Annotated in this window: 61 protein-coding genes, 1 tRNA gene, 1 pseudogene and 1 riboswitch (2 of these 64 running past the window's edge); of the genes and pseudogenes, 30 read left to right on the top strand and 33 right to left on the bottom strand. The window is 71.7% G+C overall.

Annotated elements, in window-relative coordinates:
- Nucleotides 1-643, bottom strand: the 5' portion of a protein-coding gene (locus E4V99_RS01135) for an NADH:flavin oxidoreductase/NADH oxidase (protein WP_135116100.1). It extends 425 nt beyond the left edge of the window; the window shows 643 of its 1068 coding nt (coding positions 1-643); the start codon lies at nt 641-643; its stop codon lies beyond the left edge, outside the window.
- A gap of 30 nt (nt 644-673) precedes the next feature.
- Between E4V99_RS01135 and E4V99_RS01130 the strand changes: the two genes are divergently transcribed.
- Genes E4V99_RS01130 through E4V99_RS01115 form a run of 4 tightly spaced genes read left to right on the top strand, consistent with a single transcriptional unit; the run spans nt 674 to nt 4361 of the window.
- Nucleotides 674-1513, top strand: a complete 840-nt coding sequence (locus tag E4V99_RS01130; protein ID WP_135116098.1) for an ADP/ATP-dependent (S)-NAD(P)H-hydrate dehydratase — start codon at nt 674-676, stop codon at nt 1511-1513.
- A gap of 58 nt (nt 1514-1571) precedes the next feature.
- Nucleotides 1572-2795 carry a glycosyltransferase 87 family protein gene (locus E4V99_RS01125; protein WP_135116096.1) on the top strand — a complete coding sequence of 408 codons (1224 nt, stop codon included), beginning with the start codon at nt 1572-1574 and terminating at the stop codon, nt 2793-2795.
- A gap of 2 nt (nt 2796-2797) precedes the next feature.
- The gene (locus E4V99_RS01120; protein ID WP_135116094.1) at nt 2798-3115 is read left to right on the top strand and encodes a thiamine-binding protein; all 318 of its coding nucleotides are present in this window, start codon (nt 2798-2800) and stop codon (nt 3113-3115) included.
- Between the two features lie 31 nt (nt 3116-3146).
- Nucleotides 3147-4361, top strand: coding sequence for an MFS transporter (locus E4V99_RS01115; protein WP_135116092.1), 1215 nt, complete (start codon nt 3147-3149; stop codon nt 4359-4361).
- Here the strand turns inward: E4V99_RS01115 and E4V99_RS01110 are convergent, their stop codons facing one another.
- The 3 genes from E4V99_RS01110 to E4V99_RS01100 form a co-directional block, all read right to left on the bottom strand.
- Nucleotides 4362-5567, bottom strand: coding sequence for a homoserine O-acetyltransferase (locus tag E4V99_RS01110; protein ID WP_135116090.1), 1206 nt, complete (start codon nt 5565-5567; stop codon nt 4362-4364).
- Between the two features lie 47 nt (nt 5568-5614).
- Nucleotides 5615-6343, bottom strand: a complete 729-nt coding sequence (locus E4V99_RS01105) for a DUF1345 domain-containing protein (protein WP_135064489.1) — start codon at nt 6341-6343, stop codon at nt 5615-5617.
- Nucleotides 6344-6422: 79 nt separating this feature from the next.
- On the bottom strand, nt 6423-7745 hold the full coding sequence (locus E4V99_RS01100) for a bifunctional o-acetylhomoserine/o-acetylserine sulfhydrylase (RefSeq protein ID WP_135064492.1): 1323 nt from the start codon (nt 7743-7745) through the stop codon (nt 6423-6425).
- 125 nt (nt 7746-7870) lie between these two features.
- On the opposite strand from E4V99_RS01100, the gene E4V99_RS01095 reads away from it, so the two are divergent.
- Nucleotides 7871-8644, top strand: a complete 774-nt coding sequence (locus E4V99_RS01095; protein WP_187270390.1) for an SDR family oxidoreductase — start codon at nt 7871-7873, stop codon at nt 8642-8644.
- Between the two features lie 7 nt (nt 8645-8651).
- Here the strand turns inward: E4V99_RS01095 and E4V99_RS01090 are convergent, their stop codons facing one another.
- Nucleotides 8652-10127, bottom strand: a complete 1476-nt coding sequence (locus E4V99_RS01090) for an MFS transporter (RefSeq protein ID WP_167747742.1) — start codon at nt 10125-10127, stop codon at nt 8652-8654.
- A 77-nt stretch (nt 10128-10204) separates the two neighbouring features.
- Between E4V99_RS01090 and E4V99_RS01085 the strand changes: the two genes are divergently transcribed.
- Genes E4V99_RS01085 through E4V99_RS01075 form a run of 3 tightly spaced genes read left to right on the top strand, consistent with a single transcriptional unit; the run spans nt 10205 to nt 12032 of the window.
- Nucleotides 10205-10702, top strand: coding sequence for a phosphoribosyltransferase (locus E4V99_RS01085; protein ID WP_135064495.1), 498 nt, complete (start codon nt 10205-10207; stop codon nt 10700-10702).
- A gap of 1 nt (nt 10703) precedes the next feature.
- Nucleotides 10704-11399: a uracil-DNA glycosylase gene (locus tag E4V99_RS01080; protein ID WP_135116088.1), complete on the top strand. Its 696-nt coding sequence runs from the start codon at nt 10704-10706 to the stop codon at nt 11397-11399.
- Nucleotides 11400-11423: 24 nt separating this feature from the next.
- Nucleotides 11424-12032: a GNAT family N-acetyltransferase gene (locus tag E4V99_RS01075; protein WP_135064501.1), complete on the top strand. Its 609-nt coding sequence runs from the start codon at nt 11424-11426 to the stop codon at nt 12030-12032.
- 1 nt (nt 12033) lies between these two features.
- Here E4V99_RS01075 and E4V99_RS01070 read toward each other — a convergent pair whose 3' ends face one another.
- From E4V99_RS01070 to E4V99_RS01035, 8 genes are all read right to left on the bottom strand, one after another.
- Nucleotides 12034-12348: a protealysin inhibitor emfourin gene (locus tag E4V99_RS01070; RefSeq protein ID WP_135116086.1), complete on the bottom strand. Its 315-nt coding sequence runs from the start codon at nt 12346-12348 to the stop codon at nt 12034-12036.
- The gene (locus tag E4V99_RS01065; protein WP_209305571.1) at nt 12329-13396 is read right to left on the bottom strand and encodes a M4 family metallopeptidase; all 1068 of its coding nucleotides are present in this window, start codon (nt 13394-13396) and stop codon (nt 12329-12331) included. Before E4V99_RS01065 ends, E4V99_RS01070 begins: the two co-directional genes overlap by 20 nt.
- 38 nt (nt 13397-13434) lie before the next feature.
- On the bottom strand, nt 13435-14226 hold the full coding sequence (locus E4V99_RS01060; protein WP_135116084.1) for an ATP-binding cassette domain-containing protein: 792 nt from the start codon (nt 14224-14226) through the stop codon (nt 13435-13437).
- Nucleotides 14223-15026 (bottom strand): ABC transporter ATP-binding protein, encoded by an 804-nt coding sequence (locus E4V99_RS01055; RefSeq protein WP_135116082.1) that lies wholly within the window; start codon nt 15024-15026, stop codon nt 14223-14225. Before E4V99_RS01055 ends, E4V99_RS01060 begins: the two co-directional genes overlap by 4 nt.
- Nucleotides 15023-15913: an ABC transporter permease gene (locus E4V99_RS01050; RefSeq protein ID WP_135064513.1), complete on the bottom strand. Its 891-nt coding sequence runs from the start codon at nt 15911-15913 to the stop codon at nt 15023-15025. The genes E4V99_RS01055 and E4V99_RS01050 overlap by 4 nt, the downstream gene beginning before the upstream one ends.
- On the bottom strand, nt 15910-16863 hold the full coding sequence (locus E4V99_RS01045) for an ABC transporter permease (protein ID WP_135064516.1): 954 nt from the start codon (nt 16861-16863) through the stop codon (nt 15910-15912). The genes E4V99_RS01050 and E4V99_RS01045 overlap by 4 nt, the downstream gene beginning before the upstream one ends.
- Nucleotides 16860-18374, bottom strand: a complete 1515-nt coding sequence (locus E4V99_RS01040; protein WP_135064519.1) for an ABC transporter substrate-binding protein — start codon at nt 18372-18374, stop codon at nt 16860-16862. Before E4V99_RS01040 ends, E4V99_RS01045 begins: the two co-directional genes overlap by 4 nt.
- Before the next feature lie 134 nt (nt 18375-18508).
- Nucleotides 18509-19468 (bottom strand): alpha/beta hydrolase, encoded by a 960-nt coding sequence (locus E4V99_RS01035; protein ID WP_135116080.1) that lies wholly within the window; start codon nt 19466-19468, stop codon nt 18509-18511.
- 77 nt (nt 19469-19545) lie between these two features.
- Between E4V99_RS01035 and E4V99_RS01030 the strand changes: the two genes are divergently transcribed.
- The 3 genes from E4V99_RS01030 to E4V99_RS01020 all read left to right on the top strand — a co-directional run bounded on the left by E4V99_RS01030 (nt 19546) and on the right by E4V99_RS01020 (nt 21304).
- Nucleotides 19546-20022, top strand: a complete 477-nt coding sequence (locus E4V99_RS01030) for a carboxymuconolactone decarboxylase family protein (protein ID WP_135064525.1) — start codon at nt 19546-19548, stop codon at nt 20020-20022.
- Nucleotides 20019-20738, top strand: a complete 720-nt coding sequence (locus E4V99_RS01025) for a tyrosine-protein phosphatase (RefSeq protein ID WP_135116078.1) — start codon at nt 20019-20021, stop codon at nt 20736-20738. The genes E4V99_RS01030 and E4V99_RS01025 overlap by 4 nt, the downstream gene beginning before the upstream one ends.
- A 101-nt stretch (nt 20739-20839) precedes the next feature.
- Entirely contained in the window at nt 20840-21304 is a 465-nt protein-coding gene (locus tag E4V99_RS01020; protein ID WP_135116077.1) for an SIP domain-containing protein, read from the top strand.
- A gap of 14 nt (nt 21305-21318) precedes the next feature.
- Here the strand turns inward: E4V99_RS01020 and E4V99_RS01015 are convergent, their stop codons facing one another.
- The 4 genes from E4V99_RS01015 to E4V99_RS01000 form a co-directional block, all read right to left on the bottom strand.
- Entirely contained in the window at nt 21319-21774 is a 456-nt protein-coding gene (locus tag E4V99_RS01015) for a Fe-S oxidoreductase (protein WP_187270388.1), read from the bottom strand.
- Entirely contained in the window at nt 21771-22580 is an 810-nt protein-coding gene (locus E4V99_RS01010; protein ID WP_135116075.1) for an arginase family protein, read from the bottom strand. The genes E4V99_RS01015 and E4V99_RS01010 overlap by 4 nt, the downstream gene beginning before the upstream one ends.
- 109 nt (nt 22581-22689) lie before the next feature.
- Nucleotides 22690-23451: a PspA/IM30 family protein gene (locus E4V99_RS01005; RefSeq protein ID WP_135116073.1), complete on the bottom strand. Its 762-nt coding sequence runs from the start codon at nt 23449-23451 to the stop codon at nt 22690-22692.
- A 100-nt stretch (nt 23452-23551) separates the two neighbouring features.
- Nucleotides 23552-25600, bottom strand: a complete 2049-nt coding sequence (locus E4V99_RS01000) for a TPM domain-containing protein (RefSeq protein ID WP_135116071.1) — start codon at nt 25598-25600, stop codon at nt 23552-23554.
- Nucleotides 25601-25744: 144 nt separating this feature from the next.
- On the opposite strand from E4V99_RS01000, the gene E4V99_RS00995 reads away from it, so the two are divergent.
- The 6 genes from E4V99_RS00995 (at nt 25745) to E4V99_RS00970 (ending at nt 30306) form a co-directional block, all read left to right on the top strand.
- Nucleotides 25745-26578 carry a DUF3097 domain-containing protein gene (locus E4V99_RS00995; RefSeq protein ID WP_135116069.1) on the top strand — a complete coding sequence of 278 codons (834 nt, stop codon included), beginning with the start codon at nt 25745-25747 and terminating at the stop codon, nt 26576-26578.
- A 181-nt stretch (nt 26579-26759) separates the two neighbouring features.
- Nucleotides 26760-27494 (top strand): tRNA (guanosine(46)-N7)-methyltransferase TrmB, encoded by a 735-nt coding sequence (trmB, locus tag E4V99_RS00990; RefSeq protein WP_135116068.1) that lies wholly within the window; start codon nt 26760-26762, stop codon nt 27492-27494.
- Nucleotides 27491-28765 (top strand): MFS transporter, encoded by a 1275-nt coding sequence (locus E4V99_RS00985; RefSeq protein WP_240742827.1) that lies wholly within the window; start codon nt 27491-27493, stop codon nt 28763-28765. The genes trmB and E4V99_RS00985 overlap by 4 nt, the downstream gene beginning before the upstream one ends.
- A complete protein-coding gene (locus tag E4V99_RS00980; RefSeq protein ID WP_135064549.1) occupies nt 28762-29634 on the top strand; it encodes a CPBP family intramembrane glutamic endopeptidase in 873 nt (290 codons plus the stop codon). Before E4V99_RS00985 ends, E4V99_RS00980 begins: the two co-directional genes overlap by 4 nt.
- Before the next feature lie 111 nt (nt 29635-29745).
- A riboswitch (guanidine-III (ykkC-III) riboswitch) is annotated at nt 29746-29810 on the top strand.
- Between the two features lie 10 nt (nt 29811-29820).
- The gene (locus tag E4V99_RS00975; protein WP_135064551.1) at nt 29821-30138 is read left to right on the top strand and encodes a multidrug efflux SMR transporter; all 318 of its coding nucleotides are present in this window, start codon (nt 29821-29823) and stop codon (nt 30136-30138) included.
- A 95-nt stretch (nt 30139-30233) separates the two neighbouring features.
- A tRNA-Arg gene (locus E4V99_RS00970) sits at nt 30234-30306 on the top strand.
- A gap of 153 nt (nt 30307-30459) precedes the next feature.
- Here the strand turns inward: E4V99_RS00970 and E4V99_RS00965 are convergent.
- Entirely contained in the window at nt 30460-31398 is a 939-nt protein-coding gene (locus E4V99_RS00965) for a hypothetical protein (protein ID WP_209305570.1), read from the bottom strand.
- A 221-nt stretch (nt 31399-31619) separates the two neighbouring features.
- On the opposite strand from E4V99_RS00965, the gene E4V99_RS00960 reads away from it, so the two are divergent.
- Nucleotides 31620-32222, top strand: coding sequence for a TetR/AcrR family transcriptional regulator (locus E4V99_RS00960; protein ID WP_205805884.1), 603 nt, complete (start codon nt 31620-31622; stop codon nt 32220-32222).
- 86 nt (nt 32223-32308) lie between these two features.
- Here the strand turns inward: E4V99_RS00960 and E4V99_RS00955 are convergent, their stop codons facing one another.
- The 8 genes from E4V99_RS00955 to E4V99_RS00920 form a co-directional block, all read right to left on the bottom strand.
- Nucleotides 32309-34813 carry an excinuclease ABC subunit UvrA gene (locus E4V99_RS00955; protein ID WP_135116066.1) on the bottom strand — a complete coding sequence of 835 codons (2505 nt, stop codon included), beginning with the start codon at nt 34811-34813 and terminating at the stop codon, nt 32309-32311.
- A 28-nt stretch (nt 34814-34841) separates the two neighbouring features.
- A complete protein-coding gene (locus E4V99_RS00950; protein ID WP_135064559.1) occupies nt 34842-35045 on the bottom strand; it encodes a hypothetical protein in 204 nt (67 codons plus the stop codon).
- A 117-nt stretch (nt 35046-35162) separates the two neighbouring features.
- A complete protein-coding gene (locus E4V99_RS00945) occupies nt 35163-35561 on the bottom strand; it encodes a hypothetical protein (RefSeq protein WP_135064561.1) in 399 nt (132 codons plus the stop codon).
- A complete protein-coding gene (locus E4V99_RS00940; protein ID WP_135064563.1) occupies nt 35545-36369 on the bottom strand; it encodes a prolipoprotein diacylglyceryl transferase family protein in 825 nt (274 codons plus the stop codon). Before E4V99_RS00940 ends, E4V99_RS00945 begins: the two co-directional genes overlap by 17 nt.
- Nucleotides 36370-36372: 3 nt before the next feature.
- Nucleotides 36373-36687, bottom strand: a complete 315-nt coding sequence (locus tag E4V99_RS00935; protein WP_135064565.1) for a hypothetical protein — start codon at nt 36685-36687, stop codon at nt 36373-36375.
- Entirely contained in the window at nt 36684-38273 is a 1590-nt protein-coding gene (locus E4V99_RS00930) for a radical SAM protein (protein WP_245233094.1), read from the bottom strand. Before E4V99_RS00930 ends, E4V99_RS00935 begins: the two co-directional genes overlap by 4 nt.
- 84 nt (nt 38274-38357) lie before the next feature.
- The gene (locus E4V99_RS00925) at nt 38358-38711 is read right to left on the bottom strand and encodes a cupin domain-containing protein (RefSeq protein WP_135064568.1); all 354 of its coding nucleotides are present in this window, start codon (nt 38709-38711) and stop codon (nt 38358-38360) included.
- Nucleotides 38712-38797: 86 nt separating this feature from the next.
- A complete protein-coding gene (locus E4V99_RS00920) occupies nt 38798-39001 on the bottom strand; it encodes a hypothetical protein (protein ID WP_135064571.1) in 204 nt (67 codons plus the stop codon).
- Nucleotides 39002-39169: 168 nt separating this feature from the next.
- Here E4V99_RS00920 and E4V99_RS00915 point away from each other — a divergent pair, with 168 nt between their 5' ends.
- A complete protein-coding gene (locus E4V99_RS00915; protein ID WP_135116065.1) occupies nt 39170-40477 on the top strand; it encodes a cytochrome P450 in 1308 nt (435 codons plus the stop codon).
- Between the two features lie 125 nt (nt 40478-40602).
- A pseudogene (locus tag E4V99_RS00910) lies at nt 40603-41627 on the top strand (zinc-dependent alcohol dehydrogenase family protein).
- Between the two features lie 18 nt (nt 41628-41645).
- On the opposite strand, the gene E4V99_RS00905 reads toward E4V99_RS00910, so the two are convergent.
- Entirely contained in the window at nt 41646-42386 is a 741-nt protein-coding gene (locus tag E4V99_RS00905) for an alpha/beta hydrolase (protein ID WP_135116064.1), read from the bottom strand.
- Between the two features lie 137 nt (nt 42387-42523).
- A complete protein-coding gene (locus E4V99_RS00900) occupies nt 42524-42706 on the bottom strand; it encodes a hypothetical protein (RefSeq protein ID WP_135064583.1) in 183 nt (60 codons plus the stop codon).
- Nucleotides 42707-42823: 117 nt separating this feature from the next.
- On the opposite strand from E4V99_RS00900, the gene glsA reads away from it, so the two are divergent.
- From glsA to E4V99_RS00855, 9 genes are all read left to right on the top strand, one after another.
- Entirely contained in the window at nt 42824-43750 is a 927-nt protein-coding gene (gene glsA / locus E4V99_RS00895) for a glutaminase A (protein ID WP_135116063.1), read from the top strand.
- A gap of 124 nt (nt 43751-43874) precedes the next feature.
- Nucleotides 43875-44921 (top strand): YihY/virulence factor BrkB family protein, encoded by a 1047-nt coding sequence (locus tag E4V99_RS00890; protein WP_135064589.1) that lies wholly within the window; start codon nt 43875-43877, stop codon nt 44919-44921.
- Nucleotides 44922-44997: 76 nt separating this feature from the next.
- Nucleotides 44998-45717 (top strand): GAF and ANTAR domain-containing protein, encoded by a 720-nt coding sequence (locus E4V99_RS00885; RefSeq protein ID WP_245233093.1) that lies wholly within the window; start codon nt 44998-45000, stop codon nt 45715-45717.
- Complete coding sequence (locus tag E4V99_RS00880) at nt 45714-46442, top strand: GAF and ANTAR domain-containing protein (RefSeq protein ID WP_135116062.1); 729 nt, start codon at nt 45714-45716, stop codon at nt 46440-46442. The genes E4V99_RS00885 and E4V99_RS00880 overlap by 4 nt, the downstream gene beginning before the upstream one ends.
- A 93-nt stretch (nt 46443-46535) precedes the next feature.
- Entirely contained in the window at nt 46536-46874 is a 339-nt protein-coding gene (locus E4V99_RS00875; protein ID WP_135064595.1) for a hypothetical protein, read from the top strand.
- An 80-nt stretch (nt 46875-46954) separates the two neighbouring features.
- Nucleotides 46955-47293 (top strand): hypothetical protein, encoded by a 339-nt coding sequence (locus E4V99_RS00870; protein WP_135116061.1) that lies wholly within the window; start codon nt 46955-46957, stop codon nt 47291-47293.
- A 39-nt stretch (nt 47294-47332) separates the two neighbouring features.
- Complete coding sequence (locus E4V99_RS00865; protein ID WP_135064603.1) at nt 47333-47668, top strand: ATP-dependent DNA ligase; 336 nt, start codon at nt 47333-47335, stop codon at nt 47666-47668.
- The gene (locus E4V99_RS00860; RefSeq protein WP_135064607.1) at nt 47655-47861 is read left to right on the top strand and encodes a hypothetical protein; all 207 of its coding nucleotides are present in this window, start codon (nt 47655-47657) and stop codon (nt 47859-47861) included. Before E4V99_RS00865 ends, E4V99_RS00860 begins: the two co-directional genes overlap by 14 nt.
- Before the next feature lie 94 nt (nt 47862-47955).
- Entirely contained in the window at nt 47956-49104 is a 1149-nt protein-coding gene (locus E4V99_RS00855) for a Fic family protein (RefSeq protein WP_135117186.1), read from the top strand.
- Nucleotides 49105-49108: 4 nt separating this feature from the next.
- Here E4V99_RS00855 and E4V99_RS00850 read toward each other — a convergent pair whose 3' ends face one another.
- From E4V99_RS00850 to E4V99_RS00835, 4 genes are all read right to left on the bottom strand, one after another.
- The gene (locus tag E4V99_RS00850) at nt 49109-49516 is read right to left on the bottom strand and encodes an HIRAN domain-containing protein (protein ID WP_135116060.1); all 408 of its coding nucleotides are present in this window, start codon (nt 49514-49516) and stop codon (nt 49109-49111) included.
- 49 nt (nt 49517-49565) lie between these two features.
- Nucleotides 49566-50393 (bottom strand): universal stress protein, encoded by an 828-nt coding sequence (locus E4V99_RS00845; RefSeq protein ID WP_135116059.1) that lies wholly within the window; start codon nt 50391-50393, stop codon nt 49566-49568.
- A gap of 106 nt (nt 50394-50499) precedes the next feature.
- Nucleotides 50500-51984, bottom strand: a complete 1485-nt coding sequence (locus tag E4V99_RS00840; RefSeq protein ID WP_135116058.1) for a thioester domain-containing protein — start codon at nt 51982-51984, stop codon at nt 50500-50502.
- 11 nt (nt 51985-51995) lie between these two features.
- Nucleotides 51996-53426: a thioester domain-containing protein gene (locus tag E4V99_RS00835; protein WP_135116057.1), complete on the bottom strand. Its 1431-nt coding sequence runs from the start codon at nt 53424-53426 to the stop codon at nt 51996-51998.
- Nucleotides 53427-53761: 335 nt separating this feature from the next.
- On the opposite strand from E4V99_RS00835, the gene E4V99_RS00830 reads away from it, so the two are divergent.
- The gene (locus E4V99_RS00830; RefSeq protein WP_135116056.1) at nt 53762-54511 is read left to right on the top strand and encodes a response regulator transcription factor; all 750 of its coding nucleotides are present in this window, start codon (nt 53762-53764) and stop codon (nt 54509-54511) included.
- A gap of 47 nt (nt 54512-54558) precedes the next feature.
- On the opposite strand, the gene E4V99_RS00825 is transcribed toward E4V99_RS00830, so the two are convergent.
- A protein-coding gene (locus E4V99_RS00825) for an SDR family oxidoreductase (protein ID WP_135116055.1) crosses the window boundary here: on the bottom strand, nt 54559-54677 show its final stretch. 721 nt of this gene lie beyond the right edge of the window; 119 of the gene's 840 nt are visible here — the last part of the coding sequence; the start codon falls outside the window, past its right edge — the gene reads right to left on this strand; its stop codon occupies nt 54559-54561.

The following is a 54677-nucleotide window of genomic DNA, read 5'->3' as shown; positions in this document are numbered from 1 at the left end:
CCACGACGCGTGTCAGCAGCCGGATGCGGTTCTCCTGCGATCCGCCGTAGGCGTCGGTGCGCGTGTTCGACAGCGGCGAGAGGAATTCGTGCAGCAGGTACCCATGCGCGGCGTGCACCTCGAGCACCTCGAACCCGGCCGCGAGAGCGCGGCGCGCGGCGGCGGCGAAGTCGGTGACGACCTTCTCGATGCCGGCCTCGTCCAGTGCGGCCGGAGCGGCGTAGCCCTCGAAGGCGATCGCGGACGGCGCGACGGTGGCCCAGCCGCCCTGCTCGGGCGGCACCGTGCCGCGCTCGCGCGTGAGCGGCGACCATGTCGACGCCTTGCGTCCGGCGTGAGCGAGCTGGATGGCCGCCACGGCGCCGCGCGAGCGGATGTCGTCGACGATCGGACGCCACGCCGCAGCCTGGGCGTCGTTCCAGATCCCGGTGTCCTCCGGCGAGATACGGCCCTCCGGTGACACGGCGGTCGCCTCGGTCATGACCAGGCCTGCTCCGCCGGAGGCGAACTGCGCCAGGTGCACGTGGTGCCAGGCGACCGGGACGCCGTCGGCACCGGCGGAGTACTGGCACATGGGGGAGACCCACAGTCGGTTGCGGGCGGTGGTGTCGCGCACGGTGAGGGGGGAGAATAGGTGGGGCATCGCGGTGTTCCTCGCGTTAGGGTGGCGCGCATGGGCGCAGCGGAGTGGACGGCCGACGACGTGCGCCGCATCCTGCGGCTGCCGACGAGATCCGATGACAAGTATTCCCGGGGTGTGGTGGGGTTGCGCACCGGATCGCAGGCGTACCCGGGTGCGGCCGTGCTGGGGGTGGAGGCGGCGTGGCGCACCGGGGTGGGGATGGTGCGATACCTCGGGCCCGAGGTGCCCACCTCGCTCGTGCTCGCCCGGCGCCCCGAGACGGTCGCCGCAGCGGGGCGCGTGCAGGCCTGGGTGATCGGCTCGGGGACGGATGCCGCCCACCGCACTCCCGAGGAGGACACGGCCCTGCGGCGCGTCCTGGCGGCGGCGGAGCCGGTCGTCGTGGATGCCGGGGCGCTGGATCTGGCGCCGGTCGGATCGGCCCCGCGCATCATCACCCCGCACGGCCGCGAGCACGACCGGCTGCGCGTGCAGACGGGTCTGCCGCCGGCCGGGGTCGACGCGGACGACGACGCGCGCGAGGCTGCGGCCGTGGAGACCGCCGCACACCTCGGGGTGACGGTGCTGCTGAAGGGGGCGACGACGATCGTCGCGACCCCGCGAGGCTGGGTCCGGCGGATCGGCGTGGCGACCCCGTGGCTGGCGACCGCCGGCACGGGTGATGTGCTCGCCGGCATCGTGGGCGCCGTCGTCGCAGGGGCCGCGGATGCGGACGACCTGGGCCCGCTCGGGGCCACCGGTGCGTGGCTGCACGCCGAGGCAGGCGCCGCGGCCGCCGGCGCCCTGGGCGCGCGGGGCGGGCCGATCACGGCGATGGAGGTCGCCGCGGCCGTGCCGCGCGTGGTGGCCGGCGTCCTCGCCGGCGGATGAACCCGCCCGCCTCAGGTCGCGGCGGAGCCGCGTCGAGGCGGCGGCCTAGGATGTGAGCGTGTCCCGACGCGTGCCGCTGTGGATCTCCTTCGTCCTGGTGCACGCGGGAGTGATCGTGACCGGTCACCTGCTGCCCAGCCAGCCGATGGGCGACGTGTACAACGTGTACGAGCCGTGGTCCCGCCAGGCGCTCATCGGTGCGGGCATCGTGGGCATCGACGAGCCGTGGGTGTACCCGCAGATCGCGCTGGTGCCCATGGTGCTGGCGTGGGGGTTCTCGCTGCTGGGCGGCTACACGATCGGCTGGGGGCTGCTGGCCACCGCAGCCAACGCGCTGGGCTTCGGGATGCTGGTGGGCGGTGGCCGCTCGCGCGGCCGGCGCACGGCGGCGTGGCTGTGGCTGGCGGCGATCCTGCTGCTCGGGCCGGTGGGGCTCTTCCGCCTGGACGCGGTCACGGTGCCGCTCACCCTGGCCGGTTGCCTGTGGCTGGTCGGACGCCCGTGGCTGGGCGGTGCGCTCCTGGCGGTGGGCATGTGGATCAAGGTGTGGCCGGCCGCGCTCCTGGCGGCGGCGGTGCTCGCGGTGCGTCGCCGCGCGGCGGTGGTCGCGGCGGCCGTGGCCGTGTCGCTGGCCACGATCGCGGTGGTGGTGCTGGCCGGCGGCGGTGCGACGGTGTTCGGGTTCGTGGGCGACCAGGCCGTGCGTGGACTGCAGCTGGAGGCGCCGGTGAGCACGCCGTACGTGTGGCAGGCGGCTCTCGGGGTGCCCGGCGCTGCGATCTTCTTCGCCGCCGACATCATCACCTTCGAAGTCGTCGGCGCAGGCTCGGCCGCCGTGGCGGCGGCGATGACGCCGGTCCTGGTCGTCGTGGTGGCCGCCGTCGCGGCGGCGGGGGCCGTGCAGGCCTGGCGCGGAGCATCCTTCGCCGCCCTCTTCCCGCCACTGGCGCTCGCACTGGTCCTGGCCTTCATCGTGACCAACAAGGTCGGCTCGCCGCAGTACATGACGTGGCTGCTGCCGCCGCTCCTGGTCGCGGTCGTGCTCGATCGCGCCCGGTGGGCGGGGCCGGCGGCCGTCGTGCTGTTGCTGTGCGGGCTCACGCAGCTGGTGTACCCCGTGCTGTACGACCGGCTGCTGACGGCCGAGGTGACGGCGGTTCTCGTGCTGACGCTGCGCAACGTGCTCGTCACGGCGCTGTTCGCGTGGATGTGCGTGCGCGTGGTCCGGGTGCCCGTCGGCGGGAGGCCTCGCGCCGTGGTCCGGTGGCGCGATAGCGTCTGAGCATGCTCGTCGCCTTCTCCGTCGCCCCTTCCGGAACCGGGTCCGCCGACGGCTCGGTGCACGACGCCGTCGCCGCCGCCGTGCAGGTCGTCCGCGACTCGGGCCTGCCGAACCGCACCGCCTCGATGTTCACCGAGATCGAGGGGGAGTGGGACGAGGTCTTCGACGTCGTCCGGCGCGCGACCGATGCCGTGCTGCCCTTCGGTTCGCGCGTGTCGCTCGTGCTCAAGGCCGACATCCGCCCCGGGCACTCGGGGGAGATCGACGGGAAGATCGAGCGCCTCGAGACCGCGCTCGAATCGATTCGCGACAGCGACTGACACCCGCTCGCGCCGGGGCTACAATCGACCGGTGACCTCCTCGACCACGACGAGGAGGGCGACGGCGAGGGCGCTCCTCGCCCTCGCGATCGGCAGCTTCGGCATCGGCATGACCGAGTTCGTGCTGATGGGCCTCCTGCCCGACATCGCCGCCGAACTGCTCCCCGCGCAGTGGAGCGCCGCACCGGAGAGCGCCATCGCGCAGGCCGGATGGCTCATCTCGCTGTACGCGCTGGGCGTCGTCGTCGGTGCGCCGACGATCGCCGGCTCCGTCGCCCGGTTCCCCCGCCACCGCGTCATGGTGGTCCTCGCGCTCGCGCTGACGGTGTTCAACGCGCTCACCGTTCTCGCCCCGACCTTCGAGCTCGTCGCGGCATCCCGCTTCCTCGCCGGACTCCCGCACGGGGCGTACTTCGGCATCGGCGCGCTCGTGGCCGCCGACCTGCTGGGCCCCGGCAAACGCGCCCAGGGCGTCGCCTTCGTCCTCTCCGGGCTCACCGTGGCCAACGTCGTCGGCGTGCCGCTGGGCACGCTGATGGGCCAGCAGTGGGGATGGCGCGCGGCGTTCATCGCCGTCGCCGGCGTGTTCGCGGTGGCCACCCTCGCGATCGCGCTCACCGTCCCCGCGCACCCGGGGGAGCCCGGCCGGCGTCTGCGCGACGAGCTGCGCGTCTTCCGGGTCGGGCAGGTGTGGCTCGCCCTGGGCACCGGCGCGATCGGATTCGGCGGGTTCTTCGCGATGATCAGCTACATCGCTCCCATGGTCACCGACCTGGCCGGCTCGCCGGCGTGGAGCGTGTCGATCGTGCTGGTGATCGTGGGGCTGGGGATGACGGTGGGCAACCTCATCGGCGGCCGCCTGGCGGATCTGGATCTCCGGCGCTCGCTCGTGTGGGGCCTGCTCGCCCTGGCCGTGGCATCCGCCCTCCTCGCGCTCACGGCGGCGTGGATCGTGACCCTCGGCCTCTTCGCGTTCGCGGTCGCCTTCACCGGCTCCGCCCTGAGCCCCAGCATCCAGACCCGCCTGATGGACGTCGCCGGCGACAACCAGTCGATCGCGGCGGCGCTGAATCATTCCGCGTTGAACATCGGCAACAGCCTCGGCGCGTTCCTCGGCGGCCTCACGATCGCCGCGGGATGGGGGTTCGGCGCGCCGGCGTGGGTGGGCGCGGCGCTCGGCGTCGCGGGTGCGGGGATCGCCGTCATGAGCTTCCGCGTCGAGCGCGCCCGCACCACGCGCGCCTAGTCAGGCCTCCAGCAGCCGCCGCAGGTACCCGGCGACGGCGGCGGTCTCGATGAGGAAGCCGTCGTGGCCGAAGTCGCTGGCGAGCACGACGGCCTCTTCGCCGTCGAGGGTGTGCGGGATGCCGCGGGCGATGCGGTGCTGCCCGTCGATGGGGAAGAGCCGGTCGCTGTCGATGCCGAGCACCAGCGTCGTGGCCGTGACGCGCCGCAGCGCGTCCTCGACGCCGCCCCGGTCGCGCCCCACGTCATGGGAGTTCATCGCCTCCACCAGCGTGATGTAGCTGTTGGCGTCGAAACGGCGGGTGAACTTGTTGCCGTGGAAATCCAGGTACGACTCCACGGCGAACCGGCCTCCGCTGCCCAGCGGGCTCACGCCCGACTGCCACGTGCGCTGGAAGCGCGAGTTCAGCTCCATCGGGCTCCGGTAGTTCAGCAGCGCCATGCGGCGGGCCAGGGCCAGTCCACGGTGGGGTCCGTCTCCGTCGCCGGCGTCGTAGAACTCCCCGCCGGAGAAGCGCGGGTCGATGCGGATCGCCTCCATCTGGACGGAGTTCAGCGCGATCTGGTCGGCCGTGTTGACCGGCGGGGCCGACAGGACTGCGGCGCGGGCGACCCGGTCGGGCAGCCCCACGGCCCACTCCAGCGCGTGCATCCCGCCCATCGACCCGCCCACCACCGCCGCCCACCGCTGGATGCCGAGGGCATCGGCCAGCTGCGCCTGCGCGGCGACCTGGTCGCGGATCGTCAGGTACGGGAAGCGGGATGCCCACTCGTAGCCGTCCGGTGCGATGCTCGCGGGCCCGGTTGACCCCTGGCAGCCGCCCAGCATGTTCGGCGCGACGACGAACCAGCGGTCGGTGTCGATGGCGGCGCCCGGTCCCACGAGGTCGTCCCACCACCCGGCGGTGGGGTGGCCGGGGCCGGCCGGGCCGCGCACGTGGCTGTCGCCGGTGAGGGCGTGCAGCACCAGGACCGCGTTGTCCCGCGCGGGCGAGAGCTCGCCCCACGTCTCGTACGCGATGCGATACGCCGGCAGCTCGGCGCCGCCCTCGGTGCGGAACGCGCCGAACGAGGCGAACCGGCGCTCGCCGACCGGATCGCCGTCGCGCCACGCTCCCGTGGCGGGCGGGCGGCCGAGCAGGAGCCGCGCGTCGGCCTCCGTGACGGGTGCCGAGGGCACCGTGTCCTCGGAGGTCTGCCAGTCCATGTCCCCATTGTCGCGGAGCGGCGGCGCCGCGCCGTCACTGTTACGCGTCAGCCGGTGACGAGCCCCACCACGAGCGACACGGTCATCGCCACGAGAAAGGCGTTGAAGACGAACGCGAACAGCGTGTGGGCGCGCACCGCCCGCAGCGCCGTCCCCGTGCGCGGGGTCCCCGCCGACAGTGCGCCGACGGAGGAGACCAGCACCGACATCGACAGGAAGTCCTCGAACCCCGGCGCCTCGTCGATGTCGAAGCTGATCCGCTCGCCCGCCGCATCCAGCCGCAGATAGCGCAGCGCGAAGGCGTAGACCATCGTCGCCCACGAGGACGCGACCGTCAGCAGCACGATGACCACGCGTCCGACGTCGTGCGGCCCGATGCCGATCACCGCGGAGCCCAGCGCGCCGATGAGGGCGATGAGTGCCGCGCTGACGGTTCCGGTTCCGGTGCTGCCGAAGCCGAGCAGGAGCTCGGCCCCCGAGGGCCGGCGGTGGTGCTGCACATCGGCGATGCGGCGCAGCTCGCCGCGAGGGCAGCGCGCGAACTGCACGTGGGTCCAGGACAGGTAGATGACGGCGAACAGCGTCCAGAAGACGCACAGCACACTCAGCAGGCGCGCCGCGGAGCCGAGCAGATCCGTCGGGTTCGCCGCTCCCGTGAGCGCCAGGATCGTCACGCCGCCGGCGGTCAGCAGGAGGGCGGCTGCCGTGGAGAGGAGGCTGCGGAAGGTGTCGTCGTACGCGCGGGGGAAGCGCCGATGCGTCTGCCGTACCCCCACTCCACCATCGTAGGCGGGGCTCCACGTGCGCCCGGACGCCCCCGGACCGCTCGGGTCCGGGGCATCCGAGGCGCGTGGGTCAGGCGCGGGCGGCCTCCACCGACCGGCGCGCGGCGGCGAGGGCCTGCTCCAGGTCTGCCTTGAGGTCGTCGACGTTCTCCAGGCCCACCGACAGGCGCACGAGACCCGGCGTCACGCCGGAGGTGAGCTGCTGCTCGGGCGTGAGCTGGGAGTGCGTCGTGGAGGCGGGGTGGATGACCAGCGAGCGCACGTCGCCGATGTTGGCGAGGTGGCTGAAGAGGGTGAGCGAGTTGACGAACTCGCGCCCCGCCGCCACGCCGCCCTTGAGCTCGAAGGACAGCACCGCGCCCACGCCCTTGGGGGCGTAACGGTTGGCAGCGGCGTACCACGGCGAGGTGGGCAGCCCCGAGTAGTTCACCGACGCGACGTCGTCCTGCGCCTCGAGCCACTCCGCGATCTCCTGCGCGTTCTGCACGTGGCGTTCGATGCGCAGCGACAGCGTCTCGATGCCCTGGATGAGCAGCCACGCGCTGTTGGGCGAGATGGCGGCGCCCAGGTCGCGCAGCAGCTGCACGCGCGCCTTGATGATGTATGCCAGGCCATCACCGACGGCGGTGGTGTAGCTCGCGCCGTGGTAGGAGGGGTCGGGCTCGGTGAGGCCCGGGAACTTCTCCACGTTCTGCGACCACGCGAAGGTCCCGCCGTCGACGATGGCGCCGCCGATGACCGTGCCGTGCCCGCCGAGGAACTTGGTGGCGGAGTGGATGACGATGTCGGCGCCGTGCTCGAACGGGCGGATGAGGTACGGGGTGGCGATGGTGTTGTCCACGATCAGCGGCACGCCGGACTCGTGGGCGACGTCGGCGACGGTGCGGATGTCGAGGACGTTGATCTGCGGGTTGCCGATGGTCTCGGCGAAAAAGAGCTTGGTGTTGGGCCGCACCGCCGCGCGCCACTCGGCGGGGTCGTCCTGGTTCTCCACGAACGTGACCTCGATGCCGAGCTTGGCGAGGGTGTACTTGAAGAGGTTGTACGTGCCGCCGTAGATGGAGCTCGAGGAGACGATGTGGTCGCCGGCCTGGGCGATGTTGAGCACCGCGAAGGTCTCCGCCGCCTGGCCGCTGGCCACCAGCAGGGCGCCGGTGCCGCCCTCCAGGGCCGCGAGGCGCTGCTCCACGACATCCTGAGTGGGGTTCTGGATGCGCGTGTAGATGTTGCCGAACTCGGCCAGCGCGAACAGGTTGGCGGCGTGGTCGGCGTTGTCGAAGACGTACGACGTGGTCTGGTAGATGGGCGTCGCACGAGCCTTGGTGACCGGATCGGGCTGCGCGCCGGAGTGGATCTGCTTGGTCTCGAACTGCCAGTTCTCGGGTGCGGACATGTTCGTACTCCTGCGGTCTCGGGGGTGAGAGCGAGGTGCCCTCCCCACGAGCGAGGCTACGAAAGGGCCGCCGGGACGACAACCGGAGGGAAATGTTGCGTAACACCGGGCGGTAGCGTGGCGGCATGACACGACGTGCGGTGGTCACAGGAGCAAGCTCGGGAATCGGCCGGGCGACGGCGCGCATCCTGCGGGAACGGGGATGGGACGTCGTCGGGGTCGCCCGGCGCGCCGAGCGGCTCGTGGCGCTCGAGGAGGAGATCGGCATCGTCGGGTTCGCCGCCGACCTCACGCGGGCCGAGGACGTCGACGCCCTCGCGCAGTGGCTCCAGGAGTCCGGGCCCGTGCACGCGCTCGTGCACGTGGCCGGCGGTGCGCGCGGCGTGGACGCGGTCGAGGACGGCCGCCCGGAGGACTGGCGCTGGATGTTCGAGGTCAACGTCGTCTCGACGCAGATGCTCGTCGCCGCCCTCCTGCCGCTGCTGCGTCGCGCGGCGGCCGCCGACGGTCACGCCGACACGCTGTTCGTCACCTCCACCGCGGCGCAGGCGGCGTACGCCGGCGGCGCGGGGTACAACGCCGCCAAGGCGGGGGAGGCCATGCTCGCCGGGGCTCTGCGCCTCGAGCTGAACGGGGAGCCGATCCGCGTGACGCAGATCGCCCCGGGGATGGTGTTCACCGAGGAGTTCTCGGTCAACCGCCTGCGCGGAGACACCAACGCGGCCGACAGCATCTACGAGGGAGTGGAGAATCCGCTCACCGCCGACGACGTCGCCGATGTGATCGCGTACGCCCTGAACGCCCCCGGGCACGTGAACCTCGACCTCGTGACGATGCGTCCGGTCGCCCAATCGGCGCAGCATCTTCTGGCCCGCGGCCCCCTCCATCCGCGCCTGTGATGCGCGGTTAAAGGAGCTGCGCCTGCCCCACGGCGGCCTCGGCGTCGGGGTCGGCGAAGGCCACGCGCGGGACGAACATCAGCAGGACCGCGGCGAGGAACCCGCCCGCGGCGCACACCGTCCACACCGTGAGATACCCGAAGAGGGGCGCGGCGGTGGCGGCCACCGCAGCGCCCGCAGACCCGGCCAGGACGACCCCGAAGATCGCCGAGGCGAACGTGCCGCCGATCGTCTTGGTCGTGTTGGTCAGGGCGGAGGAGATGCCCGTCTGCCCGCGCGGGGCGGCCGCCGCGGCGGCGGCGGGCATCGCGCCCACGAGCGCCCCTGAACCGATGCCGGCGATCGAGAGGTTCAGCAGCACCTGCCACAGCTCGAGGTGGAACGGCAGGAACAGCGCGTAGCCGATCCCGACCAGGAGCGCCGCGCCGATGAGCATGAGCCGGGGGCTGGCCCGCCGGGAGGTGAGGGCGAACAGCACCGCGCCGACGATGAGGGACACCAGGTACACCCCGATGACGTTGGACCGGTCCGTGGCATCCAGCCCCAGGCCGTAGCCGAGCGCGGAATCCGTGCCGGCGTACGTGGTGAGCGGACCCTGTGCCCCGAGCAGGCTGATGCCCACGAGGAACGCGGTGGCCTGCACGGGCCACATCTGCGGCTGGACGAGCACGCGGATGTCGATCGCGGGGTCGGGCTGGCGCAGTTCGTACCAGACGAACACCGCGAACGCCGCGATGCCCGCGACCACGAGCGCGGCGACCACCCCCGCCCCCGGGCCATCGGGCACGCGCAGGAACGAGAGCCCTCCGGTCACCAGCAGCAGGGCGAACGCGAGGATCACGAAGCCGCCGATGTCCAGCCGCCGGCCCGGCACCGGCTCGGATTCGGGCACGCCCAGCCAGATCACCACCGTGACCAGCGTCACCGCGATCGCGGGGATCATGAGGGTCAGCTGCAGATGCTCCCCGGATGCGGCGAACAGGCGCCCCGCGGCGAGGGCGCCCAGAATCGCCCCCGCCTGCAGCCCGACCACGAGCAGACCGGCCGCGCGGCGGGTGCGCGAGACCCCGTGGGCCTGCCGGCGGCCGCGCTCGAAGATCAGCGCGATCTCCAGCGGGAGCCACACGACGTAGAAGCCCTGCAGCGACCAGGCCAGCAGGAACGTCCAGAACGTGTCCGCGAAGACCAGCCACCAGCTGGCCCCCGCCGTCAGCGCCGCCGCGAGGAGCAGGATCTTCTTGTGACCGAACATGTCGCCGAGCTTGGCCAGGACCGGCAGGACGAGGGCTGAGAGCAGCAGCTGCCCCGCCTCGAACCAGTTGACGTCGGAGTCGTGGATGTCCAGGGCGATCACGATGTCGCTGAACAGCGGCACGTAGTACCCCTGCAGGATGCCGCTGACGAGTTCGACGACGAGAAACCAGCCGATGAGCCCGGCGGTCACGCCCAGGCCCGGGCGGAGCGGCGCGGCGGCTCGGGTCACGCGCCGAGGATACACCGGCGGTGCAGCCGGGCCGCGCGGCGCCCGTAGGCTGGGATCTCCGGCACCGAGGAGGGCACGTGGGCGAAGGCACGGGAGAGCGCGAGACCCTGACGTGGGATCAGTTCGGGAAGGCCTCGCGAGAGCTGGCCCGCGCCATCCTCGCGGACGGGTTCGTGCCGGAGGTCGTGGTGGCCATCGCCCGCGGCGGGCTGCTGCCGGCCGGTGCGATCGCGTACGGGTTGGGCGTGAAGAACTGCGGCGCGCTGAACGTGGAGTTCTACACCGGCATCGGCACGGTGCTCGATGCGCCCGAGGTGATTCCGCCGGCGCTGGACATCGACTACCTCGAGGGTCGTCGCGTGCTGCTCGTGGACGACGTCGCCGACAGCGGCCGCACCCTCGCGCTCGCCGTGAAGCTGCTGCGCGACCGCGGCGCCGACATGCGCTCGGTGGTGATCTACACGAAGCCGACCACGATCGTGCGGCCGGACTACTCGTGGAAGGACACCGCGCTGTGGATCGATTTCCCGTGGTCGGCGCGCGGGTCGGTGCTCGACGAGGACGCGGTCGCCTGACGTGGCGCGGACCCTGCCGGAGCTCGCCGAAGCCGGGCTGATCGACCGGGGCTGGGCTGCGGCGCTGGAGCCGGTCGCCCCGCGGATCGCGGCGCTGGGCGACCGCCTGCGGGCCGAGACGGCCGCCGGGCGCGGTCACCTCCCGGCGGGGGAGCACGTGCTGCGCGCCTTCCAGCGCCCGCTCGCAGACGTCAAGGTCCTGCTGGTCGGGCAGGATCCCTACCCCACGCCGGGGCATCCGATCGGGCTGTCCTTCGCCGTGGACGCCCATGTGCGCCCGCTGCCGCGCAGCCTCACCAACATCTACGCCGAGCTGCAGGCCGACCTGGGCGTGCCCCCGGCGCCGCACGGCGACCTCTCGGCCTGGAGCGACCAGGGCGTCATGCTGCTGAATCGCGTGCTCACCGTCGCACCGGGCGCTCCCGCCTCGCACCGCGGCTGGGGGTGGGAGGCCGTGACCGAGCACGCCATCCGCACCCTGGTGGCCCGCGACGCGCCGCTCGTGGCGATCCTGTGGGGGCGGGATGCCGCCGGCCTGCGGCCGATGCTGGGGGACACTCCGATCGTGGCGTCGCCGCATCCGTCGCCGCTGTCGGCCCGGCGCGGCTTCTTCGGCTCCCGGCCGTTCTCGCAGGTGAACGCGCTGCTGCAGGAGCAGGGCGCAGCCCCCGTGGATTGGCGTCTTCCCGCCGCCTGACGGGCTCCCGCTAGAGTGGCAGCCGTGCTGGAGGACGAGTATGACAAGACCCGCCGGCGTCTTCCGCGGCATCTGCGCCCCGCGCCCGCCCCGGAGCGGCCGTTCGCCTTCACGATCCGCCCCGCGGAGGAGCGCGACATCGCGGACATCCGCGAGATCTACAACTACTACGTGACCAATTCGGTCGTCACCTTCGACGAGAAGCCGTGGAAGATGGCGCAGTGGCGGGAGAAGTTCGCCCACCTGGCCAAGCTCGGCATGCCCTTCCTCGTCGCCGAGAGCCCGAGCGGGCAGATCCTCGGCTACGCGCTCGTACAGCCGTGGAAGCCGAAATCGGCCTACCGGTACACCGTCGAGGACTCGATCTACCTGGGACAGGCCGCCGCCGGCAAGGGGCTCGGATCGGCGCTGCTGAAGGCGCTGCTGGACGCCTGCGAGGAGGCCGGCATCCGCGAGGTGGTCGCGGCGATCAGCGACAAGGGCGCCGAAGCCTCCATCCGGCTGCACGAGAAGCAGGGCTTCACCGAGGTCGGCCGGATGGGCCGCGTGGGCTTCAAGTTCAACCGCTGGCTGGGCGTGGTCTACCTGCAGAAGAGCATCCCGAAGCGGCGCAAGCGCCCGGCGGCCGGCTGAGTCAGGATGCGGCGGCGCGTACGGCGTCCACGAGCTCGCGCCACGGCCCCTCCAGCCGGGCGTCGGCCAGCTCCGCTTCCCGTGTCCGGCCGTCCACGGCGCGGATCGCCCACACGAAGCGGTCCGCTCCCGCACCGGTCGAGCCGGCCTCGTCCCACGGGCATCGCCGGATCAGCTCCTCCCACCGGGGGGTGTCCTCGGGGGGCGGCTCGGCGCGCCACAGCCGCCGCCGGCCGGCGATGCCGCCGGTGCGCGTGACCGTGATGACGACGCGACGGGCGTCGCGATGCGAGTCTTCAGACTGCGGGTGATCCATCCTCGATGACGCCGACGCCCACCCATCCGTCGCGGGCCGCGGCGACCTCCTCCGAGTCCTCACCGTACTCCGCCCGCGCCGCCGCCAGCGTGGCCGCCGCGAACCCGGCGAAATCGATCGTCGGGCTGAGCCCATCGGTCAGGGTGCGGTACCAGATGCGGCCGGCGCGCTCCCACGCCTTCCCGCCCAGCGCCGCGGCGGTGAGGTAAAAGGCGCGGTTGGGGATGCCGGAATTGATGTGCACGCCGCCGTTGTCCTCGTCGGTCTCGACGTAATCCCTGAGGTGGCCCGGTTGCGGGTCGCGTCCGAGCACGTCGTCGTCGTAGGCCGTGCCGGGATCTTTCACCGACCGCAGGGCGACGCCCTGCACCGCGTCGCTGAAGATGCCCGCGCCCACCAGCCACGAGGCGTCCTGAACGCTGTGGCCGGCGGCGTGCTGCTCGGCGAGCACCCCGAACACGTCGGCGATCGACTCGTTGATCGCCCCCGACTGCCCCTGGTACTCCAGGCCGCCCTCGGCGTCGATCAGCCCGTGAGTCAGCTCATGCGCGATGATCGACAGCGACCCGGTGAAGCCGGTGAACACCTCTCCGTCGCCGTCGCCGAAGACCATGCGCTCGCCGCTCCAGAACGCGTTGTCGTATTCCACCCCGTAGTGCACGGTCGCCGCCAGCGACCCCCCGGCCCCGTCGATGCCGTTGCGTCCGAACGCGTCCCACAAGAAGTCGAAGGTCGCCCCGAGGCCGTCGAACGCCTCGTCGACGGCCTCGTCGCCGCTGGGCGGGTCCTCCTCGCCCCGCACGCGGACACCGGGGAGCTCCTCCCGGTTCTGCGCATCGGAGACGACCCGGTCCGGCGCGGGGGAAGTCTCCGCGACGAGCGTGCCCGATTCCTCGATCGACAGCCGCAGTCGCTCGCGGGCCGCGCCGCGCGCAGGGCGGGGGAGCGAGAGCGTGCGGGCGGCCGCCGCGGCCGCGCGGGCCAGGCGCGGGTCGGCGGTGCCGGCGATGCGGGCCAGGAGGAACGGCGGGACGATGGCGGGGATCATGCGACGACTGTACGACCCGCTTCCGACCTGCGGGCCGATCAGGGGCTGATGGTCGGGATCGAGGCCAGCAGCGCCCTCGTGTAGGAGGCCTGGGGCTGGAGGAGCACCTTCTCGGTGGGTCCTTCCTCGACGATGCGTCCGTCCTTCATCACGACGACCTGATCGCACAGGTTCTGCACCACCCCGATGTCGTGGCTCACCAGCAGCAGCGTCAGGCCCGTGCGCCGGCGGAGGTCGGCCAGCAGGCGCAGGATCTGCGCGCGCACCGTGACATCCAGGGCCGAGAGCGGCTCGTCGCCGACGAGCAGGCGCGGACGGTGCACGATCGCGCGGGCGATGGCGATGCGCTGGCGCTGCCCGCCGGAGAACTCCTGCGGGTAGCGCTCGGCCATCGACGCATCCAGCCCGACCTCCTCGAGCACCTCGCGCACGCGCGCCCGGCGATCGCCCGGGACGTCGAGGGCCCACAGCGGCTCGCCCACGATCCGCCCGATGCTCATGCGCGGGTCCAGCGACCCGTACGGGTCCTGGAACACGATTCCGGTCTCGTGCCGCAGCCAGTGCAGCGCGCGGCTGCTCATGCGGGCATCGACGGGGCGGCCGTCGAACTCCACGCTCCCCGCGGTGGGGACATCCAGAGCGAGCAGCAGCCGCATGAGGGTGGATTTGCCCGACCCCGACTCGCCGATGACGCCGACCGCGGACCCGGCGTCGACGTCGAGATCCACGTCGTCCAGCGCCGTGGTCTGCACGCGCGGGGCGAACAGCGTGCGGCGCGGGGAGAGGTGACGGCGGGTGAGCCCGCGGGCCCGCAGCAGCGTGTCGGTCATGCCGGCCCTCCCGGGTGCTCGGGCTCGGGGCGCCACAGGGTCGCGGTGGCATCACGCAGCAGCGCCCGTGTCACGGGGCTCGCCGGCGCCGTCAGCAGCACCGTGAGCGGGCCCTGCTCGACCACGCGGCCGTGCTCGAGCACGACGGCGTGGGTGGCGATCTGGCTGAGCACGGCGAGGTCGTGGGTGATGAAGACCAGCGACATGCCCGTCTCCTCCGCCAGCGAGCCGAGGAGACGCAGGATGCCGGCCTGGATGGTGACATCCAGCGCCGTGGTGGGCTCATCGGCGATGAGCAGGCGTGGACCGCACACGAGCGCCATCGCGATGGCCACCCGCTGTCGCTGCCCGCCGGAGAGCTGGTGCGGGTAGCGCGCGACGATCGCACCGGGATCGGGGAGGGCGACGCGCTCGGCCTCGGCGACCGCGCGGCGGCGGGCTTCGGCGCGCGGGACGCGGGCGTGGATGCGCAGCGACTCTGCGATCTGCCGCCCGACCGTGCGGATCGGGTTCAGGGCGGTGGCCGGCTCCTGGAAGACGATGCCGATGTCGTTGCCGCGCAGGCGGGCGAGGTCGCCGTCGGGAAGGCCGAGGATCTCCTGCCCGTCCCAGCGCACGCTGCCGCTCGCGCGGGCCCCGTCGGGGAGGAGGCCCAGGATCGCCAGCGCCGTGAGCGACTTGCCGGAGCCGGACTCGCCGATCAGGCCCAGTCGCGCACCGTCGGGGACATCGAAGGAGACGCCGTCCACGACGCGCTCGCCGCCGATCTCGATCGCGAGGTCACGCACCTGCAGGCTCATGCGACCACCTCCGGCACGTGCAGACGGGCCGAGGGGGCGCGTTCGGCCAGCGTGGGGTCGGTCGCCTCGCGCAGGGCGTCGCCGAGGAGGTTCAGGCCCAGCACCGTGAGCGTGATCGTGAGGCCCGGCCACACCACCGACAGCGGATGCAGCGTGATGTAGCGCTGCAGATCGGCCAGCAGCACACCCCACGACGGCTGGGTCACGGGGGCGCCGAACCCGAGGTAGGAGAGGCCGGCCTCCGCCAGCACTGCGACGGCCATGCCCCACGACAGCTGCACGATGAACACCGGCGCGACGTTGGGGAGGAGGTGGCGCCACAGGTTCTGCGCGGGGGACAGGCCGCTGGCCCGCCCGGCCAGCACGAAGTCGCTGTGCAGGACGCGGCGCAGCTCGGGCCGGGTGACGCGGGCGATGTTGACGCCGAACCCGATGCCCACCGCCCACACGACGACCCACAGGGAGCCGCCCCACACGGCGGAGATCATCATCGCGATGATCAGGACGGGGAAGGCGATGAGGATGTCCACGAGCACGGCGACGCTCTCGCGGACCCAGCGGCGGGTGAGGGCGCCGAGCGCGGCGAGGGCGAGCCCCAGCGTCGTGGCGATGACCCCCGCGCCGACGGCGACGAAGATCGTCGTGCGGGCCCCAGCCATGAGGAGGCTCAGGATGTCGCGTCCGTTGTTGTCGGTGCCCAGCACGTGCGGCCACCCCGGCGCAGCCCAGCGGTCGCCGAGGTCGACCCGCTGCGGGGGGAACGGCGTCCACACCGCCGCCACGATCGCGGTGAGCACGATGACGGCCACCACGATCAGCCCGAACCGCCCCGTGCTCAGGCCCCACAACCGGCCCAGCCACGCCAGGCGTCCGCGGTGCGCGCTCATGCCGCCGTCTCCCGCTGCCGGGGGTCGAGGGCGCGGTGGAGCAGATCCACGAGGAAGCCGACGATCAGCACGAAGCCGGTCAGCACGAACAGTTCTCCCTGCACCTTGGGGAGGTCGCGCGCGCCCACGTCCGCCACCAGCATCCGCCCGATGCCGGGGAGGGTGAACAGCTGCTCGATGACGACGGCGCCCACGAGGATCCCGGCCACCTGCAGGCCCAGCACCGTCACGACCGAGAGCGCGACGTTGGGCAGGCCGTGGCGCACGAGGGCCTGCGTACGCGTGAGCCCCTTGGCGGCCGCGGTGCGCACGTAGTCCTGCCCGATCGCCTGGAGCGTCGCGCTGCGGACGAAACGCATCAGCATGGCGCCCTCGATGATGCCGATCGTCAGCGCCGGCAGGATCAGCGCGCGCAGCGCCGCCCCTGGATCACTCCACCCGCCGCGCGGGAAGCCCTGCGCGGGGAGGAGTCCGAGCCACACCGCGAAGACCACGACCAGCATCATGCCCGCCCACACCGCCGGCACGGCGGCAAGGGCCTGCGCCACGACGCTCAGGGCCGTGCCGTCGGGCCGCCGGCGCCGGACGGCGGAGAGTACGCCGAAGGGCACTGCGATCACCAGGGCGATACCCAGCGAGAGGATGCCGAGAGGAACCGTGATGCGGGCCTTGTCGGCGAGCTCGCCGGCCACGGACGAGCCGTTCACCAGCGACGATCCCAGATCGCCCCGCACGAGCCCGCCCATCCAGTCCAGGTACTGCGCGGGCAGCGGTGCATCCAGGCCCAGCCGCTCGCGGATCGCCGCGACCTGCGCGGGGGTGGAATCGGTGCCCGCGATCAGCAGGGCGACGTCGCCGGGGAGCACCCGCAGCGACAGGAAGATGAGCACGCTGGCAACGAGCAGCCCCACGACCAGCAGGGCCAGTCTCGTCAGCGCGTAGCGGATCACTCCGAAGACACCGTCACACCGGCGAGGTCGATCCGCGAGTTGACCGAGTCGACGGGGAATCCGGAGATCCCGTCGCCGACCGCCGTGATCGTCGCGCCGGTGTACAGCCAGTCGGCGGCGTGATCCTCCGACACGATGCGCGCGGCCTGCGCGAGCAGCTCCGCCGATTCGGCGGGGTCGACGGCGGCCTGCGCCTGGGCGTACAGGTCCTGGACCTCCGGGTTGTCGTAGCCGAAGTAGTAGGCGGGATCGGCGAAGTTGCCGAAGTCGCGCGGCTCCACGTGGAGCACGAAGCTCAGTTCGTAGTCGTGGTTGGTGTAGACGTCCTGCAGCCACGTGGCGAACTCGACCGATTCCACCTCGAGGGTCACGCCGATCTCGTCGAGGTCGGACACCAGCACCTGCGGCACGGTGGTGCCGTAGAAGGCGGGGATCGTGAGCGTCAGCTCGAGGTCGTCCGCGCCGGCCTCCTCCAGCAGTTCCATGGCGCGCTCGGGGTCGTGCGGCGCGACGTCGGAGAGGTCCTCGTAGCCGGGATCGAGCTCGGGGATGGGCCCGTACTGCGTCTGGCCGGCGCCGATCGCCTCGACGAGAGCCTCGTGGTCGATCGCGAGCCGCAGCGCCTCCCGCACGCGGACGTCATCGAGCGGTGCGACGGCGTTGTTGAAGGCGAGTGTGCCCTTGTCGGTGGTCTGGCCCGTCGTGAGCGTGAACCCGCTGGCCTCATCCAGCTGGGCGGAGAGATCGGGCTGGACGGCGGTGAGCACGTCGAGCGATCCGTCCAGGGCCGCGTTGACGCCGGCGGTGAAGTCGGGGATGTACTGCAGGACGACCTCGGCCACCCCGGCCGGATCTCCCCAGTAGGCGTCGTTGCGGACGAGCTGGATGCTGTCGCCCTGGTTCCACTGCTCGAGCGCGAAGGGCCCCGTGCCGTTGGCGGCGGTCTGGAAGTCGGTGGTGTCGCCGGTCTTGAACACCAGCCCCGCGGGCCCGGTGAGGGTGAACAGGAAGTTCTGGTTGGGCTCGGCGAGCGTGATGACGACCGTGCTGTCATCGGCTGCGGTGATCGAGGCGACGCCGGCGAACTCGGCGTTGCCGACGATCTCGGGGTCGTCCTTCACCTGGGTGAGGGAGGTCACCACATCGTCGACCGTCAACTCGCTGCCGTCGTGGAAGGTCACTCCCTCGGTCAGCGTGAAGGTGTAGGTCAGGCCGTCCTCGGACACCTCGTGCGCGCTCGCGAGCGACTCGACGATCTCGTTCCCCTGCGTGCGGGTGACCAGGCCTTCGTAGACGTTGTCGATGAGGATCTGCTCGAGGGCCGCGCCGCTGGTGCGGCGGATGTCGAGGTTCGTCGGTTCCAGCACGAGCCCCACGGTGAGCGAGGCGCCGGGATCGGGTTCGCCGGTCGAGGACGTGGCGGGGGCGCTGCCGCCTCCCGAGCACGAGGCGAGCGCCAGCGTTCCGGCGATCAGCAGGGTGGTCGCGGCGAGGGCTGTGCGGCGCGGCATGGAGGGTTCCTTTCGCAGGGCCGGCGTCATCTTCGATGCTGTCGGATGACGCCGGGGGCAGCTCGGTGCGACATCAGCCTATTGCGGCCGTCGCCGGGGAGTCGCCGTGTTACCTGGCAACGCCGGAGGTGCCCTCATCCTTCCCCGGGCTCTGCGGCCTCTCCGGCCAGCTCCCGCAGCAGGCGGCCGAGCTCGAGGGGGGCGTCCTCCTGCAGGTTGTGACCGCCCGCCACCGTCACCACGCGCGCGGCCGGAAGACGGCGGGTGAACTCCTCAGCGTCGGCGGCGGTCACGTACCCGTGTGAGCCGCGCACGAGGGTCACGGGTGCACGGACGGCGGCGAGGTCGTCCCATCCGGTCACCGACAGCAGTGTCGCGACGCCGTCGCTGCCCGCGGGGGCCTCGATCGCGCCGTTCGCGGCCGCCGCGGCGAGGTGGGCGAAGTGGTGCTTCCACTCGACGCGGCCGTCGGGGCGCACGCGCGAGTTCAGATACACCCCGCGCTCGGCGGTGCGCCGTGCTCCGCCGCCCAGCCCGAAGGCCAGCGCCCGGTCGACGAGTTCGTCCCGTGACGCCCAGTCGGTGGGGCCGGCGAAGAACGAACGGATCTGGGTGGGGCCGGCGTTCGGGTCGACGCCGGGGGTGATGTCGACGATCACGACGTGCGCGACCTTCTCCGGGACGGCGGCTGCCACGGCCGGGGCCGTGAGCCCGCCCAGCGACTGGCCCACCAGGAGCTGCGGCCGGTCCGTCCACTCCGCCAGGGCCGCCATGACGTCGGGGGCCAGGGTGGGACCGGTGTAGGCGGCGTCCTCGCGCCAGGACGAGTCGCCGTGGCCGGGCAGGTCGAGCGCGAGGGCGGGCAGCCCCATCGCCAGGACGGTCGTGTCCCACGTGTGCGCGTTGAGCCCGGCGCCGTGCAGCAGCGTCACGCGCGGCGGCTCCTGGCCGTACCGCAGCGCGCTGAGGGTACGGCCGTCCGGGAGCGTGAGATGCAGGCGCTGCACGGCGGGGAGCGGTCCGGGGATGCCGTTGTCGGCGGCCTGCTCGGGCAGGAACGAGAACTCGTCGAACACGTCGGTGGATTCGGTCACGGGGCTCCTTCGGGCCGGAAGCGGTTCGGCACCATTGTGCCCGTCGCGCCGCCGGATGGGGCGATTACCCTGGAGGGATGAGCGAAGAGGAGCGCGTGCACCTGTCGCGATCGGCACCGCAGGCGTACCAGGCGCTCGCCGGTCTGTCCAAGACGGCGGGCCTGCTGGCGGCCGAGGCCGGCATCGGACCGCGGCTGAAGGAGATCGTCCTCATCCATGCGTCGCAGCTGAACGGCTGCTCGTACTGCGTGCGCATCCATGTCGATCGCGCCGTGGCGGCGGGGATGGATGCCGACACCATCGCGCAGATCGCCGCGTGGCGCGACTCCGGTGTGTTCTCCGAGCGTGAGCGCGCGGCGCTGGAGCTGGCGGAGTCGTTCACGTTCATCTCCGAGGCGGGCATCCCCGACGAGGTGTACGACCATGTCGGCGGCATCCTCAGCGAGCAGGAGTACGTGGCGCTGAGCTGGCTGCTCGTGTCGATCAACGCCTTCAACCGCGTCGCGATCGCGGGGCGCTACCCTGTTCCCCCGCGCGAGGCGTCGCAGCCGTGACCGAATCCCTCGTCTCCGGAACGCTCAACTTCCGCGATGTCGGAGGTCTGCCGGCGGGCGACGGTCGTACCCGGTCGGGCGTGCTGTACCGCTCGGGCAACCTCGCGCACGTGGATGAGGCGGGTGCTGCGTCGCTGCGCCGGCTGGGGCTGCGCCGCATCATCGACCTCCGCGACGACGACGAGGTGCGGTGGGCGCCGAGCATGGTGGAGGGGCTCGACCTCGTCACCCAGCGGGTGCCGTTGTTCCTGGGCTCGGTGATGTCGTTCTTCGAGGAGGACGCCAACCTCCCCGGGATGTACTCGAGCCTCATCGACGGATCCGCCGACAAGGTCGTCGAGGTGGTCCGCGGCATCCTGAACGACCAGCCGGTGCTCGTGCACTGCACCGTCGGGAAGGATCGCACGGGTGTCACGGTGGCCCTCACCCTGGCGGCGGCCGGGGTCGATCCCGAGGCGGTCGTGGCGGACTACGCCCGCACGGAGGCGCTGCTGCCGGAGGCCCGCAACCGCGCGGTGGTCGCGCGCCTGCGGGCGCTGCATCCGGAGTCGCTGCATCTGGAGGACCTGGCGACGCGTTCGCCGGCGCCGGTCATGCGCGAGGTGCTGGAGCGGCTGGATGCGGTGTTCGGCTCGCCCGCGGATTACCTCCGCGCACACGGCCTGGGCGACGACGAGCTCGAGGAGCTCCGCCGCATCCTCATCGTCCGCTCCTGACGCATCATCCGCTCCGGACAGGGGGAGCGGGCCGAGCGTTGCCTGCGAGGAGGCGAACAAAGGTTAGGCAACCCTTTGCTTGGGGGTATAGTGGCCGTGCCATGTCCGCTTCACCCGAACACAATCCGACCGCCTGCCGCGCGTCGCGTCACACGCGCGTGCAGCACCTGGTGACCGCCGACGAGTCTTCGCTCGCCGAGCTCGAGGCGCTCCTGTCGACGTTGCCGCTGTGCTCGACCGGTCGCGTGTTCATCGAGGTCCCGGACGAATCGTGGATCGGCCGCGTCGCCGCTCCCGCCCGCATGACCGTGACGTGGCTGGACCGCTCCCGTCGCACCGGCGCGGCCGGCACGGGCCGCGGGTGCGCGCCCGGCCAGGCCGTGGCCAGGGCGGTCTCCGCGTGGGCCGGCGAGATGCTCGGTTCCGAGGGTGACGCCACGCGCGTGGTCCTGCTGGGCGGTTACCTCGGCACCGCCGAGATCGTCGACGACCTCACCGAGCGTCGCGGCGTGGCTGCGGACTCGATCCACACGCCCGAGCGCTTCGGCCTCGCCACCGCCCGCTGAGGCCGCGGTGCCGTTCAGGCCCCACGCGGCACGTAGTTGCCGTCGGCCAGACCCGCTTCGATCTCGAACCGGTTGCGCAGGGGATTGCGGCCGGAGATCCAGTAGAGCACCGGCATCAGGAAGCCGAACCGCCGCCACTGGCGTGCGTGCACGGCTTCGTGGCGGAGCAGCGACGGCGTCACGCGGCCGTCGCCGGTGAGGAAGCAGCCGCCCATGGCCACCCCGCCGCGGGGGTAGGCCCATCGCGGCATCCCGCGGAAGATCCACATGCCCTCGCGCCGCTCCACGCGGCCCGTGCTCCACAACGACCCCCACACCCAGCCCACGGCCGTGCCGTACAGGTAGCCGAGGCGGCTCACCGGCGAGTCCAGCAGCACGCGCGGCAGCCGGTCCTCGATGCGACGGCTGCGGGCCACGGCCCGCTCGGCGTCCTCCCGCCATCCGGCCGGGGGAGCGGGGATGGGGCTCACGCGACGGCTCCCACCAGGCGCAGGATCGCGCCCAGGTCCTCGCCGGCGGCGGCGGGATCGGCCGGGGCGAACCCCGCCACGGTGGCCCCGACGATCGGCGTCCGCTCACCCAGGGTGCGCAGCGCGGCGACCAGGTCGGCCACGGGGATGCCGAAGGGGATGCCCCATGCCGACCCGCGGAACTCCGACGGGTCGAGCACGTCCAGGTCGAGATGGACGTACACGCGTGCGGCGCCGGTGGCAGCGACCGCGTCGGCCAGCGCGGCGGGGTCGGCCAGGTCGGACTCGGTGAGGTGACGGATGCCGTTGCCGGCCAGGTACGCATCCTCGGCGTCGTCGCGTTCCCGCGCGCCCACGAGCACGACGCGCTCGGGGGACACCGCGGCGGTGCCGAGCAGGTCGGGAACGCCTCCCAGGAGCGCGCGCAGTGCCATGCCCGCCGACGAACCCGAGGGCGAGCTCGCCGGATCGTTGAGGTCGGCGTGCGCGTCGATCCACACCACCGCGACGTCGTCGGCGGCCCAGCGCGCCGCCGCGGCGACGGTGACGCTGCAGTCTCCGCCGATGACGACGGCGCGGTCGGACGACATCGACAGCGCGTCATCCAGCAGCTCGGAGGTGCGACGCACGGCGCTGAGGCGCTGGATCCCGGTGCCCTGCCCGTCGCCGGCTTCCAGCGGCACATCGAGCACGACGGTCGCGGAGCGGGGCAGGTCTCCCGCGATCGCCTCCGCTCCGTCGCGCAGCAGCATCGCGCGCGTCGAAGGACTGCCTTGCCATTGCGGTACCACCACGAACCGGGTCACGCGTTCATCCTGCCACCCCGCCGGCCCCTCGCCGCGCGGATGCCGCGGAGGGCCGACCGCACGCGAGAGGGGGCCCTCGCCGAAGCGAAGGCCCCCTCTGCGACGCGGGTCAGACCGTGTCGGGGCTGGGGGCGTCGATGGCCGGCCGCTGCTGGGCCGAGCCGCCCACCTTCAGCGCGGCCAGCCGCGCCTCGACCTCGGTCAGCTCGCCGATGTCCTCCAGGCTGTTGAACTGGGCATCGATGCTGGATGCGGCGAGCTCCTGCTTGCCCGCGGCGAGAGCCTCCTCGCGGCGGATCTTGTCCTCGAACCGGCCGAGCTCGCTCGTGGGGTCCAGGACGTCGATCGAGCGGACCGCGTCGTGCACCTTGTTCTGCGCCTCGGCGACCTTGGCGCGCGCGAGCAGTTCGCTGCGCTTGCCCTTGAGCTGCTCGAGCTTGCCCTTCATGCCGTTGAGGCCGTCCTTGAGCTTGTCGACCACCTCGGTCTGGGACGCGATGGTCGGTTCGGCCGTCTTGGCCTCGCTCTCGGCGGAGATCTGACGCTGGAGGGCGATCTTGGCGAGGTTGTCGAACTTGTCGGCCTCACCGGCGTTGCCGGAGCTGCGCAGTTCGTCGGCCTTGCGGCTGGCGGCCAGCGCCTTGTTGCCCCACTCGGCGGCCGCCTGCACGTCCTCCTGGTGGTCGCGCTCGAGCAGGCGCAGGTTGCCGATGGTCTCGGCGATCGCCGATTCTGCGTCGGCGATCGAGTTGGTGTAGTCGCGCACCAGCTGGTCGAGCATCTTCTGCGGGTCCTCGGCCTGGTCGAGGAGCGAGTTGATGTTCGCCCGGAGGAGCGTGGAGATGCGACCGAAGATGGACTGCTTGGCCATCGCGGGTTTCCTTTCCTGTCGACGTCGTGTCGAGTGTGTCGAAGTTTTCTTAGGGGTGTTCGCTATGAGATTCGTGGGATCGGCGGGGTCGTTGCGGGGATCAGAAGCGGCCACCTCCCCGGCGCGAGCGTCCGCCCCCGCCGCTGCGGCCGCCGCCTCCGAAGCCGCCCCCGCCACTGCGGCTGCGACCGCCGAAGCCGCCGCTGCGCCGGCCCGAGGATCCACCGCCGAAGCCGCCGAAGCCGCTGCTGCGCCGGCCGCCCCCGCCTCCGCTCAAGAGGGAGTTCAGCACGATTCCGCCGATCATGGCACCCATCATGCCGTCACCGGAGGACCCTCGGCCGCCGCCGTACCCCACGTCGAAGGCGCCGACGTCGTTCTGCGCCGAGCGTGACGCGGCCGCCGCCAGCTGTGCCGACCGCTGCGCGGCGGAGAGAGCGGCAGCCGGATCCGCCGCACGAAGCTGTTCGGCACGGTCCAGAGACGTGCGCGCCTCGGCCAGTCGCGTGCGGGCCTCCGCACCGACGGCGCCGCGGCGCGCGCCGATGAAGTCTTCCGCGGCCGAGACCTGCGCGCGGGCCTGCAGGAGGGCCTCATCCAGTTGGAGTGCGGCCCGGCGCCGGCGTTCGGCGGCATCCCGGCCCTCGGCGATGACGGCGTCGAGGGCGGAGTTGGCCGCCTCCAGTCCGGCGAGTGCCTCGAGGGGCCGCCGGCCGCCCGAGGACAGGGCCTGGCGACCGCGCGTGAGCTGCTCGCGCGCGGCGGCGACGGCGGCGGCGATCCGCCCCTCCGGGTCGGGCAGGGCGGATGCGGCGGTGATGTCGTTCTCGACCTCGCGCATCAGCTCGGCGGCGCGCGTGCCGGCGGCGGCGAGATCGGCGCCCACCCTGGTCACGGCGTCTTCGAGCAGGCGGGCCTGAGCGACCGCCTCCTGCGCGGCGCGGATGCCCACCGCGGCCTCGCCGCCGCGCCCGGCAGCGAGGGCGGACTGCGCCGCGGCCAGCTGCGCGTCGGCGAAGGCGACGCGCTCGCGCGCCTGGGCGGGGTTGTCGGCGACGGTGGCGAGGGCCTCGTCGGCGTACTCGGCGTGCAGTTTCGCCAGCTGCGCCTCGGCGGCGCCGATCGCTTCGGCGACAGCGGTGCGCTCCTGCTGCGTGCGGGCGAGCTCGGCGGGGGCGTTGGCCTCCAGGTCGCGCAGCGCGTCGAAGGCGTCGGCCTTGGCGTCGAGCGCTTCCTGGGATGCGGCGGTGAGGGTGAGGATCTCGCCGCGCCAGGCGCGGATCTGCTCCTCCGTGTCGGGGGTGGCGTCATCCAGCTGCTGCTGCAGCGTGAAGGCGCGGTCGAGGTCCGCCTTGGCCTGGGTCAGCACCGTCTCGAACTCGGCCACGGCCTCGTCGCCGAACTGGGCGCGGGCGAAGCCGAGTTCCTGCTCGCTGGTCTTGACCGCCTCGTCGGCGGCCACGAGCGCCGAACCGGAGCGGCGGGCCAGCTCCTCCAGGCTCATCTTCGCCGGTGACGCGTTCGGGCCGGATGCCGCGCGCTTGCGCCGCACGGCGAGCCAGATGAGCGCGATCGCGAAGACGGCGACCAGGAGCAGCACCACCAGGATGAGCGACCAGTTCACGCCGCCGGCGGAGGTGTCGGCGCCGGGCACGCCGCCGGTGCCGCCGGCCGCGGCATCCTCGAACCCGGCGGCGGCGGCCTCGATCGCGCCCGACCAGTCCTCGTCGCCGAGGGCCGGGCGTACGCGCTGCTGTTCGATGGCGCTCAGCTGGTCGCCGGTGAGCGGGCCGATCTCCAGATCGCCGGAGATGTAGTACTGGCGGCCGTCCACGGCGACGGCGAGGAGGTACTGCGTCGGTCCGAGGCCGTTGACGACGGCGGCGGTGTTCGCCCAGTCCTCCGGGCTGTCGGGGTCGGTGAACTCGTCGACGAACACGACCCACAGGTCCAGCCCGGTCTCGTCGAACAGCTCGTCGAGCCGTTCGTCGGCGGCGCGCACCTCCGCGCCGCTGAGCACGCCGGCGTCGTCGAGCACGTAGCCGCTGTCGAGCGTCACGGGCGGGGTGGCGTGCGCGGCGGGCGCGATCGCGAGGCCGATGGCGGCGGCCAGTGCCGTGGTCAGCGCCAATGCCCAGCGCGCGCGCATCCGTCCTCCTGAGGGGCTGTGGGGCAGGTGCTCCGAGTCTATGGTCCGGCTCGCGCGGGCCGGTACGGCCTCCGGGTGGATCGGCGTGGGTCCTCGCCGGTGCCGGAGGGCCGGGTTAGGGTCGGGGCTTCGGAGGAGACGGCAATGGATGATCGCTACGGAACCGACGTGCTGGCCAAGGGGTGGCGGGATGCCGGGAGGCGCGTCGTGCCGCAGGTGCCCGCCGAGCGCGACCTGGTCGTGGAGGTGGCCGGCGACGGCTACTGCGGCGCGGTGACGAGGGTCGCATCGGGGACCGTGGAGCTGGAAGACCGGCACGGTCGTCGCCGGCTGTTCCCCCTCGGGCCGGGGTTCCTCGTCGACGGCGCCGCGGTGGTGCTGACCGCGCCCAAGCCGGTGGCGCCGACGGGGACTCGGCGCACCGCGTCCGGGTCGTTCGCGGTCGAGGACGCCAAGGCGCGGGTCGCGCGCCCCAGTCGCATCCTGGTCGAGGGACGCCACGACGCCGAACTGGTGGAGAAGGTGTGGGGCCACGACCTCAGGGTGGAAGGCGTCGTCGTGGAGTACCTGCAGGGCGTGGATCTGCTCGCCGAGGCGCTGGAGGCGGAGCCGCCGAGCGCCGAGCGGCGGTACGGCGTGCTGGTGGACCACCTGGTGCCGGGGTCGAAGGAGACGCGGATCGCCGAGGCGATCGCGCGCGGGAGGCACGGCAAGCACGTGCGGATCGTGGGGCACCCGTTCGTGGATGTGTGGCAGTGCGTGCGCCCGGAGTCGCTCGGCATCGCGCGGTGGCCGGAGGTTCCGCGGTCGGTCGAGTGGAAGGTCGGCGTGTGCCGCGCCCTCGGGTGGCCGGCGGAGGACCAGGCGGATCTGGCCCGCGCGTGGCAGCGGATCCTGGGGCGCGTGACGACGTTCCGCGACCTCGAGCCCGCTCTCCTGGGCCGCGTCGAGGAGCTCATCGACTTCGTCACCGCCTGACCCCCTCACCCGGCCGGCCCGCGCCCGCCCGGCCCGCGCCCGGCGGAGCGCACGGCCCGGCGAAACACCACATCCCGCCCGAAACACCCGGCGACGCATGATGTGTCAGCCGGGATGTGGTGTCTCGCCGGGGGCGACGCGCCGTCGGGCGGCGGGCGGGGCACTGGGTAGCCTGGAGGGTATGCCCGAAACCCCCGCCGCCCGTGGCGATTTCCGCGACCGGCCCGTGTCGTTCGTGCGCCGGAGCGGCCGGATGTCCGACGGACAGGAGCGGGCGTGGGAGCGCCTGTCGCCGTTCTACCTCCTCGAGGCGCCGCGGGATGCCGCGGCCACGAGCGTGCGCGCGGGCTCGGAGATCGACCCGGCCGCCGTGTGGGGGAGGACCGCACCGCTCGTCGTGGAGATCGGGTCGGGCCAGGGGCACGCGATCGTGCATGCCGCGACGGAGCATCCCGACACCGATTTCCTCGCCGTCGAGGTGTTCAAGGCCGGCCTTGCCCGCACGATGCTCGACGCCGACCGCGCCGGCGCGCGCAACCTCCGCCTCGTGGAGGCCAACGCGCCGGAGGTGCTCGAGCACCTGCTGCCGGCGGCCTCCGCGGATGAGGTGTGGGTGTTCTTCCCCGATCCGTGGCACAAGAACAAGCACACCAAGCGCCGCCTGATCGACGCCGAGTTCGCCCCGGTCGCCGCCCGAGCGCTGAAGCCGGGCGGGATGCTGCGGCTGGCGACGGACTGGGAGGACTACGCGCGTCAGATGCGCACGGTCCTGGATGCCTCGTCCCTGTTCGAGCGCGCGTTCGAGGGCGACTGGGCCGAGCGTTTCGACGGGCGGGTGCTCACGGCGTTCGAGCGCAAGGGCGCCCGTGCCGGCCGCGCCATCCGAGATCTGGCCTACCGGCGGATCCCGGCGTGACCGACCTGCACGCGGTGCGTCGCGACCGGTTGCGAGCGGTGCGCCCGCTCGGCCACCGCGACTTCCGGGTGCTGTTCGCCGCGGTCGTGCTGTCGGTGTTCGCCGCCGGCATGTGGGCGGTCGTCATGGTCTACGCCGTGATCGATGCCGGCGGCGGCCCGCTGCAGCTGTCGATCGTCGCGACGGCGAACGCCGTCGGACTCCTCGCGTGCGCGATCCCCGGGGGCATCGCCGCCGACCGCGTGTCCCGCCGGCTCATCGTCCGCGCGGTCGCGGTGCTCGACGCCGTCGCCGTCGCCTCCATCGTGATCGCCGGCGCCCTGGGCGCCCTCACGATCCCGCACGTGGCGGTCGTGGCGTTCCTCCTGGGCGCGGGGTCTGGGTTCTTCTTCCCCGCCTACAGCGCGATCCTTCCCCGCATCCTGCCGCCCGAGCACCTCCTGGCCGCGAACGGCCTGGAGGGCGCCATCCGTCCGGCCCTCCAGCAGGCGGCAGGGCCCGCGGCGGCGGGCTTCCTGCTGGCCGCGCTCGTGCCCGCCTTCGCGACGGTCTTCGTGTGCGCCGCGTACACGCTCGCCTTCGTCCTCCTGCTCTTCCTGCGCCGCGAACCCGGCCCGGGAGCCGACGACGCACCGCTCTCGCGCGGCGTCCTCCACGACCTCCGCGAAGCGGTCGCCTTCACCGTCCGCACGCCGTGGCTGCTGTGGACGCTGCTGTTCGCCACCGGGTGGGTGCTCGTCTCGCTCGGGCCTGAGCAGGTGCTGCTGCCCTTCCTCGTGCGGGAGCGGGTGGGGGAGGATCCGCGGTTGTTCGGATTCCTGCTCGCCGCCCTGGGCGCCGGGGGAGTGGTGGGCTCGCTCGTGGTGTCGTCGATGCGGATGCCGCGGCGTTACCTCACCGCGATGATCGTCGTGTGGGCGGTGGGGACCACCCCCTTCGCCGTCATCGGATTCACCGACTCGTACTGGCTGCTGCTGGTGTGCTGCTTCACGCTGGGCTGCGCATTCAGCTACGGCAACGTCATCTGGGGCACCCTGCTCCAGCGCCGCGTGCCGCGGCACATGCTCGGACGGGTGTCGAGCCTGGACTTCTTCGTGTCGCTCGCGCTCATGCCGGTGTCGATGGCCCTGTCCGGCCCGCTCGCCGAGGTCCTGCCGCTGTCGACGATCTTCCTGGCCGCCGGCACCCTGCCGCTCGCGTTCGGCCTCATCGCCCTACTCGCCGCCCGCATGCCGCGGGACGAGATCACCCATCCGCTGGAGGCCGCATGACCGCCCACGCCGCTCCGCCCGCCCCGACCCGGCCTGCGCTGTCGTGGGGGCTCGTCCCCGCGCTGCTGGTGTGCCTGGCCGCTCCCGCGTTCTTCGTGCTGCAGATCGCGTGGCTCGGATGGATCCTGCTGGCGGCGGGCCTCGTCGGCGCGTGGCTCGTCGAGCGGCGCGAGGGCACCGCATCCCTCCGCCGGCGCGACGAGAACGAGCCGCCGAGCCTCCTGCGCGACCTCTCGCTCATCGCGCTGGGGCAGCTGATCGTCAGCGCGATCCCGCTGAAGGCCGAGCTGGACAACATGGCGATGCTGCGGTTCACCGTGGCCCTCGGCGGCGCCGTGCTGGTGCCGTATCTTGTGTCGCGCTACGTGTACCGCGACTACGCGATCCGCTTCCCGTGGCGCGGGGGCGGGCGGTGGACGGCGCTGCAGTGGGGCTGGCTCGTCGCCGTTCTCGTGCTCGGGTGGCTGATCCTGCCGTTCTACTTCATCACGTCGGGCGTCTACACGAACTGGCCCGTCGTGGACACCCCGGAGATGATCGCGCGCCTGTTCGTGGGCGTCGGCGCCGTCGGCATCTGGGACGAGCTGTTCTTCATCTGCACCGTGTACGTGCTGCTGCGGCGGCATTTCCCCGACTGGCAGGCGAACCTGCTGCAGGCGGTCGTGTTCGTGTCGTTCCTGTGGGAGCTCGGCTACCAGGCGTGGGGCCCGGTGCTGACTATCCCGTTCGCGCTCGTGCAGGCGATCCTGTTCCTGCGCACCCGCTCGCTCGGGTACGTCGTGACGGTGCACCTGTTGTTCGACGCCGTCGTCTTCGGCGTGCTCGTGCACGCCCACAACCCCGGCCTGATCCCGATCTTCCTCCTGTAGCCCCCGCTCCGCGCCTCCGCCGCCCGCCGAAACACCACATCCCGTCCGAAACATCCGGCGACGCATGATGCCTCGGCCGGGATGTGGTGTTTCGAGCGGGGGTAGCCTGGGGAGCGGATGCCGACCGCATCCCCGGACGAGGGATCAGTACCCGGACAGCGACAAGACTGGCCAAGGAGCTGTGTCATGTCGTGGATCGTTCTCGTCGTCTCCGGTGTCCTCGAAGCGGTCTGGGCGACCGCGCTGGGCAGGTCGGAGGGGTTCACCAAGCTCTGGCCGACCGTGATCTTCGGCGCCGCGCTCGTGGCGAGCATGGGCGGTCTCGCGTGGGCGCTGCGGGAGATCCCCACCGGCACCGGCTACGCCGTCTGGGTCGGGATCGGCGCCACCCTGACCGTCGCCTACGGCATGGTCACCGGCACAGAGCCGGTGTCGCTCGTGAAGATCCTGCTCATCCTCGGCCTCGTCGGCTGCATCATCGGACTGAAGCTCGTCAGCTCCTGACGGACGCGCCGCGCGGAAGGCCGTCGAGGGGCGCGGATGAGCGGCGCAGCCGGTGTCGGGGGAGGGCGCGCGCCGGTGATAACCTCGATCAGTACGCCTCCGTAGCTCAGTGGATAGAGCGCCGGTTTCCGGTACCGTAGGTCGCAGGTTCGACTCCTGTCGGGGGCACTTCGGGGTGAACGTGGACGGGTCTCGATCCGCACCCCAGTAACGAGAAAGCGCCGCCTGGTCTCAGGCGGCGCTTCTCGTTTCGCGGGCCCCGATCGTGGACGCGGCGATCGCATCGGGACATCCTCCTCGGCGGTTCCGGTCGGTTCTGTCTCACCGCAGGTGGAAGGTGTCGAGGATGTGGGGGGTGTCCAAGAGGGTGTGCGGTGCGAAGGCGTGATAGCCCCACACGTGAACCCACGCGTTGCCCGTACGCAGTGTGAGGTAGGTCTTGATCATGCCCGGCCCGAGATAGGTGAAGAGCAGGAAGATCAGCGAGAGGGCGGCGGACTGCGGGGACGTGAAAACGGTCCAGGCGTCCCAGAAGTGCAACCCGGCGTAGGTGAGGCCGCCGCACAGCACGGTGGCGATGACGGAGCCGGTGAGCGCGAGATATCGCGGAACGAGGATGGCGTACACGAACACCATCGCAGGCAGCACCGCGCCTGCCATGTAGAGGAGGAACGTGAACGCGGCTCCCACGACCAGCTGCCCCGGCGGGAGGTTGAGCGTCGCAGGGGCCAGCGCGAAGATCTGGAACGCCGTCTCCAGCCCGAGCACAACGATGATGACGAGGACGTCGTTCCTGGCGTCGGTCGAGCGGAGTCCGAGAGCGAGCGACGAGTACCGTCGACGGAAATACAGCAGCGGGATCACCGCATAGACGACCACGTTGTACCCGGCCCACGTCACGACCTCCGCCGGGGGAAGGTGCTCATGGGTGCCGAACAGTGTTCCCGCGAGGTGAAGGCCGAAAGGGTGCCATCCGAACGCTCGAGCCAGAAGGAAGCCACCGAGCAGCCCGGTCGCTCCGTACGCGAGCAGCGCGATGGTTTCGGCGCGGGCCCGGTGACGATCGGGCGCACGCGCGGCGACGTCGACGGGCGCACGACGCCGGGTCAGCAGGTACACCACGCCCATCAGGATCAGAACCTCCGCCAGTGCCAGGTTGACCTCTACCAGGATCTGCCACGTGGATCTCCCCGCGCGCGCGGGCCAGTCGAACGGCAGCGCACGGGGCGCGGTGATCGCCACCCAACCGTTCGCAGCCACCCAGCCCGCCGCCGCCACCCACAGACTCCAGTGCCCCGGAAGCCGCCGCTTTCCGTGACGACCGAAAGCTGACTCATCGGCGGCGGCGTCCGTCTTCACGCGGGGACCCGCCGTTGAGCCGTTTCTGTCGCTTGATCCGTCCACAACGCCTCCCGGTTGGTAGCACACCCGTGATACTTCGCAAAGTATCACGGCCGTGATACAACGGAAAGGTGCCCAGAATGGTGGACGCCGATCAGCGCAGAGACGAGATCGCTGCAGCAGTGTGGCGGGTCATTCGCCGCGATGGTCTGGAACGGGCGTCCGTGCGGGAAGTGGCGCGCGAAGCCGGACTGTCCACGGGGTCGCTGCGGCACTACTTCCGCAGCCAGCCGGAGTTGCTGGTCTTCACGATGAGCTCGGTGGTGGAGCGGGTCGAGCGGCGCATCGCGGCGGTACATCAGCCGGATGATGTGTTGCAGGCGGCGAAGCTGGTGTTGGCGGAGCTGCTGCCATTGGATGACGAGCGGCACGCAGAGAACGAGGTGTGGATGGCTTTCACGTCTCGAGCCCTCGTCGACCCTGAGCTCGGATCACTGCGCGACGAAGCTTACGACCGGATGCGTGAGGCCTGTGTGCTGTGGGTCGGCCGGCTCTGCGGTGACGCCGGCGAGGACGTGCGGGAGGTGGAAGCCGAACGCTTGTTCGCCGTGCTCGACGGCCTCGCCGTCCATGCAGCCGTCCGGCCGGAACGTGCCACGCCCGCCCGGTTGCGGGCGGTGCTTGATCATCACCTGGACCAGGTCGCCTCCTCGGGCCGCGCTGCGATGGATGGCGCACCGTGATCTCGGCAAGCGCCCGCAAGCCGGTGTGATGACCGAGGAGCATCGCCTTGCGGCTCGCCTGCGCCGATGGGCGACCGCCGCCCACCTCAGCGCAGGTAGCGGCCCGTGACGCTGTCGGATGCGGCGGCGATGTCCGCCGGCGTCCCCGTGGCGACGATCCGCCCACCGGCCGTCCCTCCGCCGGGCCCGAGGTCGATGATGTGGTCGGCGTTGCCGATCATGTCGAGGTCGTGCTCGATGATGACGACGGTGGCGCCCTGGTCGATGAGCCGCTGCAGCACCCCCAGCAGCACCCGCACGTCGAGCGGATGCAGGCCGATCGAGGGTTCGTCGAGGACGAAGAGGGTGTTCCGCCGGCTCCGCCCGATGTCCGCCGACAGCTTGAGCCGCTGCGCCTCGCCGCCCGACAGCGCCGTGGTGGCCTCACCGAGGGTCAGATAGCCCAGGCCGAGGTCGGTCAGGATGCGGAGCCGGGACTCGACCCGCGCCAGATCGGCGACGTGCGGCAGCGCCTGGTCGACGGTGAGGGAGAGGAGGGCGGGAAGGCTGAGCGGATCGCCGGTGGCATCCTTCGGGGTGCGACGGATGTCGTGCGCGTCGGGGCGGTAGCGGCTGCCGCCGCACGCCGGGCACACGATGTCGACGTCGGGGAGGAACTGCACGTCCAGGGAGATCTGCCCCGTGCCGTCGCACTCCGGGCAGCGCAGGGAGCCGGTGTTGTAGGAGAAGTCTCCCGCCGTCAGCCCCCGGGCATGCGCCTCGGGGGTGCGCGCGTACACCCGGCGCAGGTCGTCGAGGACGCCGCTGTAGGTGGCCACGGTGGAGCGGACGTTGACGCCGATCGGCGAGGCATCGACCACGTCGACCACGTCGATGCCCGCCGGCTCGACAGCGGTGACGTGCGCCGGAAGCGCGGCGCCCGCGGCGCGCGCGACCAGCGCGGGCACGAGACTCTCCAGGATCACCGTCGTTTTCCCAGACCCCGAGACGCCGGTGACCGCCGTGAGACGGCCCTTGGGGATCTCCAGGTCCAGGGCCTGCACCGTGTGGATCGGCGCCGTCGACATGCGGATGCTGCCGAGATCGAAGAGTTCGGCGGGCGTGGTGCGCTCGCGCACCGTTTCCGCTGCGCTCACGCCGAGGAACGGCGCGATGCGCGAGCGGGGGTCGCCGATGACATCCGCGCGCGTGCCGGCCGCGATGACGGTGCCGCCGTCGGCGCCAGAGCCGGGCCCGATCTCGATGAGCCAGTCCGCCTCGCGCAGCACGTGGGTGTCATGGTCGACGACGACCACGGAGTTGCCGTCGCGCAGCAGGCTGCGGATGACCGCGATGAGGCCGTCGAGGTTCGAGGGATGCAGGCCGATGGACGGCTCGTCGAGGACGTAGAGCACGCCCGTGGTCCGGTTGCGGACCGCACGGGAGAGCTGCACGCGCTGCCGTTCGCCGGTGGACAGGGTGGACGAGGCGCGGTCCAGCGTGAGATATCCCAGGCCCAGCTGCAGCAGCATCCGTGCACTGCCGACCATCTGCGCGACGATGCTCTCGGCCATCGCCGTCATGTCCGGTGGCATGAGCCCCGGCAGGGTCTGCACCCACGTGGTGACCTCCTCGAGCGTCTTGGCCGTCGCCTGCGCGAGCGTGATGCCGTCGACCAGCGTCGCGCGCGCCCGCGCGTTCAAGCGGCTCCCGCGACAGAGGGGACAGGTCTGGATGCTGAGGAATCGCTCGATCCGGCCGATCCCGCTCTCCGTCTCGGCCTTGCGCAGGGCCTCGACGACCGATTGATGCGCGTTGCGGTAGGTGGCGTTGAGCTCGAACAGCTTGCCGTTCTTCGACGGGTACAGGATGACCCGTTTCTCCTCGGGACCGGCGAACACGATCCGACGTTCCCGCGCGGTGAGCTCCGCGAAGGGGACGTCGGTGCGCACCCCCATCTCGGCGACGACCTTCGAGTTCGCCGCCAGACCGAACAGCGCCCACGGCGCGACGGCACCGTCGTCGATGCTGATCGTCTCATCGGGCACGAGGGTGGTGTCGTCCACGTCGCGCACGATCCCCGTTCCTTCGCACCGCTCGCACGCGCCCTCGCTGTTGAACGCGAACGACTCCGCGCTCGGTGGTGGGAAGACGGCGCCGCACGTCGGGCACGTCAGCGGCCGGTCCAGCGCGACGTCGGTGGTCGGCGGCATCCGGTGCCCGTTGGGGCATTCGTGACTGCCGAGGCGGGAGTAGATCAGTCTCAGAGTGTTGAGCAGTTCGGTGGAGGTGCCGAACGTGGATCGCACCCCGGGCACGGCGGGGCGCTGACGCAGCGCGAGAGCGGCGGGCACGTGCTCGACGCTGTCGACGGCCGCGCGGGCGGCCTGAGTGAGGCGCCGCCGCGTGTAGGTGGAGAGCGCCTCGACGTAGCGACGGGAGCCCTCGGCGTACAGCACCCCGAGCGCGAGCGACGATTTGCCCGATCCCGATACTCCGGCGATCGACACCATCATGTGCAGGGGCACGTCGACGTCGATGTTCTTGAGGTTGTTCACCCGGGCGCCGCGCACGCGGATGGCGTCCGGGAGCGCAGCCGCCGCCGGTCGCATGATCAGGCCGCCCGGCCGCGGCCGCCCATCAGCTCGGCGGCCGGGTGTCGACGTCGTGCCGGTCGGCGTCGCCGATCCGCGGGTCGGCCGCCGTCTCCGGCGACACCGGCGATGTCCCGGCCGGCGCTTCGGTGCCCGGGTAGCGGGGCTGTTCGACGTCCATGTCGGCGTCGCGCTCGTCGGCGGGCGGCAGGTGGTCGAGGGGCTGGGGGATGTCGTCTGGCTTGCTCATGCCGACAGCCTCCGCGATCTCGCCGGCGGCGGGATAGGGGTTGCGATCGGCGGCGCACGCGCCTAACGACCGGCCGCACCCGGTCTCATCGGCGGCCGCGGCCGTGCCGGGCGTGTCTCAGCCGAAACCGCCCAGCAGGGCGATGCACGGACCGATCACGATGAGCCAGGCGGCGCCCGTCATGATGAGCATCCCGGTGCCGTACGGGCGGGAGCGCGGGGAGAACATCAGGGCGATGGAGACGACGGCGATGGCGATGAACGGCCACAGGAAGCCGAAGATGGTGCTCACGGCGCCGAGGGTGCCCAGGGCCAGCACGATGCCCAGCACGTACGCGCCGCACCCGATGCCCAGGCCCGCCGCGACGCCGCCGCCGAACCCCCTGCGGCCTCCGGGCGGCTGCTGCGGGGGAGGTGGTGCGCCTCCGGGCGGCTGGTGCGGGGGAGGCGGCGGTGGCGTGCCGGGAGGCGGTGCGAAGCGCGGCGGCTCTTGCGGGTCGTCAGGCGTGCTGGGCATTCGGCGTCGTCCTTCCGGGTTCGGCTTCGGGCTGTGAGGTCTCACGGAATCTCCCGCGCCGCGCCATCCACACGATGCGCGCGAGCAGCAGCGGGATGGTGACGGCCAGGAACAGCTGCGGACGGGTGAGGCCGATCCACGCGACCTCGTTGCCGCGGACGAACTCCACACCGAAGCGGAAGAGGCCGTACGCGGCGATGAAGAGCGTGAGCGTCTCTCCCGCGGCGATCGGGCGGTGGCGCAGCCAGAACCACAGCAGTACGAACGCCGCCGCGTGGAACGCGATCTCGTAGACGAAGCTCGGATGCAGCGGCACGCCGGCCTCGGCCCCCACGCGTGCGGCGGCCGCAGGCTCCAGCACGATGCCCCATGCGGCGCCGGTGGGGGTTCCGGGCTCCTCGGTGAGGAGGCACCCGATGCGCCCGATGACCATCGCCAGCGCGACGGCAGGGGCGAACAGGTCGCCGGTGCGGCCGGGGAAGCGGACGATCCGCTTGGCCACGTGCACGCCTAGCCATGCGCCCACGAGCGCCGACAGCATCGATGCATTGCCGTACGCGAGCTGGTCGATGAGGCTCAGGTTCCGCGACGGATCCAGGTGCTGGGCCCACGTCCCCAGGCGCGAGAACACGGCGGCGCCGAGGAGCGCCCCCAGGACGATGTAGGCCAGACGCGGATCGCTCACCCCGCGGCGGCGCTTCTCCACCAGGAACACCGCGCCGGCGGCGGCGAGGCCGAGGGCGACGAAGACGGCGTGCGTGTCCACCGGCGGCAGCCACGGGACGAGGTCGCGAAGAGTGGGGAACACCGGTCAGCTCAGCAATCGCACCCACATCATGACCCACAACGGGACGGCCGCCAGCGCGAGCACCTCGAGCACCCACAGGTAGGCCAGGACGAGACGCGTGTCGCCGAGCCGGCAGCGGGAGCGGAGGAGGCCGGCACGCCGTGCCCGGGTGTACCCGGCGATGGCGACGCCGGCGAAGACGGCCACGGCGATCGGGCCGAGCAGGGCGGCGATCGCGGCGACGGTGGTGAACACGCACAGGCGCAGCGGGTCGAACGGTGCGGGGTCGGCCACCGACGGGTCGCGCTGGTTGAGGTGGCGGAAATCGGCGGTGCTCATGCGACGCTCACCGGGAGCTGCCGTCGGCCGCCGGTCGCGGTGGAGATGCGCGTGCGCGACAGCGGCGCCCACGCCTGCACGGCGCAGAACGGCGCGCACTGGTGGGCGGCGGTGGTCTCGTTGACGGTGGCGACGTGCACGCAGCACTGGGTCAGGCGCTCCTCGATCATCGTGTTGATGTCCATGAACGGCTTCACCGTGATGCGCAGGACCCGCTCGCCCATCATCTTCCGCAGTCGCGCGTGCTGACCGGGCAGCTTGGAGGCGGCGAGGGTGGCGAGCGTCCCGATGCCGAGGTCGCAGTTCTGGCAGATGTCGCGCCAGATGGTGGCCATCGAGGGGTGCGACAGCGACGACTGCTCACTCAAGAGGTCCAGCAGCGAGCCCTTCACGACCTCCCGGATCGCCTTGTTGACGTTCGAGTCGGCGATGCGGTTGGCGAGCATGTCGGGCTGGAGGTCGAGGAAACCCTTCAGCTGCTCGTGGCCGATCAGCCCGACGAGCGATTTCCAGTCGCCGGAGTCATCCTTCAGCAGGTAGCCCACGGAGCAGCAGTGCGGATGGCTGCAGGGCAGCGCCGTGAGGTCGCGCCACGTGACCTCGCCGTCGGTCTGCGGTCCGAGCCGCGCCAGCACGCCGGTGTGCGTGAGCCTCGCGGTGGGGTCGATGCCGGAGGAGCGGCCGGAGCCGAACACGGGCTGGATCGTCACGCCGCCGACGAACGGCGTCGCCATCGCCCGGCGGATGACGGCGCCCATCTCGCCGTCGTTGACCCCGAGCGTCGCGGTCATCGTGAGCGTCATGAAGACGCCGGCATCCGAGAGCCGCTGGATGGCGCGCTCCTTGAACCGGCGGATGTCGGCCCCGCGGTGGAACCGGGACGACTCGGCGGACTCGCCGTCGTATTGCAGGTAGATCTCCACGCGCTCGCGGTGCTTCTTGAGCGTCTCCACGAACGCATCGTCCTGGGCGATCCGCAGGCCGTTGGAGTTGATCAGGATGCGCACCACCGGCCGCGCCACGAGGTGCTCGAGCAGCTGCTCGAGCCACGGGTACAGCGTCGGCTCGCCGCCGGAGAGCATGAGCACGTCGATCCGGTTGTTCTCCCGCGCCAGGCGCGCGTCGACGGAGGCGAGGACTTCGGCCAGCGGCGCGATCGAGGATGCGGCGGGGCTGGACTCCGCGAAGCACGTGGGGCAGCGCAGGTTGCAGTGGTCGGTGAGGTCTTCGAGCAGGATGCACGTGTGCTGGGTCTGCATCTGCGGCAGCCCGTCCTCGTAGGCCGACGGCACGGGCTTGAAGTTGCCCGCCAGGTCGGGAGTGTGCGCCTTGGTCGGGGCCGTCCACTGCTCGAGATAGGTGAGGATCTCGGCCGACTCGTCGTAGAGCGTGCGGATGAGGCCGTGATCGGGGCATCCGCGCTCCAGCCAGATCGTCCCGTCACGGTCGGCGAGCCATCCCGAGAGCCGCCGGACCTCGCTGAGCGGCCGGTCCGGTTCCTCCTCGTGACACTCCGGGCAGAACGCGTTGACGTATCGATGGACGCGATAGTCGCGCAGGGGCATCCCCGCACCGGGCTGGCTCATTGGCTCACCATAGCCGCGCCATAGCTTCGGAGGGGACGCGGCTCGCGCGTATCCTCGGCCGCGCTCCGCGCGCGGCCGGACAGGTCAGGTGATGACGGGCTCGCCCGGGTCGCGGGCGTCGCTGAGCCCGATCATCCGCCCGCCGATCCTGGACCCGGGGCGGTGGGAGGTCCCCGGCGCGAACACCACGTAGGTTCCCGCGGGGTACGTCGTGCCGTTGTCGTCGATCTCCCCGGATGCCACGTAGTAGCGCTCCTCGAGCGCGTGATGATCCGTGACCGGCCACCGCGTCCCGGGCGCGAAATCGTACGCCCAGGCGCGGATGAGATCCGTCGCGGGCAGGAGGCGTCCGGTGATGCCGGGAGTCACTTCGAAGGGAGGCAGATCGTCGATCCGCACGGCCTGGATGTCGGTGGGGGTGATGGAGCGCTCGGACATGCCTTCATCGTGCGCCCGCGCGGTCGCTCCCGCGTGCGCCCGGCGGTCACGGGGGAACGTGATCCTGCCACGCCCCCGTGGTGGGACTATTCCGTTCCGCTGTCGGTGTCCGTCTGCGGCGCGTCGATGACGCCGATCCCGACGGCCTCGTGATCGGGTTCCGCATCCAGCGGCTTGTCGGCCTTCGGCTCTTCGCCGGGGTCCTTCTCCGTGCTCGGTTCGGCCAGCTCCTCGGCGGCCGGCATGTCGTCCTCGTTGCGCTGCCCGTCCGCGTCTGCCGAGTTGCTCATGGTGTGACTCCATTCGTCGTGGGTGCATCAGCAGGGTGCCATCGACGGCCCCCGACAGGCAAAGGGTTGACCCGCAGCGACAGGACACCCACCGGCGCCCGATAGCACACCGCTCGGGTCGGGACGGGTGGCTTCGGCTCCGCGGGGGCGAGCTGGCACCGTGGAGTCATGCCGACGATCACCCCACTTCTGCACGATGATTCCGTCTCCCTCCTGACCCGCGGGTACGGCTTCGGTTCACACATCTGGCGCCGAGCCCGGCGGGGTGCCAGAGCGGTGCCGTTCCGTCTGCTCGGGCGAGACGCACTGCTCGTGCGGGGCGGCGAAGGCGTGGAGCTCTTCTACGACGAGACCCGCGTCCGCCGGCACGGCGCGATGCCGGCCTTCATCCAGCAGTCGCTGTTCGGCAAGGACTCGGTGCACAGCCTCGACGGCGACGAGCACCGCCACCGCAAGGCGACGTTCCTCGACGTCGCATACGACGACGCCCAGGTCGCCCGCCTCACGCCCCTGTTCGAGGAGGAGTGGCGGGGCGAGCTGGATGCGTGGCTGGCCGGGGGCACCCGCAGCGCGTACGAGGCGGCGGTCGGCGCGTTCGGCCGGGCCAGCATGCGGTGGGCCGGCATTCCGGGAACCGCCGCCGCGCAGACGCGGTGGGCGACGCGGCAGGCGCAGATCGTCGACGGATTCGGCGTGCCCTACTCGCCCGAATACCTGCTGACCCTCCTCAACCGCCGCTGGTCCGATCGGCACGCCGAACGCCTCATCGAGGCGGTGCGGTCGGGGATGCTGCATCCGGTCGAGGGCACGGCGCTGGCGGAGTGGGCGGCGCACCGTGACCCTTCCGGCGCTCTGCTGCCGCCCCGCGTGGCGGCGGTGGAGCTGCAGAACAGCTTCCGCCCCATGATCGCGGTGTCGCGTTTCGTCGCGTTCGCCGCCAAGGAGCTGCACGACCGGCCGGAGTGGCGCGAGCGCATCGCCGCCGAGAGCGGCCAGCGCGGCACCCTCGTCGGGGGAGAGCTGGCGACGATGTTCGCGCAGGAGATCCGCCGCACCGCCCCGTTCGTCCCCGTGCTGCCGGCGTGGGCGATCACCGACGTCGAGCTCGACGGGGAGCGGCTGGCCGCCGGCGGCCGGGTGGTGCTCGACATCCTCGGGACCGTCACCGACGAGCAGTCGTGGGAGCGGCCCGACGAGTTCGACCCGGAGCGCTTCCGCGGTGTGGCGGACTACGAGGCGCTCACGGCATTCGTTCCCCACGGCGGCGCCGACCCGGCCACCGGGCATCGCTGCCCCGGGGAGAAGCTCGCGATCGCCGGGCTTGCCACGGCGATCGCGGCGCTGAGCGATCCGCGTATCGGCATCCTCGACGCCGGGCTCGGGGTGAACCGCCGGCGCATGCCGACCAAGCCCGCCTCAGGCGGGCGCGTGCGCGCCGCCGCCTCACCCTCCGGCTCCCGCTGCCCCTTCCACTGACGCCATCCGCCCCGGCCGGCGCGGGGCGACTCGGGCGGGATGCGCAAGGCCTGGTGCGTGCGGCGGCGGAGGGGTTGGGTGGAGGGTGCGACCGGTGCCGGAGCCGCAACGATGAGGAGCGCAGCATGCGTGCAGTGATGATGTACGGGCCCGGCGACGTGCGCGTGGAGGAGCGCCCCCGACCGAAGATCCTCGCACCGACGGATGCGATCATCCGCGTGACGGCGACCTGCATCTGCGGCTCCGACCTGTGGCCGTACCGCGGGCTCGAGCCCCTCGCGGCGACCCCGCAGCGGATGGGGCACGAGTACATCGGCGTGGTCGAGGAGGTCGGTGCGGACGTGCGGGACCTCACGCCCGGCGATGACGTCGTCGGCTCGTTCGTGGCCTCCGACAACACGTGCGAGATCTGCCGTGCCGGCTACCAGTCCCGCTGCGTGCGTCAGGTGATGATGGGCGGGGTCGGCACGCAGGCGGAGTACGCACGCATCCCGCTCGCCGACGGGACGCTCGTCCGCACCCCGGCCGAGCCCACCCCCGAGCAGGTGCCGTCGCTGCTGGCTGCCTCCGATGTGCTCGGCACCGGCTGGTACGCCGCGGTCGCCGCCGAAGCCGGCGCCGGCAAGACCGTCGCCGTCGTCGGCGACGGCGCCGTGGGGCTCCTCGCCGTCCTCGCAGCCCGGCACCTGGGCGCCGAGCGCATCATCGCGATGTCGCGTCACGCCGACCGGCAGGCGCTGGCGCGCAGGTTCGGCGCCACCGACATCGTGACCGACCGCGGTGAGGCCGGGGTCGCGGCGATCAAGGACATGACCCACGGCTGGGCGCCCACAGCGTCGTCGAGGCGGTGGGTACCCAGGAGTCGATGGAGCAGGCGATCCGCTCGACCCGTCCCGGCGGCCACATCGGCTACGTGGGCGTGTCGCACGACGTGACCCTCGACGGCGCCGAGCTGTTCTTCGCCAGCGTGCACCTGCACGGCGGGCCGGCGCCGGTGCGCCGCTTCCTGCCCGAACTGGTCGAGCTGATCTGGGATGGGACGATCACCCCCGGCGACGTGTTCGACCTCACCCTGCCGCTGGCGGATGCGGCGGAGGGCTACCGTGCGATGGACGAGCGCCGCGCGATCAAGGTGCTGCTGACGCCCTGACGCCCGATTGCACTGCGGTCAGGAGATCGACGCGACCGCCGCCCGGATGGCGGCGAGGGTGGGCTCGGGCTGCGACAGCATCGACACGTGCGAGGCATCCACCTCGGTGATCGTCGACCCGGCGCGCTCGGCCATGCGGCGCTGAACGCCGATGGGGATGATGCGATCCTCAGTGCCCAGCACCGCCCAGCTGGGGATGCTCCGCCACGCGGGCGAGCCCGACGGGGTGACATTCGCCACGAGCGACCCCGGACGCTGCGTCGCCACGATCATCCGCCGGTCGGCTGAGGGGAGGTCCTGCGCGAACGCCGTGTGCACGGTGTCGGGCTTGAGGAAGGCGTCCGCGGCGCCTTCGGGTGCGCCGGGGTACCCGGCCAGGTCGAGCACCGTCGTGGGGTCGGCCACGGCCAGGGCAGAGCCGGAGCCCTCCAGCAGTCCCACGACCGTCTCGCCCTCGTCGGGAATGAACGCGTCGACGTAGACGAGCGCGCGCACGTCACCGCCCTGGGTGGCGGCATTGGTGATGACGGCGCCGCCGTAGGAATGCCCGACGAGAACGACGGGACCGCGTGTGCGCTGGGCCAGGTACGACGCGATGTAGGCGGCATCCGAGGCGAGCCCGCGAAGTTCGTTCGGCGGTGCCATGACGGTATGCCCTTCGGCCTGCAGCGGCGGGATGATGGCGCTCCAGCTGGATGCGTCGGCCCACGCCCCGTGGAGCAGGACGATGGTGGGTGTGGGCGTGCTGCTCGCGGACATGGGGATCTCCTCCAGAACGTCGCCCCGTGGGCGAGTGGATCTCGGATCGCGCCGTGTCGCATCCCCTGGCGCTGGAGACACCATAGAGCCGCGCACCCGGTGACCACCAGGGGTGCGCGGCTCGCCGCCGTGTGCTCTCAGATGCTCGTGGCACCACCGGCGTCGCCGTCGGTGACGGCGTCGGCGGCGGCCTCCTCTGCCGCAGCGCCCTCCTCCGGCGATTCGGAGCCGGTCTGCGCGGCGGTGTCGTCGGCGGCGGGGGAGTCGTCCTGCTGCGAGCCGCTGTTCTCGGAGCGGTCGGTGGGCGTGTCGTCGGTCATGATTCTCCTTCGATCGGACCCCCAGCCAACCGCAGCGGTGACCGCGGGCGGAAGGGCTTGCGGACGTTCGTGTCGCCTGCCAGGCGAACGGACAGCGCGTGCTGGCACGCTGGAGGCATGAGCCCCGTCGCAGACCCCGCCCGATACGACCTCGAAGGGCTCCGCGACCGGGTGCTCGCCGAAGAAGCGGGCGAGGTGGATGACAGCATCCCCGAGCTGGCCGGTGCCGACGCCGACCTGTGCGCCATCGCACTGGCCCTGCCCGACGGCACGGTGCGCGGCAGCACGCAGGCGGATGTGCCGTTCAGCATCCAGTCCGCCGTGAAGCCGTTCCTCTTCGCGCTCGCGCTGCTGGACACCGGCGGCGACGCGCTGCACCGCATCGGGATCGAACCGACCGGTGAGGCGTTCGACGCGATCAAGCTGGAGAGCGGCACCGGGCGCCCACCCAACCCGATGGTCAACGCCGGCGCGCTGCTGACGGCGGCTCTCGTGGACGGCGGCGATGTCGAGGGCCGCAGCGAACGCATCCGGCGCGGCCTCGCGGCGTTCGCGGGCCGTGAGCTCGACGTCGACGAAGACGTCGCGCGCAGCGAGCATCTGCTCGGCGACCGCAATCACGCGCTCGCGCACCTGATGCGCGCCGAGGGAACCCTGGAGGTGGGAGCCGACGACGCGGTCGCCGTCTACGCGCGCGCGTGCGCGACCCTCGTGGACGCGGAGGCGCTCGCGGTCATGGGTGCGACGCTGGCGTGCGGGGGCGTGAACCCGGTGACGGGGGACCGCGTGCTGCCGGAGAGATCAGCTCGTGACGTCGTGTCGGTCATGGCCACGTGCGGTGTCTACGACGGATCGGGACGGTGGATGCGCAGCGTGGGCATCCCCGCGAAATCCAGCGTCTCAGGAGCCATCGTGCTGTCGGCGCCGCGGACCCTGGGTGCCGCGGTGATCAGCCCCCCGCTGGACGAGCGGGGCACGAGCGTGCGCGGACGTGTGGCCAGCGAACGCCTCAGCGACGAACTGGGCCTGCACGTCTTCGGCTGACGGGCTTCAGCGGCGGTGGCCCCGCGCACATGCGCCCCGTCCAGTCAACCCACCCGACGAACAGGCCTCGCTCGTCGTAGACCTGAAGTACGTCAGAATGCCCCCGGACTCCGAGAGGATCGTCATGTCGGAGAAGACCACATCCCGCCCCGAGCCCGAGAGCGATGCCAAGCCCGATTCGCCCGCTGATCTCACGAAGCGCTCGTGGAAGTACGTCCTCGTCAAGTCCGTCCGCGAGTTCTCCTCCGACCAGTGCCTGGACATCGCCGCCGCGTTGACCTACTTCGGTGTGCTCGCGCTGTTCCCCGGGCTGATCGCCGTCTTCTCGCTCCTGGGCGTGTTCGGGCAGGGCGGCGAGTCCGCGAAGGCCGTCCTCGAGATCGTCGACCAGGTCGCTCCCGGCGGAACGGCCGACACCCTGCGCGGACCGATCGAGCAGCTCGCTTCGGCGCCGGGGGCGGGTTTCGCCCTGGTCAGCGGAATCGTGTTGGCGATCTGGTCGGCCTCGGGCTACGTGGGCGCTTTCAGCCGCGCGATGAACCGCATCTACGAGATCGAGGAGGGGCGTCCCTTCTGGAAGCTCAAGCCCATCCAGCTCCTGCTGACGGTCATCCTCGTCGTCCTCGTCACCCTCGCCGCCTTGATCCTCGTGGTCTCGGGGCCGATCGCCGAAGCGTTGGGCAGTGCCATCGGGCTGGGGGACGTGGCCGTGACGGTGTGGCAGATCGCCAAGTGGCCCGTGCTCCTCGTCATCGTCGTCCTCGCCCTCGCGATCCTGTACTACGGGGCCCCCAACGCCAAGCAGCCGAAGTTCCAGTGGATCAGCGTGGGGGCGATCATCGCGATCGTCGTGCTGGCCATCGCGACGGCCGGGTTCTTCTTCTACGTCTCGAACTTCTCCAACTACGACCGCACCTACGGGTCGCTCGCCGGTGTGATCATCTTCCTGCTGTGGCTGTGGATCGCCAACCTCGCGATCCTCTTCGGCGCGGAGGTGGATGCCGAGCTCGAGCGTGGCCGGCAGCTTCAGGCGGGCGTGGCGGCCGAGCGTGACATCCAGCTCCCTCCCCGCGACACCCGCAAGAGCGACAAGGCCGCCGAGAAGGAGGAGAAGGACATCGAGGAAGGGCGGCGGATCCGCTTGCAGCACGGCGACGACGGCGGCTCCTGACCCGGCCGGACGGTGCTGCCTGGAGCGCGCGAACCGGCTCGGTTACGCTCGAAGAGAGCCCCGGGATCATGGGGCGATGTCGGAGGTCGGATTGGACGACTCGTTCGCCGAGGCGATGCTGGTGCTGGAACGGCCCGGAGTGGAGCGCGAGCGATTCAGTGCGCCCTTCCTGAAGGTGTTTCCCGTGACCGGTGCGTCCGTCTCCACGTTGGGGGACGTCCTCGGCAGTGAGATCGTCTCGGCGACGGACGTGGATGCCGAGAGGCTCGACGAACTCCAGTTCGACCTCGGCGAGGGCCCGTGCTGGGACGCGTTGCGTCTGGGTGGGCCCGTAGCCGTCCCGGATCTGCCCGTCGAGGGCCGCCGGCGCTGGCCGGCTTTCGCGGAGGCGGCGCGCACGGTGCCGGTGGCGTCGATCTTCGCCTTCCCTCTGGCCGTGGGCTCGCTGCGCCTGGGCGCGGTCGACCTCTATACGCAGGAGCGGACGGAGCTCACCCCCGATCAGGCCCGCCAGGCCGCGACGATGGCTCGAGTCATCGGACGACACCTGCTGCAGGAGGCCGTCGACACTGCCGGCGCCACCGACGCGGCGGGCAGCCGGTATTCACGGCGCGTGGTGCATCAGGCCACCGGAATCGTTCTGGCGCAGCTGGACACCACCGCGGAGGAGGCCAGCCTGGTGGTCCAGGGGCACGCGTTCGCCCGGAACCGGCCGGTGTCCGACGTCGCCGCCGACGTCGTGGCGGGGCGCCTGCACTTCCGCAGGGTGGACGGGGATATCGAGGTGATCGAATGAGCGAGACGACTTTCGACTCCCGGCTCCTGGGCGTCCTCACCACTCTGGCGGACACCCTCGTCGACGACTACGACATCGTCGATCTGCTGCAGACCCTCGTGGACGCGTGCCGCGACGTCCTGGGTATCTCTGCGGCAGGGATCCTGCTCGCCGACGAGGCGGGAGAGCTGGAGCTGATCGTGTCCACGAGCGAGGCGAGCCGCCTCGTCGAGGTCATGCAGCTCGGTGCGCAGGCCGGTCCGTGCATCGAGTGCTTCCGCACCGGTGCGTCCGTCTCCGTGCCCGCCATCGCCGATGCGCCGGTGGAGTGGGCGGGATTCCGAGTGGAGGCGCTGGCCCAGGGATTCCGCTCCGTGTACGCGGTGCCCCTGCGGCTGCGGGAGACGACCATCGGCACGCTGAATCTGCTCAACACGGACGAGGGCCTCGTGGGCGAGTCGTCACAGGCGGCTGCACGGGCGTTCGCCGACGTCGCGACGATCGGGATCCTCCACGAGCGGTCTCTGCGGGAATCGGAGCTTCTCACCCAGCAGCTTCAGCACGCCCTGAACAGCCGGGTCCGGATCGAGCAGGCCAAGGGCGTCGTCTCTTACACGACGGGGGTGTCGATCGGCGACGCGTTCGATGTCATCCGCCAGTACGCTCGCCGCCACCAGCTGCCCCTCAGCGTGGTCGCCACCCGCATCGTGGACCGCGAGCTCCGCCTGGATCGCAGCGCCCTCTGAGCTCCGGGTCCGCTCGCGTGCGACGTCTGTAGACTCAAGGTCGACCGCCCCGGACCCCGGCGCTCGCCATAGCGGCACGGACGGGACGGCACGATGAAGATCCTCATCACGGCACTGGGTTCATATCTGACCGGCGACGAGATCGCGGACGCGGTTCGGGAGTACGCTCAGGCACTCGCCGACGAACGCGCAACGGACGTGGTGGACATCCCGATCGCCGGAGACGGCGGCTCGACGCGTCTGCGCATGTCGGTCGGGTGGCTCGTACAAGTCCACGCGGTGGATGCGGAGACCGACGGCTCGGAGTTGACGGATCCCGCCACCAGCACCCGGCTGCGGGAACGCGCGACGCGCCTGACCACTCACCGCATGTCGCCGGAGCCCTTCGAGCCCCTGGGTCTCTCGGATTACGACTGGCTCCGGTACGCCTGACCCTCCCCAACGGGTGTCGGCATCCGGTCTGGGATGTCAAGGGCCTGGATCCATCCGGCGCAGCGGGCGACGGTGCAGACGTGAAGCATGTGACGTACGCCGAGAAGGCCCACCTGATGGGAGACGATGCCGCCGACGCCCTCGTGGAATACGCGCGGGCCCTCGCGCTCGCCGACACGACCGAGACCGTGACGCTGCGGGCGATCGATCTCCACGGCAACGAGGTGGAGGCCACCTTCCTGCTCAGCGCCAGCACCCCGATCCTCGTCGAGTCCACGAACTCCGGGTTGGAGGTCCCCGGGAACGAAGAGATCGTCGTAAACATGCGGCACGCGACGGCAGCGCTGCTCGATCCGCCGGCCGTGCAGCCCGAAGACCGATCGAGTGACCCGCGGCCTCGGTTCGACGAGGAGCTGTAGACGTGGCCGCATTCCGACGAGAGGCCGCGGAGGCGAGCCATGGGTAAGCTCCTGTTCGAGCAACAATTGCGCGTCGACTTCGAAGACCGGCTGCTCGCGCATCTGCAGGTCGTCATCACCGCGAAGCTGCGGCGCGGGGAGTCCTTCGTCTTCTCGTGGCGCGACGACCCGAGCGTGGGGGACGGCCGCACCTCCATCTGGGTGCATCCCCGGTCGGTGATCGTCTACAAGTACCACGGCAGTCGGCGGCCCGCCCTCAACCGGGCATGGCTGGATGCCTTGAGCTATACCGCGAACAGTCCGGAGGGGCTGTACGTGGTTCCCGAGCCACCACCCCCTCGCGCGGAGACAGGATCGCAGGATGAAGCGGATTGACATCGTGTACGGCGGCCGCGATTACTCGGTCAGTGGTCGTGAGCTCGACGACCTGCAGAACGAGATCGAGAGCCTGCTTGCCGGCGCGGGCCACTGGCTGCAGGTGAGCATCGGCGACGGTGAACCCCAGCCGACCTACCTGTACCTGAGCCCCGGCACACCCATCGCGCTGGTGCCCGTCCCGGAGCCCTGACCGCGCCGCTGCGCGGCCGGGTCTGGTCTCGGCTGGCTTCGCCAAGCGGGAACAACGTGCGAGAGTAGCGAGCGTGAACTCGTTCGGTGATTCCGTGGAAGTCTGGCCTGCGCACCGATTCGACGACGACGGGGCCGCGATCCCGCCGAGCATCGCCGAGCTGGATTACGCGCCGTCGTTGCGCACCGTCGGGACGTGCGAGTCCGCACTCATCGCGGTTGCGCAGGCGGATGCCGACGGCGCCGGGTCACGCGGGGCGCTGTCGTCGTTCATGATCCGGTGCGAGTCGGCCGCCTCCGCGCGCATCGACGGGATCCGTGCGGAGGGCGCCGAGTACGCGCAGGCGGTCGCGGGCCTGGGTGGGATCGACAATGCCAGGGGAATGGTCGCCACCGGTGCTGCCGTGGCCGGCCTGCTCGACGGAGTCGACGCACGCGGTGCCTTCACGGTGGACGACCTGCGCGCCGCCCAGGCTCTCCTCGTGGGTGCCGAGGCGCCCCCGGGTCCAGGCGGGATGAGACGGACCGACACCGCGATCGGATCGGCCGCCGACGCGCCTTATGTCCCGCCGGCCCCCGACCGCGTCCCCGCGCTGCTGGAGGACCTCGTGGTGTTCCTCAACCGCGACGACGTCCCCGTGATCGTCCAGGCCGCGATCGCGCACGCCCAGTTCGCCTCCATCCGCCCCTTCGCGGGCGGCAACGGCCGCATCGGGCGCGCCCTTCTGGTGGCCTCCCTGCGCCGGCGAGGAGTGAGCGGCCATGCCGTGGTGCCGCTGGCCTGCGGGCTGGCGGCCAGACAGGAGGAGTACGTGGAGTCGCTCGTGGCGTTCCGCGATGGTGACCCCTCCCCGATCGTCGTCCTGGTGGCCACGTGCGCGCGTGTGGCCGCCACCGAGTCCCGCATCACCGCAGCACGCGTGAAGGCGCTCCCCGACGAATGGCGGGCTGCGGTGAAACCTCGTCGGGGCTCGGCCGCGGCTGCGCTCCTATCGGCGTTCGCGGAGCGCCTGGCGATGGGTGCCGCCGAACTCGAGCGGCACTGCGGCGCCGGACGGGCCCGCGCGTATCAGGCGGTGGAGCGGCTCGTGTCAGCGGGCGTCATCCACGAGGTCACCGGGCGCAAACGCGGCAGGGTATGGGCGGCCACCGATCTCCTCGCTGAATCGGACGACCTCGACCGACGCATCCACGCGGCCATGGGCGGCGGGCGCAGGGAGAGCGCACCCGACCCCGCCGGGTGAACGGTCAGACGGGTTCGTAGGAGCGCACGAAGCCGCGCAGCGCGTCTTCTTCCGGAAGGTCGACCCACAGGCGGATGCTGTCGGCGTCGGCCCCGACTCCGTTGACCAGCGCCGCCCCGCCCAGCTGATCCAGCAACGGCGCCATCCGCTCGGCACGCACCGTCGAGACGTATCCGATGCTGCGCCCCTCGGCGTACACCGCGATGGCCGACGGATCCCGCCGGTTCCCCGGCTCGCGGCGGAGCACATAGAGCCGGTCGCCGGCCAGCCCGCGCTCGGGATCGTGCACGCGGTACTGGGTGCCCTTCACCCGCACACGCGTCGAGGCGAGCTCCCGCAGGTCGGGGAGGGCGGAGTGGTCCAGCGCCGACATCGACAGCAGATGTCGGACGCGTTCCCACCAGATAGGCATCCTTCGACAGTATCCGCCGGCGCCTGGGAGACCGCCCGGCCGGAGCCGGTCAGCGTACGACGGCGGTGGCGGTGGCGAGGGCGAGCAGGACGTCGTGGCTGGTGGACCCGAGCAGGAACCGGGCGACCGCCCCGCGGCCGCGTGACCCGACGACGGCGAGCCGCGCCTCTGCCGCCACCTGGTTCAGCAGGGTGGCGGGGTCGCCGGCTTCGACGATGCGGCGCACCTGCAGGTCGGGATAGTCCTGTGCGAGCCCTGCGAGCGACAGCCCCAGGGCCTCCTCCGCCAGGCGCTGCGCGTTCTCGCGGTAGTCGTCGGGGTAGGTGATGACACCCAGGGGAGCGGTGACCGGCATCCATGCGGTGACGGCGATCAGCGGCTCACCCTGGCGGTCGGCTTCGGCCGCGGCGAATCGGATCGCGGCCTCGGACAGGTCCGATCCGTCCACTCCGACCACCACGCCGGTCCGGCCGGACAGATCCGACTGCGGCACGACCACCACGGGGCACGACGACGCCGCGGCGATCCGCACACCGTGCGGGCCACGGGCCACCCGTGAACCCGTCCCCCGGTAGTCGCTGCCGATGACGAGGAGATCGGCGTTCTCGGATGCGGCGAGCAGCTGCTCGACGGGCTTGCCGCGGGTGACCCGCACCTCTGCGCCCCGCAGCTCCTCGGCCATGCGTTCCAGGTGCCCTCGGGTGACCGCAACGGCATCGTCGACCACGGCGCCCTCGCCGACCACGCCGAGCGCGCCACCGACGACCGACATCAGCACCAGCCGATCGCCGCGATCGGACGCGCGCTGCGCCGCCCATTCCGCGGCCCGGCGTGCCGCCGGGGAGTCATTCATGCCGACCAGGATCGTTTCGTTCATGCGTATGCCTCCGCTGCCAGCGTATCGGCGTGACATCCACACCCCGTGCAGCGCGGGGCGCCGGGACGGTGCTCAGCCGCTCCGTCGCGCGTCACCGAGTCCCGTGTCACCGCGGGGTGGCCGCGGCGCGCCTGCGCCGCGTCAGGCTGGCGAGGACCAGCAGCGAGCCGACCACGAGGCCGCCGGCGCCGGCCCAGAGGAGAGGCGCGGGAGTCTCCGCTCCCGTGGCCGGGAGCACCCCGGGCACCTCTGCGCGGCGCGTCACCGTGTTGGTGATCGTCGCCGTTGCCCCCGTCTCGGGGATGACGACCTCCTGTGGCGCGTCGGTCGTCACATCCACCATGGACGTCGCACCGGTCGCGGGCTCAGCGATGACGCAGGTCGCTCCGACGGCGATGCCCGGGAAGGTGAAGACCTGGGTCGTGGATGCGCCCTGCGGGATGTCCGCCACCCGCGCCACGCCGTCACCGCAATCGACGGTCAGCTGACTTGCCCCTTGTTGGCCCACTCCGGCGCCCGTGAAAGCCTTGTTGACGGTCAGACTGGCCGCCGCGAAGAACTGGGCAGGCGCTTGGGCGGTGGCCTCCAACGTGGCGGTTTCGGCGAGGATGAGTTTTTGCAACTCATCGACGCCCGGTGCCAGACCGTCATAGAGGTACACCCGCCCGCGCTGGACTGTCACGACCGCTCGAGCGCTCAGCAGCGTCTCGTCTACCGCGTCGGTTCCGCTGCCCACCCACACCTGGGCCCCCGAGGTGGTCGTATAGGGGTTGGGGAGAGGAGCGGTGGCCGCCGCGTCGCCGTACATCGTGTACCCGTCGGGCACGGAGAGGGTCACGCTGGGCGCGTCCGTTGCCACGGTGAACGGGCCGGCCGCCGACCCCACCGGCGCGGCGGCAGCGGGCGGAGTGATGGACACCGCCGGGGGAGGCGGCTCGGTCACAGGGCCGTTGAGCTGCGCGGCCGCGATGATTCCTGCCGTCGCTGCCCGTATCGGCAAACCTGCGTTCAGGATGAAGCCGTCCGTGAAGTACCAGATGGCCGATTGCACGGCGGCGGCCTGTTCGCCTTCGGACAGACCCGCCGGTTCGCCGGGGACCGCGGGGTAGAAGTTGTTCAGAATGTAGGTGACGTACCCGAGGTTCTGGACGTTCGATTCGTCCCACGTTCCGTTCTCGTAACCGCCGCCGATCTGGGTCCCGACGCGGATGTCGATGCAGTACATCTCCGCGGTCAGTGCAGGATCCGTCACGCTCGCGGTGTTGATCAGCGCGGTGAAGCCGCCGCCCTGGGTGTATTCCGCGGGGGGTGCAGCGGGGTAGGGCGCCGTCGGGTCCTGCGGCGTCGGGTTGGCCGGATACCCTCCCGTCAACCTCGCTCCGGCTCCGACGCCGGTCACCTCGATATCGGTGTTCGGTCCGTCCGGCGATTCGATGATGGGAGACTCCTCGGTGAGCCTCGCTTGGGTGGACCCGCCGGCCCAGAGGAGGACGAAGGTGAGCGCGGCCAGCGCGGCCGCCGCCCAGAGGACGGACGCGGGGAGACGTCTGCGGCGGTTCCGGGATCGAAGACGAGGGCGCGAGTCGGTCACGGGGTGGCCTTTCATTGGTGAGGGGGGACCGGCGGATGACGTCGGAACCGGCTCGCCGTCACCAGCAGGGCGCCCCCGAGCAACCCCGCGAGGCCACCCCACAAGAGCGGCAACGGAGTCTCCGTGCCCGTCGCCGGGAGAACTCCGGGCCTCGCCGGGAGAACTCCGGGCACATCCGCACGCCGTGTCACGGTATTCGTGACCGTCGCCGTGGCGCCTGCCTCGGGAATCGCTACGCTCTGCGGGGCATCGGTGGTCACCGCCGCCGCCGGGTTTTCGCCGGTCGTGGGCTCGGTGACCACGCATGTGGCCCCCACGGGGATGCCCTCGAAGGTGAATGTCTGCGTCGTGCTCACCCCTGCCGGGATGTCGGCGACGCGGGACTCACCGTCGCCGCAGTCGATGACGAGCTGGACCGCGCTTTGCTCACCGGCGCCGTCGCCGGCGAACGTCTTGTCGACGGTGAGGGAGGCGGCCGGGACGAACTGCGCGGTGGCCTGCGCGGTGGCGTCGAGCTCGGCGGTGTCGGCGAGGATCACGGACTGTGCCTCGGTGATGCCCGGAGAAAGGCCGTCGTACAGGTACACCTGGCCGCTCTGGACGGTCACCACCGCCCGCGCCGAGAGGACGGTCTCGTCGACGGCTTGCGTGTCGCTGCCCACCCAGACCTGCGTCCCCGATGTCGTCGTGTACGGATTGGGAAGCACCGCCGATCCCGCGGCATCCGAGTACATCGTGTAGCCGTCGGGCACGGAGAGGGTGACCGACGCGGCGTCGGTGATCACTGTGAACGGTCCGGCGAGGGTTCCCGCCCCCGCGACGTCGGACGACGGGGTGATGGAGACGGCCGGTGGCTGCGGCTCGTCGAGCGGACCGGCCGCCTGCGTGGCGGCGATGACCTCCGCCGTCGCCGCGCGCACGGGGGAATCGGCGTTGAGAACGAAGCCGTCGGTGAAATACCAGATGGCGGCCTGAACCGCCGCGGCGCGATCACCTGCCGTGGTCGCGCTGGCCGGTGCGTCCGGCACGGCCGGATAGAAGTTGTTGAGGATGTACGTGACCTGTCCGAGGTTCGGAACGGTGGACTCGTCCCACGTGCCGTTCTCGTAACCGAGGCCCGGCCCCGTCGGCGTCCGGATGTCGATGCAGAACACCTCGGCGGTCTGGCTCGGGTCGGACACGCTGACGGCGTTGAGGAGGCCGGCGAACGCGTTGTGCGGTGTGTAATCCGCCGGCGGTGCCGCGGGATAGGCCGCTGCGGGGTCCTGTGTGATCACGCTGGGCGGGTACGCGCCGGCGACGCTGCGGCCGCTTCCGGTCGAGACGAGCTCGATGTCGGTGGCCGGTCCGTCGGGGGACTCGGCGATGGGGGTCCCTTCGTCGGGCACGTGCGCATAGGCGGCCCCGCCGAGAGCGAGGAGCGCCACGGTCAGTGTCGCCAACGCCGCTCCCAGGCCAGCTCTCGCGGATCGTCCGCGCCGCCGCGGGCGCAGAGGGAAGGGTCTTAGAGAGGTCACGGAGCGGCCTTTCGTCGGCGGCGGGGACCTACGCGGAGGATCCGCGGCGGTGGCCTCGTCGGCGTGTGAGGACGCCTGCGAATGTGCTCGTCCATGGCGCCTCCGGGGGTCGGTTCCAGTGAATTGCTCCGAACAAACCCCCGGTAGGGCATAAAGTCCCGGGCCCGCGATCCGCTCCCTTCCGGGCAACTTCCGCAAGCCCCTCTTGCAATCGGTGCTGAGGTGCTTATGGTGTCTGGACCTGGACGGGAGGTGCCCCCATGTTCGGAGAATCGGTAACCGCGCCTGCGGTGGTCCGGCAGCGTACTGTCGGCCAAGAATCGGTCCTCATCAGGATTTTCCTGATTCATTCCCACGAGATATTCCGACGAGGCTTACGAGATCTCATCGGTGCGGCGCGCGACCTGGTGGTCGTCGGCGAGTCCGGATCGGTGCATGAGAGCGCCCGCCGGATCGCGGTGAGCCTCCCCGATGTGGTCATCGTCGACGCCGTCCTTCCCGACGGCAACGGGATCGAGCTCGCCCGCAGCATCCGCGCGAAGAACCGCCGCGCCCGCTGCCTCATACTCGGCCGACCCGGCCGTGAGGAGGTGCGCGGGGATGCGGCGGCCGCCGGAGCCCACGGCTACCTGCCGGACGATGTGCAGGCCCGCATCCTGCTCGACGTGATCCGACGGGTGGCACGCGGGGAGCAGGTCGCCGCGCGCATCGCCGTGTCGCCCAGGCCCGAGCCGGAAGCGACCAGGGCGCCCGGCGGTGATCCTGATCGGGATCCGCACTTGACCACGCGAGAGCGGCAGGTGCTGCGGCTGATCGCCTCGGGCATGAGCAACCGGCAGATCGGCGAGCAGTTGGGCCTGGCGGAGAAGACCGTGAAGAACTACGTGTCGGCTCTGCTGGCGAAGCTGCACGTGCAGCGCCGGACTCAGGCGGCGATCTACGAGATGACCCACAAGCCGGGCCTCGACGCGGACCCGTTGCCGACCGTGAACCAAGCGGTCGCGAGATGAACAAGGGGTCGGTGGCGAGACCTCGACGACCCGCCACCGACCCGGTCTCACAGGATCGGGTTGCCCCCGGTCACCGCGATCCGCGCCCCCGAGACGTAGCTGGCCTCATCCGAGGCGAGCAGGACGTAGACGGGTGCGAGTTCGGATGGTTGCCCAGCGCGCTTCA

Source organism: Microbacterium sp. dk485 (assembly GCF_004570445.1).
Lineage (GTDB): Bacteria > Actinomycetota > Actinomycetes > Actinomycetales > Microbacteriaceae > Microbacterium > Microbacterium wangchenii.
This window is presented reverse-complemented; position numbering and strand designations above follow the sequence as displayed.

Bases quoted from the DNA above. Each gene is read 5' to 3' on its own strand.
- E4V99_RS01100 (WP_135064492.1), bottom strand. From the start codon at position 7,745: ATGTCCGCACCCGAGAACTGGCAGTTCGAGACCAAGCAGATCCACTCC.
- E4V99_RS00860 (WP_135064607.1), top strand. From the start codon at position 47,655: ATGAAGCGGATTGACATCGTGTACGGCGGCCGCGATTACTCGGTCAGT.
- E4V99_RS00920 (WP_135064571.1), bottom strand. From the start codon at position 39,001: ATGAGCAACTCGGCAGACGCGGACGGGCAGCGCAACGAGGACGACATG.
- E4V99_RS01065 (WP_209305571.1), bottom strand. From the start codon at position 13,396: ATGATCCCCGCCATCGTCCCGCCGTTCCTCCTGGCCCGCATCGCCGGC.
- E4V99_RS01000 (WP_135116071.1), bottom strand. From the start codon at position 25,600: ATGCGCGCGCGCTGGGCATTGGCGCTGACCACGGCACTGGCCGCCGCC.
- E4V99_RS00935 (WP_135064565.1), bottom strand. From the start codon at position 36,687: ATGAGCACCGCCGATTTCCGCCACCTCAACCAGCGCGACCCGTCGGTG.
- E4V99_RS00875 (WP_135064595.1), top strand. From the start codon at position 46,536: ATGAAGATCCTCATCACGGCACTGGGTTCATATCTGACCGGCGACGAG.
- glsA (WP_135116063.1), top strand. From the start codon at position 42,824: ATGAGCCCCGTCGCAGACCCCGCCCGATACGACCTCGAAGGGCTCCGC.
- E4V99_RS00975 (WP_135064551.1), top strand. From the start codon at position 29,821: ATGTCGTGGATCGTTCTCGTCGTCTCCGGTGTCCTCGAAGCGGTCTGG.
- E4V99_RS01070 (WP_135116086.1), bottom strand. From the start codon at position 12,348: ATGGATCACCCGCAGTCTGAAGACTCGCATCGCGACGCCCGTCGCGTC.
- E4V99_RS00960 (WP_205805884.1), top strand. From the start codon at position 31,620: ATGGTGGACGCCGATCAGCGCAGAGACGAGATCGCTGCAGCAGTGTGG.
- E4V99_RS00830 (WP_135116056.1), top strand. From the start codon at position 53,762: ATGTTCGGAGAATCGGTAACCGCGCCTGCGGTGGTCCGGCAGCGTACT.
- E4V99_RS01130 (WP_135116098.1), top strand. From the start codon at position 674: ATGGGCGCAGCGGAGTGGACGGCCGACGACGTGCGCCGCATCCTGCGG.
- E4V99_RS00850 (WP_135116060.1), bottom strand. From the start codon at position 49,516: ATGCCTATCTGGTGGGAACGCGTCCGACATCTGCTGTCGATGTCGGCG.
- E4V99_RS00900 (WP_135064583.1), bottom strand. From the start codon at position 42,706: ATGACCGACGACACGCCCACCGACCGCTCCGAGAACAGCGGCTCGCAG.
- E4V99_RS00885 (WP_245233093.1), top strand. From the start codon at position 44,998: ATGTCGGAGGTCGGATTGGACGACTCGTTCGCCGAGGCGATGCTGGTG.
- E4V99_RS00995 (WP_135116069.1), top strand. From the start codon at position 25,745: ATGGATGATCGCTACGGAACCGACGTGCTGGCCAAGGGGTGGCGGGAT.
- E4V99_RS01055 (WP_135116082.1), bottom strand. From the start codon at position 15,026: ATGAGCCTGCAGGTGCGTGACCTCGCGATCGAGATCGGCGGCGAGCGC.
- E4V99_RS00905 (WP_135116064.1), bottom strand. From the start codon at position 42,386: ATGTCCGCGAGCAGCACGCCCACACCCACCATCGTCCTGCTCCACGGG.
- E4V99_RS01050 (WP_135064513.1), bottom strand. From the start codon at position 15,913: ATGAGCGCGCACCGCGGACGCCTGGCGTGGCTGGGCCGGTTGTGGGGC.
- E4V99_RS00890 (WP_135064589.1), top strand. From the start codon at position 43,875: ATGTCGGAGAAGACCACATCCCGCCCCGAGCCCGAGAGCGATGCCAAG.
- trmB (WP_135116068.1), top strand. From the start codon at position 26,760: ATGCCCGAAACCCCCGCCGCCCGTGGCGATTTCCGCGACCGGCCCGTG.
- E4V99_RS00930 (WP_245233094.1), bottom strand. From the start codon at position 38,273: ATGAGCCAGCCCGGTGCGGGGATGCCCCTGCGCGACTATCGCGTCCAT.
- E4V99_RS00950 (WP_135064559.1), bottom strand. From the start codon at position 35,045: ATGAGCAAGCCAGACGACATCCCCCAGCCCCTCGACCACCTGCCGCCC.
- E4V99_RS00865 (WP_135064603.1), top strand. From the start codon at position 47,333: ATGGGTAAGCTCCTGTTCGAGCAACAATTGCGCGTCGACTTCGAAGAC.
- E4V99_RS00845 (WP_135116059.1), bottom strand. From the start codon at position 50,393: ATGAACGAAACGATCCTGGTCGGCATGAATGACTCCCCGGCGGCACGC.
- E4V99_RS01040 (WP_135064519.1), bottom strand. From the start codon at position 18,374: ATGCCGCGCCGCACAGCCCTCGCCGCGACCACCCTGCTGATCGCCGGA.
- E4V99_RS01030 (WP_135064525.1), top strand. From the start codon at position 19,546: ATGAGCGAAGAGGAGCGCGTGCACCTGTCGCGATCGGCACCGCAGGCG.
- E4V99_RS01095 (WP_187270390.1), top strand. From the start codon at position 7,871: ATGACACGACGTGCGGTGGTCACAGGAGCAAGCTCGGGAATCGGCCGG.
- E4V99_RS01005 (WP_135116073.1), bottom strand. From the start codon at position 23,451: ATGGCCAAGCAGTCCATCTTCGGTCGCATCTCCACGCTCCTCCGGGCG.
- E4V99_RS00980 (WP_135064549.1), top strand. From the start codon at position 28,762: ATGACCGCCCACGCCGCTCCGCCCGCCCCGACCCGGCCTGCGCTGTCG.
- E4V99_RS00925 (WP_135064568.1), bottom strand. From the start codon at position 38,711: ATGTCCGAGCGCTCCATCACCCCCACCGACATCCAGGCCGTGCGGATC.
- E4V99_RS01120 (WP_135116094.1), top strand. From the start codon at position 2,798: ATGCTCGTCGCCTTCTCCGTCGCCCCTTCCGGAACCGGGTCCGCCGAC.
- E4V99_RS00915 (WP_135116065.1), top strand. From the start codon at position 39,170: ATGCCGACGATCACCCCACTTCTGCACGATGATTCCGTCTCCCTCCTG.
- E4V99_RS01060 (WP_135116084.1), bottom strand. From the start codon at position 14,226: ATGACCGACACGCTGCTGCGGGCCCGCGGGCTCACCCGCCGTCACCTC.
- E4V99_RS00945 (WP_135064561.1), bottom strand. From the start codon at position 35,561: ATGCCCAGCACGCCTGACGACCCGCAAGAGCCGCCGCGCTTCGCACCG.
- E4V99_RS00955 (WP_135116066.1), bottom strand. From the start codon at position 34,813: ATGCGACCGGCGGCGGCTGCGCTCCCGGACGCCATCCGCGTGCGCGGC.
- E4V99_RS01020 (WP_135116077.1), top strand. From the start codon at position 20,840: ATGTCCGCTTCACCCGAACACAATCCGACCGCCTGCCGCGCGTCGCGT.
- E4V99_RS01110 (WP_135116090.1), bottom strand. From the start codon at position 5,567: ATGGACTGGCAGACCTCCGAGGACACGGTGCCCTCGGCACCCGTCACG.
- E4V99_RS00880 (WP_135116062.1), top strand. From the start codon at position 45,714: ATGAGCGAGACGACTTTCGACTCCCGGCTCCTGGGCGTCCTCACCACT.